46 protein-coding genes and 3 pseudogenes (1 of these 49 cut by a window edge) are annotated in these 56,629 nt (G+C 71.8%); 24 read left to right on the top strand and 25 right to left on the bottom strand.

Annotation, left to right across the window (positions count from 1 at the left end):
• Together ACWGKQ_RS10235 and ACWGKQ_RS10230 are read right to left on the bottom strand one after the other, a co-directional pair.
• Positions 1-194 carry the start of a glycoside hydrolase family 88/105 protein gene (locus ACWGKQ_RS10235; RefSeq protein ID WP_453291440.1) on the bottom strand. The gene continues 997 nt to the left of window position 1, outside the view, so 194 of the gene's 1,191 nt are visible here — the first part of the coding sequence; the start codon lies at positions 192-194; its stop codon lies beyond the left edge, outside the window.
• Between the two features lie 110 nt (positions 195-304).
• Positions 305-445 carry a hypothetical protein gene (locus ACWGKQ_RS10230; protein WP_453291439.1) on the bottom strand — a complete coding sequence of 47 codons (141 nt, stop codon included), beginning with the start codon at positions 443-445 and terminating at the stop codon, positions 305-307.
• A gap of 332 nt (positions 446-777) precedes the next feature.
• Between ACWGKQ_RS10230 and ACWGKQ_RS10225 the strand changes: the two genes are divergently transcribed.
• Positions 778-1,614, top strand: a complete 837-nt coding sequence (locus ACWGKQ_RS10225; RefSeq protein WP_453291438.1) for an aldo/keto reductase — start codon at positions 778-780, stop codon at positions 1,612-1,614.
• A 110-nt stretch (positions 1,615-1,724) separates the two neighbouring features.
• Here ACWGKQ_RS10225 and ACWGKQ_RS10220 read toward each other — a convergent pair whose 3' ends face one another.
• Positions 1,725-2,336 (bottom strand): hypothetical protein, encoded by a 612-nt coding sequence (locus ACWGKQ_RS10220; RefSeq protein ID WP_453291437.1) that lies wholly within the window; start codon positions 2,334-2,336, stop codon positions 1,725-1,727.
• 227 nt (positions 2,337-2,563) lie between these two features.
• On the opposite strand from ACWGKQ_RS10220, the gene ACWGKQ_RS10215 reads away from it, so the two are divergent.
• A complete protein-coding gene (locus tag ACWGKQ_RS10215) occupies positions 2,564-3,259 on the top strand; it encodes a glycoside hydrolase family 75 protein (protein ID WP_453291436.1) in 696 nt (231 codons plus the stop codon).
• A gap of 375 nt (positions 3,260-3,634) precedes the next feature.
• Here ACWGKQ_RS10215 and ACWGKQ_RS10210 read toward each other — a convergent pair whose 3' ends face one another.
• Positions 3,635-7,015 carry an nSTAND1 domain-containing NTPase gene (locus tag ACWGKQ_RS10210; RefSeq protein ID WP_453291435.1) on the bottom strand — a complete coding sequence of 1,127 codons (3,381 nt, stop codon included), beginning with the start codon at positions 7,013-7,015 and terminating at the stop codon, positions 3,635-3,637.
• A gap of 304 nt (positions 7,016-7,319) precedes the next feature.
• On the opposite strand from ACWGKQ_RS10210, the gene ACWGKQ_RS10205 reads away from it, so the two are divergent.
• Entirely contained in the window at positions 7,320-8,585 is a 1,266-nt protein-coding gene (locus tag ACWGKQ_RS10205) for a glycosyltransferase family 39 protein (protein WP_453291434.1), read from the top strand.
• Here ACWGKQ_RS10205 and ACWGKQ_RS10200 read toward each other — a convergent pair.
• Positions 8,582-9,490: a LysR family transcriptional regulator gene (locus tag ACWGKQ_RS10200; RefSeq protein ID WP_453291433.1), complete on the bottom strand. Its 909-nt coding sequence runs from the start codon at positions 9,488-9,490 to the stop codon at positions 8,582-8,584. The two genes, ACWGKQ_RS10205 and ACWGKQ_RS10200, sit on opposite strands and share 4 nt — an antisense overlap.
• Before the next feature lie 71 nt (positions 9,491-9,561).
• Between ACWGKQ_RS10200 and ACWGKQ_RS10195 the strand changes: the two are divergent.
• Both ACWGKQ_RS10195 and ACWGKQ_RS10190 read left to right on the top strand, forming a co-directional pair.
• Positions 9,562-9,876: pseudogene (locus ACWGKQ_RS10195) on the top strand (RidA family protein); the annotation flags it as partial.
• 30 nt (positions 9,877-9,906) lie between these two features.
• Positions 9,907-10,341 carry an antibiotic biosynthesis monooxygenase family protein gene (locus tag ACWGKQ_RS10190; protein WP_453291549.1) on the top strand — a complete coding sequence of 145 codons (435 nt, stop codon included), beginning with the start codon at positions 9,907-9,909 and terminating at the stop codon, positions 10,339-10,341.
• Between the two features lie 297 nt (positions 10,342-10,638).
• On the opposite strand, the gene ACWGKQ_RS10185 is transcribed toward ACWGKQ_RS10190, so the two are convergent.
• Positions 10,639-11,538: a class I SAM-dependent methyltransferase gene (locus ACWGKQ_RS10185; RefSeq protein WP_453291432.1), complete on the bottom strand. Its 900-nt coding sequence runs from the start codon at positions 11,536-11,538 to the stop codon at positions 10,639-10,641.
• 87 nt (positions 11,539-11,625) lie between these two features.
• Here ACWGKQ_RS10185 and ACWGKQ_RS10180 point away from each other — a divergent pair, with 87 nt between their 5' ends.
• Entirely contained in the window at positions 11,626-12,438 is an 813-nt protein-coding gene (locus ACWGKQ_RS10180) for a phytanoyl-CoA dioxygenase family protein (RefSeq protein WP_453291431.1), read from the top strand.
• A gap of 90 nt (positions 12,439-12,528) precedes the next feature.
• Here the strand turns inward: ACWGKQ_RS10180 and ACWGKQ_RS10175 are convergent, their stop codons facing one another.
• On the bottom strand, positions 12,529-14,256 hold the full coding sequence (locus ACWGKQ_RS10175) for a glycoside hydrolase family 6 protein (RefSeq protein WP_453291430.1): 1,728 nt from the start codon (positions 14,254-14,256) through the stop codon (positions 12,529-12,531).
• 49 nt (positions 14,257-14,305) lie between these two features.
• On the bottom strand, positions 14,306-15,793 hold the full coding sequence (locus ACWGKQ_RS10170; RefSeq protein ID WP_453291429.1) for a cellulase family glycosylhydrolase: 1,488 nt from the start codon (positions 15,791-15,793) through the stop codon (positions 14,306-14,308).
• A gap of 279 nt (positions 15,794-16,072) precedes the next feature.
• Between ACWGKQ_RS10170 and ACWGKQ_RS10165 the strand changes: the two genes are divergently transcribed.
• The 3 genes from ACWGKQ_RS10165 to ACWGKQ_RS10155 all read left to right on the top strand — a co-directional run bounded on the left by ACWGKQ_RS10165 (position 16,073) and on the right by ACWGKQ_RS10155 (position 22,482).
• Positions 16,073-18,991, top strand: a complete 2,919-nt coding sequence (locus ACWGKQ_RS10165) for a glycoside hydrolase family 48 protein (RefSeq protein WP_453291548.1) — start codon at positions 16,073-16,075, stop codon at positions 18,989-18,991.
• A gap of 227 nt (positions 18,992-19,218) precedes the next feature.
• Complete coding sequence (locus ACWGKQ_RS10160; RefSeq protein WP_453291428.1) at positions 19,219-21,897, top strand: cellulose binding domain-containing protein; 2,679 nt, start codon at positions 19,219-19,221, stop codon at positions 21,895-21,897.
• 18 nt (positions 21,898-21,915) lie between these two features.
• Positions 21,916-22,482, top strand: coding sequence for a dihydrofolate reductase family protein (locus ACWGKQ_RS10155; protein WP_453291427.1), 567 nt, complete (start codon positions 21,916-21,918; stop codon positions 22,480-22,482).
• 6 nt (positions 22,483-22,488) lie between these two features.
• Here ACWGKQ_RS10155 and ACWGKQ_RS10150 read toward each other — a convergent pair whose 3' ends face one another.
• Positions 22,489-24,360, bottom strand: a complete 1,872-nt coding sequence (locus ACWGKQ_RS10150; RefSeq protein ID WP_453291426.1) for a rhamnogalacturonan lyase — start codon at positions 24,358-24,360, stop codon at positions 22,489-22,491.
• Between the two features lie 37 nt (positions 24,361-24,397).
• Entirely contained in the window at positions 24,398-25,351 is a 954-nt protein-coding gene (locus tag ACWGKQ_RS10145) for a helix-turn-helix transcriptional regulator (RefSeq protein ID WP_453291425.1), read from the bottom strand.
• 63 nt (positions 25,352-25,414) lie between these two features.
• On the opposite strand from ACWGKQ_RS10145, the pseudogene ACWGKQ_RS10140 reads away from it, so the two are divergent.
• Both ACWGKQ_RS10140 and ACWGKQ_RS10135 read left to right on the top strand, forming a co-directional pair.
• Positions 25,415-25,894, top strand: a pseudogene (locus ACWGKQ_RS10140) (hypothetical protein).
• Positions 25,891-26,358: a hypothetical protein gene (locus ACWGKQ_RS10135; protein ID WP_453291424.1), complete on the top strand. Its 468-nt coding sequence runs from the start codon at positions 25,891-25,893 to the stop codon at positions 26,356-26,358. The pseudogene ACWGKQ_RS10140 and the gene ACWGKQ_RS10135 overlap by 4 nt, the downstream one beginning before the upstream one ends.
• Here ACWGKQ_RS10135 and ACWGKQ_RS10130 read toward each other — a convergent pair.
• On the bottom strand, positions 26,336-27,166 hold the full coding sequence (locus tag ACWGKQ_RS10130) for a class I SAM-dependent methyltransferase (protein ID WP_453291423.1): 831 nt from the start codon (positions 27,164-27,166) through the stop codon (positions 26,336-26,338). The genes ACWGKQ_RS10135 and ACWGKQ_RS10130 overlap by 23 nt on opposite strands.
• 5 nt (positions 27,167-27,171) lie before the next feature.
• Complete coding sequence (locus tag ACWGKQ_RS10125) at positions 27,172-27,477, bottom strand: 4a-hydroxytetrahydrobiopterin dehydratase (protein WP_453291422.1); 306 nt, start codon at positions 27,475-27,477, stop codon at positions 27,172-27,174.
• 136 nt (positions 27,478-27,613) lie between these two features.
• Here ACWGKQ_RS10125 and ACWGKQ_RS10120 point away from each other — a divergent pair, with 136 nt between their 5' ends.
• The 7 genes from ACWGKQ_RS10120 to narI all read left to right on the top strand — a co-directional run bounded on the left by ACWGKQ_RS10120 (position 27,614) and on the right by narI (position 36,801).
• Positions 27,614-28,444 carry a helix-turn-helix domain-containing protein gene (locus tag ACWGKQ_RS10120; RefSeq protein ID WP_453291421.1) on the top strand — a complete coding sequence of 277 codons (831 nt, stop codon included), beginning with the start codon at positions 27,614-27,616 and terminating at the stop codon, positions 28,442-28,444.
• An 86-nt stretch (positions 28,445-28,530) separates the two neighbouring features.
• A complete protein-coding gene (locus ACWGKQ_RS10115) occupies positions 28,531-29,394 on the top strand; it encodes a helix-turn-helix domain-containing protein (protein ID WP_453291420.1) in 864 nt (287 codons plus the stop codon).
• Positions 29,395-29,406: 12 nt separating this feature from the next.
• On the top strand, positions 29,407-30,222 hold the full coding sequence (locus ACWGKQ_RS10110; protein WP_453291419.1) for an SAM-dependent methyltransferase: 816 nt from the start codon (positions 29,407-29,409) through the stop codon (positions 30,220-30,222).
• Positions 30,223-30,300: 78 nt separating this feature from the next.
• Entirely contained in the window at positions 30,301-33,984 is a 3,684-nt protein-coding gene (locus ACWGKQ_RS10105) for a nitrate reductase subunit alpha (RefSeq protein WP_453291418.1), read from the top strand.
• Entirely contained in the window at positions 33,984-35,588 is a 1,605-nt protein-coding gene (gene narH / locus ACWGKQ_RS10100; RefSeq protein WP_453291417.1) for a nitrate reductase subunit beta, read from the top strand. Before ACWGKQ_RS10105 ends, narH begins: the two co-directional genes overlap by 1 nt.
• Positions 35,588-36,082, top strand: a complete 495-nt coding sequence (narJ, locus tag ACWGKQ_RS10095; protein WP_453291416.1) for a nitrate reductase molybdenum cofactor assembly chaperone — start codon at positions 35,588-35,590, stop codon at positions 36,080-36,082. The genes narH and narJ overlap by 1 nt, the downstream gene beginning before the upstream one ends.
• Complete coding sequence (gene narI / locus ACWGKQ_RS10090) at positions 36,079-36,801, top strand: respiratory nitrate reductase subunit gamma (protein WP_453291415.1); 723 nt, start codon at positions 36,079-36,081, stop codon at positions 36,799-36,801. The genes narJ and narI overlap by 4 nt, the downstream gene beginning before the upstream one ends.
• Before the next feature lie 107 nt (positions 36,802-36,908).
• On the opposite strand, the gene dnaK is transcribed toward narI, so the two are convergent.
• From dnaK to ACWGKQ_RS10060, 6 genes are all read right to left on the bottom strand, one after another.
• The gene (gene dnaK / locus ACWGKQ_RS10085) at positions 36,909-38,756 is read right to left on the bottom strand and encodes a molecular chaperone DnaK (RefSeq protein ID WP_453291414.1); all 1,848 of its coding nucleotides are present in this window, start codon (positions 38,754-38,756) and stop codon (positions 36,909-36,911) included.
• Positions 38,757-38,895: 139 nt separating this feature from the next.
• Entirely contained in the window at positions 38,896-39,321 is a 426-nt protein-coding gene (locus tag ACWGKQ_RS10080; RefSeq protein ID WP_403049467.1) for an OsmC family protein, read from the bottom strand.
• A 98-nt stretch (positions 39,322-39,419) separates the two neighbouring features.
• Positions 39,420-41,219, bottom strand: a complete 1,800-nt coding sequence (locus tag ACWGKQ_RS10075) for a vWA domain-containing protein (protein ID WP_453291413.1) — start codon at positions 41,217-41,219, stop codon at positions 39,420-39,422.
• Positions 41,216-42,277 carry an ATP-binding protein gene (locus tag ACWGKQ_RS10070; RefSeq protein ID WP_453291412.1) on the bottom strand — a complete coding sequence of 354 codons (1,062 nt, stop codon included), beginning with the start codon at positions 42,275-42,277 and terminating at the stop codon, positions 41,216-41,218. Before ACWGKQ_RS10070 ends, ACWGKQ_RS10075 begins: the two co-directional genes overlap by 4 nt.
• Positions 42,278-42,436: 159 nt before the next feature.
• On the bottom strand, positions 42,437-44,464 hold the full coding sequence (locus ACWGKQ_RS10065) for an alkaline phosphatase family protein (protein ID WP_453291547.1): 2,028 nt from the start codon (positions 44,462-44,464) through the stop codon (positions 42,437-42,439).
• A gap of 161 nt (positions 44,465-44,625) precedes the next feature.
• Positions 44,626-45,057, bottom strand: coding sequence for a hypothetical protein (locus tag ACWGKQ_RS10060; RefSeq protein ID WP_453291411.1), 432 nt, complete (start codon positions 45,055-45,057; stop codon positions 44,626-44,628).
• An 83-nt stretch (positions 45,058-45,140) separates the two neighbouring features.
• Between ACWGKQ_RS10060 and ACWGKQ_RS10055 the strand changes: the two genes are divergently transcribed.
• Positions 45,141-45,914, top strand: a complete 774-nt coding sequence (locus ACWGKQ_RS10055; protein ID WP_453291410.1) for an MBL fold metallo-hydrolase — start codon at positions 45,141-45,143, stop codon at positions 45,912-45,914.
• Positions 45,915-45,928: 14 nt separating this feature from the next.
• Positions 45,929-46,564 carry a DedA family protein gene (locus ACWGKQ_RS10050; RefSeq protein ID WP_453291546.1) on the top strand — a complete coding sequence of 212 codons (636 nt, stop codon included), beginning with the start codon at positions 45,929-45,931 and terminating at the stop codon, positions 46,562-46,564.
• 41 nt (positions 46,565-46,605) lie between these two features.
• On the opposite strand, the gene ACWGKQ_RS10045 is transcribed toward ACWGKQ_RS10050, so the two are convergent.
• The 3 genes from ACWGKQ_RS10045 to ACWGKQ_RS10035 form a co-directional block, all read right to left on the bottom strand.
• Positions 46,606-47,721, bottom strand: coding sequence for an MBL fold metallo-hydrolase (locus tag ACWGKQ_RS10045; protein ID WP_453291409.1), 1,116 nt, complete (start codon positions 47,719-47,721; stop codon positions 46,606-46,608).
• Positions 47,718-49,022 (bottom strand): aminotransferase class I/II-fold pyridoxal phosphate-dependent enzyme, encoded by a 1,305-nt coding sequence (locus ACWGKQ_RS10040; RefSeq protein WP_453291408.1) that lies wholly within the window; start codon positions 49,020-49,022, stop codon positions 47,718-47,720. The genes ACWGKQ_RS10045 and ACWGKQ_RS10040 overlap by 4 nt, the downstream gene beginning before the upstream one ends.
• Positions 49,023-49,197: 175 nt before the next feature.
• The gene (locus ACWGKQ_RS10035) at positions 49,198-50,184 is read right to left on the bottom strand and encodes a hypothetical protein (protein ID WP_453291407.1); all 987 of its coding nucleotides are present in this window, start codon (positions 50,182-50,184) and stop codon (positions 49,198-49,200) included.
• A gap of 154 nt (positions 50,185-50,338) precedes the next feature.
• Here ACWGKQ_RS10035 and ACWGKQ_RS10030 point away from each other — a divergent pair.
• Positions 50,339-50,697 (top strand): annotated as a pseudogene (locus ACWGKQ_RS10030) (DJ-1/PfpI family protein); the annotation flags it as partial.
• Between the two features lie 3 nt (positions 50,698-50,700).
• Here ACWGKQ_RS10030 and ACWGKQ_RS10025 read toward each other — a convergent pair.
• The 3 genes from ACWGKQ_RS10025 to ACWGKQ_RS10015 form a co-directional block, all read right to left on the bottom strand.
• Positions 50,701-50,958, bottom strand: a complete 258-nt coding sequence (locus ACWGKQ_RS10025; protein ID WP_453291406.1) for a DUF6158 family protein — start codon at positions 50,956-50,958, stop codon at positions 50,701-50,703.
• A gap of 95 nt (positions 50,959-51,053) precedes the next feature.
• Positions 51,054-52,673 carry an ABC-F family ATP-binding cassette domain-containing protein gene (locus ACWGKQ_RS10020; RefSeq protein WP_453291405.1) on the bottom strand — a complete coding sequence of 540 codons (1,620 nt, stop codon included), beginning with the start codon at positions 52,671-52,673 and terminating at the stop codon, positions 51,054-51,056.
• A gap of 187 nt (positions 52,674-52,860) precedes the next feature.
• The gene (locus ACWGKQ_RS10015) at positions 52,861-53,508 is read right to left on the bottom strand and encodes a histidine phosphatase family protein (RefSeq protein WP_453291404.1); all 648 of its coding nucleotides are present in this window, start codon (positions 53,506-53,508) and stop codon (positions 52,861-52,863) included.
• 69 nt (positions 53,509-53,577) lie between these two features.
• On the opposite strand from ACWGKQ_RS10015, the gene ACWGKQ_RS10010 reads away from it, so the two are divergent.
• The 3 genes from ACWGKQ_RS10010 (at position 53,578) to ACWGKQ_RS10000 (ending at position 56,242) form a co-directional block, all read left to right on the top strand.
• Positions 53,578-55,065, top strand: coding sequence for a phosphatase PAP2 family protein (locus ACWGKQ_RS10010; RefSeq protein ID WP_453291403.1), 1,488 nt, complete (start codon positions 53,578-53,580; stop codon positions 55,063-55,065).
• 142 nt (positions 55,066-55,207) lie between these two features.
• Entirely contained in the window at positions 55,208-56,023 is an 816-nt protein-coding gene (locus ACWGKQ_RS10005) for a class I SAM-dependent methyltransferase (RefSeq protein WP_453291402.1), read from the top strand.
• A 48-nt stretch (positions 56,024-56,071) separates the two neighbouring features.
• On the top strand, positions 56,072-56,242 hold the full coding sequence (locus ACWGKQ_RS10000) for a hydrophobic protein (protein WP_453291401.1): 171 nt from the start codon (positions 56,072-56,074) through the stop codon (positions 56,240-56,242).
• A 30-nt stretch (positions 56,243-56,272) separates the two neighbouring features.
• Here the strand turns inward: ACWGKQ_RS10000 and ACWGKQ_RS09995 are convergent.
• On the bottom strand, positions 56,273-56,629 hold a 357-nt coding region (locus tag ACWGKQ_RS09995; RefSeq protein ID WP_453291400.1), incomplete at its 5' end, for a GvpL/GvpF family gas vesicle protein.

Below are 56,629 nucleotides of genomic sequence, written 5' to 3'. Positions count from 1 at the left end.
CCGATGGCGGCCGGGGTGTAGCGGGCCATGGTGGAGTCGACGACCGCGGTGGACCAGTCGGTGGCGGCGGCCGACCTGCCCGGGGCGACGGCCGCGGCGAGGGCGGCGGCGGGCGGGGGTACGGCCGCGGGGAGCGCGGCCAGGGTGGCGGTGGTGAGCGCGACGGCCGCGACGGCGGCTCGCAGGCGTTTCATGGTCCTCCCTCTCCGAGAAGTCATACTGACCGACCGACCAGTCGGACCAGGTCGGCGCAATATCCGTGGCGCAGCCGTCCCGGCGGGCACGGCGGATCGCTCCGGGCGGATCAGCGGTCACCGAGGACGTAGCCGGTCACTTCCAGGGCGGCCTCCACGATCTGATGACCAGGGCTTCGCCAGACCTTTTCATCCGATGTCTGCCCGGCGACGGGTTCAGGACGGCGGCCCTCGGAGTTCGTCTCGTTCATGGGTGCGTACCTGCTTTCCTGAGGTTGGGGGGTCTCAGAGCACAGAGAGAGGCCTCTCTTTCACAGGGATCCGCCGGGAAACCCACAGGGATGTTCACATCTCTGCACCGGGTTCAGCGATACGTCCGACGATGCGCACCAGAGTCGCCGCAGAAACCGGCCGCGGTCAATGGTCCGGACCCGTAACGCCGGATGCATTTCCGGCCAATCTCCGCTCGCGGCGGCTGACGCACCGGCCAGTTCCGGCGGATTCCGCGGTCAGGAATGCATCGGGGCCGGTGATCGTTGACGATGGATGTACCACCTGTCGACAACCTAAGGATCGAGAGCTCGTGAGCAGCAAGGTCCCCCCGAAAATCCTCAACAACGGTGTCGAGATGCCCCAGCTGGGCTTCGGCGTGTGGCAGGTGCCGGACGACGAGGCCGAGCGGGCCGTCGTCACGGCACTGGAGGCCGGGTACCGCAGCATCGACACAGCGGCGATCTACGGCAACGAAGCGGGCACCGGCAAGGCGATCGCCGCTTCCGGCGTACCGCGCGAGGACATCTTCGTCACCACCAAGCTCTGGAACGCCGACCAGGGATACGACGCCACGCTGCGCGCCTTCGACGCGTCGCTGGAGAAGCTGGGTCTGGACTACCTGGACCTGTACCTCATCCACTGGCCGCTGCCGGCCCGGGGCAAGTACATCGACTCGTACAAGGCGTTCGAGAAGCTGTACGCCGACGGCCGGGTCAAGGCGATCGGCGTCTCCAACTTCCTCCCCGAGCACCTGGAGCGGCTGATCGCGGAGACCTCGGTCATCCCGGCGGTCAACCAGATCGAGTTGCACCCGCACCTGCAGCAGCACGTGTCCCGCGAGTTCCACGAGGAGCAGGGCATCGCCACCGAGGCCTGGTCGCCGCTCGGCCAGGGCAAGGGGCTGCTGGACGTACCGGCGATCGTCGCGATCGCACAGAAGCACAACCGCACCCCGGCCCAGGTCGTGCTCCGCTGGCACATCCAGCTGGGCAACGTGGTGATCCCGAAGTCCGTGACGCCGTCCCGGATCAAGGAGAACATCGCGGTGTTCGACTTCAGCCTGGACACCGAGGACCTCGCGGCGATCAGCGCGCTCAACGAGGACCGCCGCATCGGCCCCAACCCGGGGACCTTCGACATGGTCTGAGCGAGCCGCGCGACAAGGGCCGAGCGGGAGCTTCGCCCGAACCCGGCCGTCCCGCCGTACCCACGGTAGGGGCGGCCGTTCGCGTTCCCCGGCCCCCCGTGCGGGGCGCGTCAGCCGGAGTGCACGTCCGCGTGAACGACCTCGAACTCCTCCAGGCCGACCACGGTCACATGCGCCTTGGCGGCGTCCGCGCGCCGGGCCGCCGCCTGGCCGCCGCGCGAGCCGGCCATCGAGGCGCGGTCGACGAAGAGCGAGCCGACCATGCCCCTGCCCCGCTGCCGGTCGACGAACAGGGAGCACCGGGCGAAGCCGGGCAGGGCTTCGAGCCGGGGTATCGCCGAGGCGCGGAACGTCTCGGCGAACAGGTCGGTGTCGGCGGGGTCGAACTCCACCCGGGTGGAGCGCATCCCGCCACCCGCCCTCGGCGGCTGAACCGCGTGGAAGACGGCCACCTCGTAGTTCTCCACGGCGACGGTGCCCGCGAACGGCTCCAGCATCGGCCTGCGCCGCTCGCGCATCACCTGGTCGCTGTTGCGCCGGGACCCCTCGGAGCCCCACCAGCTCACCGCGAGCAGTTTGCCCAGATCCCGGTCGACGACGACGTCCGCGCCCCGGTACTCGGGACGTTCTTCGAGCAGTTCACGCCCCTGGCTGTTCAGGGACCTGATGGCCGCCTCGACCTTCGCCGGATCGCCGGTGACGTACACCGTGCGTACGAACATGACCCCTCGCCTCCCAGGAGCCACTGGAGCCTCCGCTCTACCTCCGCACGGCTCCTGCGTAAATATCCGGAATGTCCTGCCCCACCAGTGTTCCCCGGTGTCCATATCGTCGCAATGCGCAATAAATCACCGAGTTGACATCCAGGGGTTGACGCGGACATGCAACCGGGTCCACCTTGTACGACACCCGGTCAGGAAACTTTCCTAACAGAAGGGGACCCCCCACAGTGCGCATCCGAACACTGACCCTTGCCGCGGCCTCCGGGGCCGCACTGCTCGCCGCCGGAGTGCTTCCCGCCAGCGCGTCCGGCGCCGCTGTCCCGAAGTCCGCCCAGGAGGGCTCGGTCAGCGCGGCGAGCCTGCTCGCCAAGGTGACGTCCTGCTCCCAGATCTCCAACGGCAAGTACCGGACCGACGACGAGACGTCGGCGACGATCCCCGTCTGCGGCAAGAACGGCGCGGTCTTCTGGAAGGCCGACATGGACATCGACTGCGACGGGCAGCGCACCACCAACTGCAACGAGGACCGCGACCCCTGGTACCAGGACGACACCGCGTTCCACCAGTCCGACGGCAAGCCGCTGAAGGCCGAGTCACTGCCGTACATCGTGGTCCCCAGCTCCAGCAGCACCTGGAACTACTCCAGCGCCGGCATCAAGGGCGGCGGAGTGGTCGCCGTGATCTACAACAACAAGGTCGAGTACGCGGTGGTCGGCGACACCGGCCCCACCAACATCATCGGTGAGGCCTCGTACGCCACCGCCAACGCGCTCGGCATCGACCCCGACCCGGCGACCGGCGGCGCCGACTCCGGCGTGACGTACATCCTGTTCAAGAACTCCAAGGTCTCCCCCATCGAGAGCCACAGCGCGGCGGTGTCCCTCGGCGACCAGCTGGCCCAGCAGTTCCTCGCCAACAACTAGGGGCTGTCCGGCGGATCAAGTCGCAGGAAGGCAGCGGTGACTGTTCAGTGCCGGTGAGCGGGGTCTGGTGCGTCCGACTGCAAGGCGGAGGAGACGTGGACATCGGCCGCTGCCGCGGCGGGCGACGCGGTGGGGGCACCTCCCGGCCGAAGGCTGGGGGACGTCGGCGAGTGACGACAACGCCGCTGGGGGTCCCCCACGCCTTCAGGGCAGTGGGGGAGGGCGTGCCAGACCCCGCGTCCGCGGCATGATCCGCCGGACATCCCCCAGACCCCCGAGGCGCTTTCGCACCGCCGCCAGGCCCGGGGAGGGAGGGCGGCCCGGTACCGCTCGGTACCGGGCCGTTCCGGTGCGTCGCCTCGCGCGCTCCCGGTGTCAGGTGCCGCAGGTGGCGCGGTACGGCACGGACGGCAGGTACTGCCGCCACTGCGCCCGTGTCGCGCCGCCGCCCGCCCGGCCGCACAGCTCGGCCGCCCCCTCCTGCGACCCCAACGGAACGCTCCGGTCGGCGAGATGAGGCGTGGCCATGTGCAACTCCCCCGCATCGGCGGTGAATCCGAGGGCGAGGACCGGGCCGTCCCCGACCGGTACGGCCACCGGGGCCGACCGGGTGCCGGCCGTCTCCCACACCTGCACGGAGCCGTCGGCGGTACTCGCCGCGAGCAGGGTCCCGTCGCCGGAGAAAGCCAGGGCCGACTCGACCGCGGTGGCACCGGCCGCTCTGAGCACGGCGAGCCTGTGCCAGGTGTGCGCGTCCCACAGCGTGAGGCGGCCGTTCGCGTCCTCGGCGGCGAGATAGCGGGCATCGGGGCTGAAGGCCGCCGCGCGCAGGAAGTCCTCCCCCGTCACTCCGCCCGCGCGTCGTCTGCCGGTGGCGACGTCCGCCAGCGTGCCCTCGGCGGTGAGCGCGATACGGCCGGTGGCATCGGCCGCGACGCTGTTCTCCCCGTTGACGACCGGTGGTTCCCCGGCCGGGACGGGTCGGCCGCGGCTGTCGAACGCGGCGCGCGCCGCCGGTTCTCGGTACCAGCCCGGGCCGGTCAGCCCGTGCAGCGACAGGGTGTGCACGACACTGGTCCGGCCGCCCTCGCGGTAGCGCAGGACGCCCGCCGCCGCGTCCAGCCTGAGGTGGCCGACGGCCGAGCCTGCCACCGGGTAGGTGAACAGGGGCGTGCGCGGGCCGTCGTCGGCGGAGGGCGGCAGGTCCGTGCGCCACAGGGCGAGGGAACCGGGGGTCCAGGTCAGGGCGTAGGAGCCGTCGAAGACGACGGCGTAGGCGCCGCCCGCCAGGGGCAGCCGGGGGCGTTCACGGGCGGTGTGGAAGTCCCAGGTCACGACGCCCTCGGGGGTGGCGGCGGCGAGCGCGCGGCCGTCCGGGGTGAAGACGAGTTCCTGCCCCTGGCACAGGAGCCGCTCGGTGGCGCGCGGCGGGCGGGTGGTGAGCATGCGGCCCGCCGCGAGGTCGAGGACGCGCAGCCTGGTGCCGTCCCGACCGCACCAGGCGAGGTACCGCTGGTCCGGTCCCGGCGTGGGCAGCGGGCCGTCGTCCTCGCCCCGCGCGTACCGGTGGCGGAGGCGTTGCCGGTCCACGTCCCACAGGTCCAGGGTGGCGCGGTCGCCGCCGGTGCCGGGCGCGAGGCGCCGTACCAGGAAGGTGTGTCCGTCCGGCCCGAACACCCCGTCGGCGTCCCGCCAGGGGCCGGTCGGCAGTCGCCGGGTGCGGCCGTCGGAGAGCGAGCGGATCACCGTGCCGGTGCCGCCGGGTGCCCGGTAGGCGATCAGCCTGCCGTCGTCGCTGACCGCGATCACGCCCTCGGACAGGCCGGGTTGAGCCACGGAGTGGATGCGCCGGTGGGTGCGGACGTCCCACTGCACGGCCCGGTCGTGCGCCACCGCGGTGAGGATCCGGCCGTCCGAGCTGAGCCAGGACGGTGCGTTCAGCGCCCGGCCGCCCTCCTCGGGCTGCACGAACACGTCGAGTTCGCTCTGCGCGGCCGCGGTGCGCAGCGCCTGCCGGGTCTCCGGCAGGTCGGCGGTGCGCCAGGCGGCGAGGGCGAGGCGCATCGCGGTGCGCGGTTCGGAGCCCCGGAGGCCGTCGACGAGGGCGGCCACCCTGCGGGCCTCGGCCCGGTCCCGCTGCCGCGCACTGATCCCGCTCTGCCGCCAGGCGACGGCACCCGCGGCCAGGGCCAGGCACAGCAGGACGGCCAGTGCGCCGGTCAGCGCCCGCAGCCGGCGCCCGGCCCGCACGGCCGCCCGCAGCCCGCGTTCGTACGACTCGATGCCCGCCGCCAGGAACTCCCGCTCCAGCTGGCTCAACTCCCCTTGGTACGGGCCCGCTTCGGCGAACGCCTCGCGTGCCTCCGTGAGCCGCACCCCCCGGTACAGCGCTCCCGCGTCCCGCTCCAGCCCCGCCCAGATGCCGGCCGCCTCGGTGAGCCGGCGGTGCACGCGCAGGCGTTCGCGATCGGCGTCGATCCAGCCGCGCAGCCGGGGCCAGGCGCCGAGCAGGGCCTCGTGGGCGAGCTCGACCGATTCGCCGTCGACGGTCAACAGCCTTGCCCTGACCAGCTGTTCGAGGACGCGGGCGGTGGTGGGACCGGTGCCGAGTTCGGCGCGGCGGGCCGGACGGCGGGTGTCGGCGGTGCCGTCGCCCGGGTTGACCAGGCGCAGCAGCAGGGCCCGTACGGCGCCGGCCTCGGCGGGCGTGCAGCCGGTGTACAGCTCCTCGGCGGTGTGGGCGACGGCACCCCGGACGCCGCCGACGGCCTCGTAGGCCGCGAGGGTGAGGGTCTTGGCGGTGCGGCGGCGCCAGACCTCGCGCAACGCGTGGGCCATCAGCGGCAGTCCGCCGGGTTCACCCGAGACGTCGGCGACGATCCGGGCGGTGAGGGCACGTTCGACGACATGCCGACGGGCGGCGGCGGGCCGGACCACGGCCTCCCGGAGCCGCTGGGCCGACAGGGGACCGACCAGCAGGGTGGAGTCGCGCAACGCCTCGGCGAGGAGCGGGTGTTCGGCGCAGTGCGGGTAGAAGTCGGCGCGTACGGCCAGCAGGACCCGCAGCCGGGTGTCGGCGGTCAGCAACCGGCCGATGAACAGGTCGCGTTCGGCCGGGTCCGTGCAGAGCGCGAAGACCTCCTCGAACTGGTCGACGACGAGGAGCGTGTCACCAGGGGCGTCATGCGGGGTGAGGACGTCCGTGTGGGTGCGGGCGGGATGCGCACCCGGCGTGAGGATCCGGATCGCGGCGGGTCTCCGCTCCGGATCCCCGGCCTCCCGCAGGGCGGGGATCAGCCCGGCCCGCAGCAGTGAGGACTTGCCGCTGCCCGAGGCACCCACCAGCGCACCGAACCGGAAGCGGCGGGTGTGCGCGGCCAGTTCGGCGACCAGTTCGTCACGGCCGTGGAAGTGGTCCCGGTCGGCGACCTCGAACCGGGCGAGCCCGGGATACGGTCCGGGTCCGTCGTCCTCGGCGGCCGGCTCGCCCGCGGCCTCGGCGGCGGCCGCCCGCCAGCGCGGCTCCCACTCCCCGGGGTCGCCGCCGCATGCGACGACGTACGCGGTGACCACGGGCAGGGTGGGCAGCCGCTCCCCGGCGGCCGCCGCCGACAGCGTCGGCCCCGAGTACCCGGCCCGCAGCCCCATCGCCCGGTAGGACGGCGCGCCCGCCTCGTCCCGCAGCTTGCGCAGCTCGAAGGCGAACCTCTCCACCGCCCCCGCCGCGGGATCCAGCGGTTTCTCCCTGCGCCCCATCCACGTCTCCCCCGTCGACAGCAACGCCCCCCAACGTAACCGGAATTGACAGGAGACCCGGTTCGGGGCTGCCCATCAACCCGTCGGCCGCTGGACTCGCCGGTGCACCCGCCCTCCCCCACCTGCACCGGAGCCCGCCATCGCCACCCTGCCCGCGACACGCACCGCACCCCCGGCCGCCGCAGCTCCCGCCCGGCGCCGACCGGTCCACGCCCTCGCCCCCGCCGCCCTCGCCCTAACACTCGGTCTGTGGGGCGTGCGGCGGGACGGCAGCCTGTGGCGGGACGAAGCAGTGACATATGACATGGCACACCGCACCCTCCCGGACCTCGCCCGCACCCTCGCGCACGCCGACGCCGTACACGGCCTCCACTACCTCCTCCTCCACGCCCTGTTCCGCCTCTTCCAGGGCGCCGACCCGCTGCTCGTGCTCCGGCTCCCCTCGGTCCTGGCGACCACCGTCACGGCCGCCCTGCTCACGCTGCTCGGCACCCGGCTGGCGGGACCGCGCGCCGGGACGCTCGCCGGACTGGCGTTCGCGGTGCTGCCGCCGGTGCAGCGGTACGCCCAGGAGGGCAGGTCGTACGCGCTGGTCTGCACGCTGGTGGTCGGGGCGTCGTACCTCCTGGTCCGGGCCCTGGACTCCCGCGCCACCCGCACCTGGGTGGGCTACGGCGCCGTCCAGCTGGCCGCCTGTCTGCTGCACGAGTTCGCGGTGCTGGTGCTCGCCGCGCATGCCGTGGCCGTACCCCGCGAGGCGCGACGGGCGTGGCTGAAGGTGGCGGGCGCGGTCGCCGTCGCGGTGGCGCCCCTCGCCGTGCTCAGCATGCGGCAGTCGGCGCAGGTGGCGTGGATCGGCGGGCTCGGGGCCGGGGCGCTGCTCGGCTTCGGCGGGGTGGCGCTGCTCGGGTGCGCCTGTGCGGGGGGACTGCCTGGGCCCCTGGTCCGGTTCGCACTGCCGCTGACCGTGCTCCCGGCCGGTCTGCTGATGCTGGTGTCGCTGGTCAAGCCGCTGTACGTGGACCGGTACGTCCTCTACGGCCAGGCGGGCACCGCCCTGCTGGTCGGCGCGGCCCTGGACCGGCTGACGCGCGCGAGGGCTGCCCGGCGAATCATCGCACTGCTCGTCGCCGCGGCCGCGCTCGCCGCGCTGCTGCCCGTCACCGTGTACCTGCGCACCCCGGACAGCCGCCTGGACGACGTCACCGCCGTCGACGCGGCCGTCCGCGCGGCGGGCTCGGGCGCCGACGGCATCCTTTATCTGCCCGCGCGCCGCCGGGTGTGGTCGCTCGCCGACCCGGACGCCGTACGCGGCCTGCGCGACCTCGCCCTGGACCGCACCCCGGCGGCTTCCGGCACGCTGTACGGCACCGAGGCCGGCCCGTCCGTGATCCGGGCCCGGCTGCTCGCCGCCCGCCGGGTCGTCGTCCTGCGGGACCCGGCGGGGCAGCCCCTCGACACGACACCCGGCGAGGTGGCGAAGCGCAGCACGCTCACCGAACGGTTCGAGGAGTGCGAGACGCATGCGGTGCACGGGGCGCGGGTGAGCGTGTACGCGCGCCGCTGCTAGGGGCTGTCCGGCGGGTCCTGTCCGACGGTCGCCAGCAGGCGTGCGACCAGGGGATTGTGGTCGTTCTTGCGCCAGGCGACGGCCACTCGGGTGCGGGCGGTGCCGGGTTCGATCCCGCGGAAGGCGACGCCCTTGAGGCGGATGCGCCGGATGCTCGCCGGGGCCAGGGAGACACCCAGACCGGTTTCCACGAGGGCGCACACGGTCTGCCACTCCACCGCGTGCTGGACCGTCCGCGGTGCGAACCCTGCTGCGGTGCACAGGCCGACGATCTGGTCATGCAGTCCCGGGCCGACCGCGCGGGGCAGCAGCACGAAGGGTGAGTCCGCCAACTGTGCAAGCCGTACAGTCCGTTGGGTGGCCAGCGGGTGGGTGGACGGCAGCACGACCAGGAAGGGCTCGCTGAGCACCGTGCTGAAGCCGAGCTCTGTCTCGTCGGTGGGGGGTTCGCGCAGCAGACCGATGTCGATGGTCCTGTCGTGCAGGGCGGCGAGCTGTGGAGCGGTGGTCATCTCGTGGATGTCCAGGTGCACGCCGGGGAACTGGTGCCGGAAGGTGCGCAGCAGGCCGGGCAGAACCGTCAGGGCGAGGGAGGCGGCGAAGCCGATCCGTAGGCGGCCGGCCCGGCCGCTGCCGACGGCCCGGGCCGCGGCCAGGCCGTCCGCGAGGCCGGTGAGTGCCCGCCGGGCGGCGGGCAGCAGCTCGCTCCCGGCCGGGGTCAGGGCGACATGCCCTGGGGCGCGGGTGAACAGCTCGTAACCGACCTTGTCCTCCAGGCGGCGGATCTGCTGGCTCAGCGGCGGCTGGGCGATGCCCAGGCGGGCGGCCGCGTGGCCGAAGTGCAGTTCCTCTGCGAGCACGACGAAGGCGTGCAGCTGCGGTAGGGGGAGTTCGGGTCGCTCCATACGCCCAGGGATATCAGACCATGCCTGCGGCCGTATTAGACGTATCGGTGCTGGTCATTTAGCGTCGGCGCATGACAGAGCGACGCGCGATCCTCAGCGGCTCGGCCTTCGAGGAGCAGATCGGCTATGCCCGTGCTGTGGTCGACGGCGACTGGGTGCATGTGTCCGGGACGACCGGGTTCGACTACGCCACCATGACGATCTCCGACGACGTGGTGGAGCAGGCCGAGCAGTGCCTCCGCAACGTCGAGGCCGCGCTGGCCGAGGCGGAGTGCACCTTCGCCGACGTGGTGCGCGTGCGCTACCTGCTGCCCGACCGCGAGGACTTCGAACCCTGCTGGCCGGTCCTGCGCCGCTGCGTCGGCGACGTTCGGCCCGCCGCGACGATGCTCGTGTGCGGTCTCGCCGACCCGCGGATGAAGATCGAGATCGAGGTGTACGCGCGGCGGCGCATCCCGCCGCACGGTGGCACCACAAGCAGTTCGGAAGCGCCTGTCGTGCCCGTCGAGGCCCATGAACCTCCCTACTACGCGGCCGTCTTCACAACGGTACGGACCCAGGACCAGAGCGACTACAGCGAGACCAGCGCCCACTTGGAGGACCTGGTGAAGGACGTCCCCGGCTATCTGGGGATGGACCACGCGCAGACTCCTGGCGGACTGGGCATCACCGTCAGCTACTTCCGCGATGCCGACGCCCTCACGAAGTGGCGGACCGACACCGAGCACCGCGCGGCGCAACAGCGCGGGCGAGCCCAGTGGTACCAGACCTACACGCTGCATGTGGCGAAAGTGGAACGAAGCCACGGATTCGTGCGCGCGGATCTCCCGCAGGGCCCGACCGCAGGCTGACCGACCGAAGACGTGGCCGCGTGGTCCTGGGGGGCTGTCCGGCGGATCATGCCGCAGACGCGGGGTCTGGCACGCCCTCCCCCACTGCCCTAAAGGCGTGGGGGACCCCCAGCGGCGTTGTCGTCACTCGCCGACGTCCCCCAGCCTTCGGACGGGAGGTGCCCCCACCGCGTCGCCCGCCGCGGCAGCGGCCGATGTCCACGTCTCCTCCGCCTTGCAGTCGGACGCACCAGACCCCGCTCACCTCGGCCGATCAGGCACCGCTGCCTTCCTGCGACTTGATCCGCCGGACACCCCCTAGGCCGGCCGTACCGCCGTGTGCACGGTGCGGACGCCGAGGACGAACAGGTCGGACCTGCGGTGCACGCTCGCGGGGTCGGCCGGGTCGAGAAGGCGGTCCAGGGTGGTGCGGTCGTCGGTGTCGAGGTCGTCCGCGACCGAGTCCCGCAGCCGGGAGAGGATCTCGGCGGCGTAGGCGCGGGCGCGGTCCGAGGCCGGGGCGGGCAGGTCGAGGAGGAAGCTGCGGGTACGGGCGTACTTGAGGCCGGCGGAGGACAGCAGCGCGGGCCAGTCCTCGGTCTCCGGGACCGAGCCGGGGAGCTCGGTGCGCATCTGCTCGAACCACTTCTCCTGGAGCGCGTCCAGCCGTGCCTGGAGGCCGGGGCGGCCGATGCCGAAGTCGCGGGGCAGGAAGCGGCTGGGCAGGCCCCCTTCGAGGATGGCCAGGGTGCCGCCGGGGGCCAGCCGCTCGCCGAACGCGGTGAGCGCGGCCCGCTGGTCGCCGAGGTGGTGCAGGCTGTGCCCGGCCCAGAGCAGATCCGCCGGGTAGTCCAACTCGTCGAGAACGCGGGGAAGTTCGCCGGCGAGGACGCCGAACCGGTCGCCGACCCCCTGCCGCTCGGCGCGGGCCCGGGCCCGGTCGAGGAGCGGTTCGCTGCCGTCCACGGCCAGCACCCGCGCGCCCGGGAACACCTCGGCGAACAGACACGACACCACCCCCGGCCCACTGCCGAGGTCGACGATCAGCCCCGGCTCGGTGACCTCCTTGCCGAGCCAGCTCAGGGCGCTCTCGTAGAGGGGCGCGAAGAGCTCCGCCTGGGACTCCAGATGACCGGCCATCTCGGCCCAGTCGATGTCGGTGTGGGAGTGGGAGTGCGTGTCGGCGTGGGTGTGCTGGTGGTGGTGATCGTGCGCCATGGGGTCAGCCTCTCGTCCGGGTGCCGCCAGCGTGCGCCGACGCACCGCCCGGAGGCCACTCCTGTTGCCGGTGCGGCAAAAAACCGGATGCGGACGGCAAGGCGGACGGTCCACGATGACCCGGTGGACGACGAGCTGCTGGACCGCTTCCTGACCGACGGTTTCGTGAAGATCGAGGGCGCGTTCCCGCCGCGGGTGGCCGAGGACTGCGCCCGGCTGCTGTGGCGCGAGACGGGGTACGACCCGGAGGATCCCGGCACCTGGAAGGACCCGGTGGTGTGGGTGGCGGGGATGGCCCAGGGCCCGTTCGCGGCCGCCGTCAACTCCCCCGCACTGCACCGGGCGTTCGACCTGCTGGTCGGCGAGGGCCGCTGGGAGCCGCGCTACTCGCTGGGCAGTTTTCCGCTGCGGTTCCCGCACCCGGACGAGCCGGACGACGCCGGTTGGCACATAGAAGGCAGCTACCTGCCGGACGGCGTCGAGACCCGCTGGTACTACACGAACCTGCGCTCCCGCGACCGCGCGCTGCTGATGTTGTTCCTCTTCTCCGAGGTGACCGAGCAGGACGCGCCCACCCGGATCCGCGTCGGCTCGCACCTCGACATCCCGGCGGTCCTGGAGCCGTACGGCGAGGCGGGCGTCTCGATGCTGGAGATCGCCCCGAAGGTCGTCGAGGCCTCCGCCCACCGCCCGCTCGCGTACGCCACCGGCCGCCCCGGTGACGTCTACCTCTGCCACCCCTTCCTGGTACACGCGGCCCAGCCACACCACGGCACCCGCCCCCGCTTCATTGCACAGCCGCCCTTGATGCCGGCCGCTCCCTGCGAGCTGGAGCGGCCGGACGGTGACTACTCGGCCGTGGAGCACGCGATCCGCGAGGGACTGTCCCGCGCCGATTGACTCCGGGGACCCCCGCGCCCCAAAGGGGCGCGGGGAACTGCGCGACCAGCCCCCACCGGCCCGCAGTGTCGATCCCAGCTCAACCCGTCATCACGACAACGGCGGGTACGCGTTGGCCATCAGCTGCTGGAACTGCGCCGAGAACCAGTGCCCGGACAGCGGCGCGTTCGGCAGGGCGCCGGACATGTTGTTGCCGTTGCGGGCGTTCCCCGTGTACGTCGGGTCGCACATCTGGTCGAAGCCCTTGCCCTCGTCGTTCGGGATGGCGGTGCTGGAACCGTCGGACTCACCCGGCGGCTTCATCCAGACGTAGGCGTCGATCCCGGCGGCCGGGCCGGCCTGCGGGCGCTCACCGAGGCCGGCTCCGGCCTGGTTGCACCAGTTGCCGACGTGGATCCGGCGGTCGTAGCGGCCGCCGTCGACGTACGCGTCCACGCTGGTCGTCGGGCCGGGGCCGGCCGGCCGTGCGCTGCCGCCCCAGCCGTTGCGGGAGGTGTCGATCAGCATGCCGATGCCGGAGTTGAAGCCGACCGAGACCAGTTCGGTGCGGAAGGCCTGGGCGAAGGACAGCTCGTCGACGTAGCGGTTGTAGTCGACCCACTTGGACAGGCGGACGGAGGTGCCGTTCACCGTGTCGTTGATGGTGAAGTTGTTCTCCTTCAGGGCGCTGTAGTTGGCCGTGTTGGTGATGAAGCCCTGGACGTCGGCGACGGTCGCGCCCTCGGCGTTGGCGGCCTGGTAGAAGAGCTGGGCGGCGGGGGCGAAGTTGTCGTCCCAGCCGAGCCAGCCGTGGTGGCCGGCGTCGAGGTAGTTGTAGACGTTGGGGATCGCACCCAGCTTGGCGAGGGCGTAGCCGACGCCCTTCACGTAGTTGCCGTTGGCGAGCATGGTGTTGCAGTTGGCGGTGGCGGTGGCCCGGCTGCCGGTGTTGGTGACCAGGTTGGGCAGCGAGTCGATCTCGATGGTGGTGACGATCCGCAGCGAGGCGTACTTGCTGTCGGAGAGGATCGCCGCGATCGGGTCGATGAACTGCGTCTTGTACTTGTCGATCTCTGTCGGGCCGAGTTCGCCGTTGGAGGCGAGGGCCGCGCAGTCGCGTCCGGGCAGGTCGTAGACGACCAGCTGGACGACTTCCTCGCCGCTGCCCTTCTGGGCGAGTGCCGCGTCGAGGTGGGCGCGCAGGCCCATGCTGGTGCTGGTGCCGTTGATCGCGGCGATGCGGTCGAGCCAGACGCCGGTGGGCTGGTTGGAGACGCGGGTGCCGCCCGGTTCGGCGGCGGCCTTCGCGGACCACTCCGGGTTCACGTACACCTTGGCGCCGGAGTACGGGTTGTCGACGCGGGTGCCGGAGCCGCCGCCGTTGCCGCCACCGCCACCGCCGCCTCCGCCGCTGCCGTCGTCGACGTTGCAGGTGACGCCGTCGAGGGTGAAGGCGGTCGGGATCGCGTTGCTGCCGGTGTACGTCCCGTTGAAGCCGAAACTGACCGAACCGCCGGTCGCCAGCGTGCCGTTGTAGGTCTCGTTGTTGGCGGTGACGGCGGTGCCGCTCTGGGTGAGCCTGGTGTTCCAGTAGCTGCTCACCTGCTGGTTCCCGGCGTACGACCACTTCACCGACCAACTCGACTTCGCCGCCGAGTTGTTGGTGACGGTGACGGCGGCGGTGAAGCCGGTGCCCCAGTCGTTCTGGATCTTGTAGTCGACGGTGCAGGGAATCGCGGAGATCGCCGCCTGGGAGGAGGGGGTCACGGCGGCAGCCGGACCCGATACCCCGGCGACGAGCGCCAGGGCGGCGAACACCGCTGTTCTGGTACGACTCATGAGTGCGGGTTCCTTCTTCTTCGGTGGGTGTGCTTCTTCTGGGGCCCGGCTACGGGTTGACGGCCTTGAGGTGGTCGCGCAGCCCGACGCCGTACGCCGTGGGCGTACCGCTGTAGTCGGAGATCAGGGACGGGCCGGCGGAGCAGTCCCAGGTGTTCCAGGTCCAGCCCAGGTAGGAGAGGCCGCGGTCGTCGAACCACTTCATGACCTGGTCGACGAAGGCGTGCGAGCAGGTGTTCTCGCCGATCTCCCCGGCGACCAGCGGCACCTGGGCCGCGACCGGTGCGAGGGTGGAGTTCCAGCAGCTCTCGGTGGAGCAGGTGTTGAAGTTGTAGACGTGGTAGGCGGCGACGAGATTGCCGGCCGGGTCGGTGGGCTTGTACGTCAGCCACTGGCTGAGGTCGTTGGAGTAGGCGAGCCCGCCGATCATGATGACGTTCCGGGCGCCGGCGCCCCGGATGCCGTCCACCAGGTCCTGCATCCCGGCGACCTCGTAGCCGATGCCCGGGCAGGTGCCGCCGTCCCGCCAGCACTGCCAGGCTTGGGTGACCGTGGAGGTCGCCCGGTCCGGGTAGGGCTCGTTGAACAGGTCGAAGACGGCCGCCTGGTCGTCCTTGAAGGTGCCGGCCACCGAGGACCAGAAGGACGGGGTGTACTGGGCGTCCGGCATCGGCTTCTGGCAGGTGGCGTGCACGTCGGAGCAGCCGGCCGAGTTGCCGGTGTACTGGCCGTAGGACCAGTGGAGTTCGAGGATCGGGGTCAGGCCGTACGACTCGACGCGGGCCACCAGCTCCTTCACGGCGTTGATGTAGTTCGCCCCGGCGTACTCGGGTTTGACGTTGGACAGGCCGAGCCAGCACTCCTCGTTGAGCGGGATGCGGATCGCGTTGGCCTTCCAGTCGGCGATCGCCTTGATGGCGGCGTCGTCGACGGGACCGTCCCAGATGCCGTAGCCCTGCACGCACATGAACTCGCCGCCGGAGCGGTTCACGCCGAGCAGGCGCCGGGCCGTACCGCTCGCGTCCACGAGCTTGGTCCCGGAGACGTGCAGGGCCGGTGCGGTCCCGCCGGCGGGCGGCTCGGTCGGCGTCGGGGTGGGGGTGGGTGTCGGCGTGGGTTCCGCATCGACGTTGCACGTGGTGCCGTTGAGTCTGAACGCCGTCGGTACGGCGTTGCTCCCCGACCAGGAGCCGAGGAACCCGGCGCTGACGCTCGCGCCGGTGCCGAGGGAGCCGTTCCAGCTCTCGTTGGCCGCGGTGACCGTCGTACCGGACTGGGACCACTTGGCGCTCCAGCCCTGGGTGACCTTCTGGCCATTGGCGAAGTCGAAGCCCAGGCTCCAACTGCTCATGGCGGCCATGTTGTTGGTGATGGTCACGGAACCCTGGAAGCCGGTGTCCCACTGGCTGGTGACCGCGTACTGCACTGTGCAGGCCGGCGTCGCCCCGGACGCCGACACGACCGGCACCAGTGCGGCCCCGACAAGGGCGGCCGCACCGGCGACGGCTAAAAGAACTGAACGCGGGGGGTGTCGCATGAGCGACTCCTTGCAGCTCGGGCGCGTCGTGACGGACGCGTCGACTGAACGGAATCGCTCCCACTGGTGCGAAGGAAGGTAGCGCCAAGTGACGGCAAAGAACAGGGGAGTTGCTTGACTTTTCCGCGGGCCGGTCCGTCGAATCTTTTCGACTCTTCAACAGCCTTGACCGCACCATGCCACGTCTCCACTATGGGAGCGCTCCCACTGGTTCAAGCCTTGACTTCTCCCCGAGCCGCAAGCGCAAGGAGGAACCAGCACATGCGACCCGGATATGCCATGCACTCCGGGCGGAGGCGCAGAGCCGTGCGACGGTTGTGGACGGCCGTCGTCGCGGCCCTCGCCCTGCCGCTCTCGATGCTCGCCACCGGCACGACTCCCGCTCAGGCGGCCACCGTTCAGTGCAGCGTGGACTACACGGCCAACGACTGGGGCACCGGCTTCACCGCCGACCTCACCCTCACCAACCGCGGCACCGACGCGATCAACGGCTGGACGCTGACGTACGCGTACGCCGGCAACCAGAAGCTGGTCAGCGGCTGGAACGGCACCTGGTCCCAGTCGGGCACCTCGGTCACCGTGCAGAACGCGTCGTACAACGGCACGATCGCGGCGGGCGCGGCGGTGTCGACGGGCGCCCAGTTCTCGTACACGGGCAGCAACGCGGCCCCGACGGGTTTCGCCGTCAACGGCACCACCTGCGCCGGCGCCCACCAGCCCCCCATCACCGTGCTGACCAGCCCGAGCGCGGGCGCGGTCTACACGCAGGGCGACGCGATCCCGCTGGCGGCGACCGCGGCGGCGGCCGACGGCGCGACCATCAGCAAGATCGAGTTCTATGACGACACCACACTGCTGGGGACCGACACGTCGTCGCCGTACACGCTCCCGGTCTCAAGTTTGACCGTGGGCAGTCACTCTCTGGTGGCGAAGGCGTACGACAGCCTGGGCGCGTCCGCGTCCTCGACGCCGGTCGGCATCACGGTCGCCTCGGGCCCCGCGGTGGTGGCCTCGCCGACCCAGCTGGGCATCCAGCAGAGCGCGACGGGCAAGTTCGGGGTGAGCCTCTCGAAGCAGCCGAGCGCCAATGTGACGGTGTCCGTGGCCCGCACGGCCGGCAACACCGGGCTTTCGGTGAGCGCCGGATCGTCGCTCACGTTCACGCCGTCCGACTGGAGCACCGCGCAGAACGTGACCGTGGCCGCGGACTCCGCGGGCACCGGCACGGCCACCTTCACGGCCTCGGCGACCGGCTACACCGGCGCCACGGTCACCGTGACCGAACTGGCCGCGTCGAGCGCGTACGACGCGCGGTTCCTGGACCTCTACGGGAAGATCACCAACCCGGCGAACGGCTACTTCTCCCCCGAGGGCATCCCCTACCACTCGGTCGAGACGCTGATCGTGGAGGCGCCCGACCAGGGCCACGAGACCACGTCGGAGGCGTACAGCTACCTGCTCTGGCTGCAGGCCATGTACGGCAAGGTCACCGGTGACTGGTCCAAGTTCAACGGCGCGTGGGCCCTCATGGAGAAGTACATGATCCCGACCCACGCCGACCAGCCGACCAACTCCTTCTACAACGCGTCCAAACCGGCCACCTACGCACCGGAGCTGGACACCCCCAACGAGTACCCGGCGAAGCTGGACACGTCGGTGTCGGTGGGCACGGACCCGATCGCGGGTGAACTGAAGTCCGCCTACGGCACGGACGACGTGTACGGGATGCACTGGCTGGAGGACGTCGACAACGTCTACGGCTACGGCGACACCCCGGGCGGCGGGTGCGAGGCGGGTCCGACGGCCGAAGGGCCCTCCTACATCAACACCTTCCAGCGCGGTCCGCAGGAGTCGGTGTGGGAGACGGTTCCGCAGCCGACCTGCGACGCCTTCAAGTACGGCGGCAAGAACGGGTATCTGGACCTCTTCACCGGCGACTCGTCCTACGCCAAGCAGTGGAAGTACACGGACGCCCCGGACGCCGACGCGCGTGCGGTGCAGGCCGCGTACTGGGCGGACGTGTGGGCCAAGGAGCAGGGCAAGGGCAGTGACGTCTCCGCCACCGTGGGCAAGGCGGCGAAGATGGGCGACTACCTGCGCTACGCCATGTACGACAAGTACTTCAAGAAGATCGGCAACTGCGTGGGTCCGACGACCTGCGCGGCCGGCACCGGCAAGGACGCCTCGGACTACCTGCTCTCCTGGTACTACGCCTGGGGCGGGGCGACCGACAGCAGTGCCGGCTGGGCGTGGCGGATCGGCTCCAGCCATGTGCACGGCGGCTACCAGAACCCGCTGGCCGCCTACGCGTTGAGCTCGTACGCCGACCTGAAGCCCAAGTCGGCCACGGGCTCGACGGACTGGGGCACGTCCCTCACCCGGCAACTGGAGTTCTACCGCTGGCTGCAGTCGTCCGAGGGCGCCATCGCGGGCGGTGCGACCAACAGCTGGCAGGGGCGGTACGCGAGCCCGCCGTCCGGTACGTCGACCTTCTACGGCATGTACTACGACTGGGAGCCGGTCTACCACGACCCGCCGTCCAACCAGTGGTTCGGCTTCCAGGCCTGGTCGATGGAGCGGGTCGCCGAGTACTACCAGCAGACGGGGAACGCCACGGCGAAGACGATCCTCGACAAGTGGGTGGCGTGGGCGCTGTCCAAGACCACGATCAACCCCGACGGCACGTACCTGATCCCGTCGACCCTCCAGTGGTCGGGGCAGCCCGACACCTGGAACGCGTCGAGTCCCGGCTCGAACAGCGGACTTCACGTCACGGTCGCCGACTACACGAACGACGTGGGCGTGGCCGCCGCGTACGCGAAGACGTTGACGTACTACGCCGCCAAGTCCGGTGACGCGACGGCGAAGTCCACGGCGAAGGCGCTGCTGGACGGGATGTGGAACAACTACCAGGACAGCCTGGGGATCGCGGTGCCGGAGACGCGGGCCGACTACAACCGCTTCGACGACAGCGTGTACGTCCCGAGCGGGTGGAGCGGGACCATGCCGGACGGGGACGCGGTCAACTCGTCTTCCACGTTCGCCTCGCTGCGGTCCTTCTACCAGGACGACCCGGCGTGGTCGAAGATCCAGAGCTATCTGGCGGGCGGGGCCGCGCCCGTGTTCACGTATCACCGGTTCTGGGCCCAGGCGGACATCGCGCTGGCCATGGGGTCGTATGCGGAGCTGCTGGAGTAGTTCCGGTGCTTGAAGTGGTCGGCTGCGGGTTCGTCGTGGCTGGTCGCGCCCACGCGGCGGAGCCGCATATCGATACAGCCCCGCGCCCCTTACGGGGCGCTGTACCGACCGCGCGCTTTGACAGAACCGCTCGCCGGGCCGCCCTCACCCGCACTGGGGACGGCCCGGCGACTCTCGAACCATGAAGAAAGCGCTTACCCCCATCCCCACTCCCGAAAGGGACCCCCGTGCGAAGAACCCGCATCCTCACCGCCGTCATGGCCCTCGCCGCCGGCTTGCTCGCAGGTACCCCGCCCGCGCTCGCCGTCCACGAGAGTGCGAACGTCAGGCTCGCCGCCGACACGTACACCTGGCACAACGCCCGGATCGACGGCGGCGGTTTCGTCCCCGGGATCGTCTTCAACCGGTCCGAGAAGAACCTCGCCTACGCCCGTACCGACATCGGCGGTGCCTACCGCTGGTCGGAGTCGACGCAGACCTGGACGCCGTTGCTGGACTCGGTGGGCTGGGACGAGTGGGGGCACACGGGGGTCGTGAGTCTGGCCTCCGACTCCGTCGATCCGGACAAGGTGTACGCGGCCGTCGGGACGTACACCAACAGCTGGGACCCGACCGACGGTGCCGTACTGCGTTCCTCCGACCGGGGCGCCAGCTGGCAGAAGACCGACCTGCCGTTCAAGCTGGGCGGCAACATGCCCGGCCGGGGCATGGGCGAGCGGCTGGCCGTCGACCCGAACAAGGACAGCGTGCTGTACCTGGGCGCGCCCAGCGGCAAGGGGCTGTGGCGGTCCACGGACTCCGGGGTGACCTGGTCGCAGGTGACGAACTTCCCCGATGTCGGCACCTACGTGCAGGATCCGACCGACACCACCGGCTACGCCTCCGACAACCAGGGCATCGTGTGGGTCACCTTCGACGAGTCGACCGGGACCACCGGTACGGCGACGAAGACGATCTACGTCGGGGTCGCCGACAAGGACAACGCGGTGTACCGCTCGACGGACGCGGGCGCGACCTGGAGCAGGCTGGCCGGCCAGCCGACCGGGTACCTCGCCCACAAGGGCGTGCTGGACGCGAAGAACGGCTACCTCTACCTCGCCTACAGCGACAAGGGCGGGCCGTACGACGGCGGCAAGGGGCAGCTGTGGCGGTACGCGACGGCCACCGGTACCTGGACGAACATCAGCCCGGTCGCGGAGGCCGACACGTACTACGGTTTCTCCGGGCTGACGGTCGACCGGCAGCACCCCGGCACGGTGATGGCGACGGCCTACAGCTCCTGGTGGCCGGACACCCAGATCTTCCGCTCCACGGACAGCGGGGCGACCTGGACGAAGGCCTGGGACTACACGTCGTACCCGAACCGCTCGAACCGCTACACGATCGACGTCTCGTCCTCCCCCTGGCTGACCTTCGGCGCGAACCCGTCGCCGCCCGAACAGAGCCCGAAACTGGGGTGGATGACGGAGGCGCTGGAGATCGACCCGTTCGACTCGGACCGGATGATGTACGGGACGGGCGCGACGCTGTACGGCACCGGGGATCTGACGAAGTGGGACAGCGGCGGGCAGTTCACGGTCAAGCCGATGGTGCAGGGCCTGGAGGAGACGTCGGTCGACGACCTGGCCGCTCCCCCGTCCGGCGGGGCCCAGCTCTTCAGCGCGCTCGGTGACATCGGCGGCTTCCGCCACACGGATGTCACCAAGGTCCCGTCGATGATGTACACGTCCCCGACGTTCACGACGACCACCAGCCTGGACTTCGCCGAGTCGAACCCGAACACGGTGGTCCGGGTGGGCAACCTGGACTCCGGCCCGCACATCGCGTTCTCGACGGACAACGGGGCCGACTGGTTCGCGGGGACGGACCCTTCGGGGGTGAGCGGTGGCGGCACGGTGGCGGCCGCCGCCGACGGGAGCCGGTTCGTGTGGAGCCCGGCGGGCACCGGCGTGCAGTACACGACGGGCTTCGGCTCGTCGTGGTCGGCGTCGAGCGGCATCCCGTCCGGCGCGACCGTCGAGTCCGACCGCGTCGACCCCAGGACCTTCTACGGCTTCAAGTCCGGCAAGTTCTACGTGAGTTCGGACGGCGGGGCGACCTTCACGGCGTCCGCGGCAGCGGGTCTGCCGAGCGGTGACAGCGTGCGGTTCAAGGCGCTGCCGGGGACGAAGGGCGACGTGTGGCTGGCCGGCGGGGCGACGGACGGCGCGTACGGGCTGTGGCACTCCACCGACGGCGGCGCGGCCTTCGCCAAGCTCGCGAACGTCGGCCAGGCCGACACCATCGGCTTCGGCAAGGCGGCGACGGGAGCCTCGTACCAGACGCTCTACACCAGCGCGAAGATCGGCGGGGTGCGCGGCATCTTCCGTTCCACGGACGAGGGAGCGACCTGGACGCGTATCAACGACGACGCCCACCAGTGGGGTTGGACCGGCGCTGCCATCACCGGTGACCCGCGGGTCTACGGCCGGGTGTACGTCTCGACGAACGGCCGGGGCGTGATCTACGGCGACACCTCCGACACCGGCTCAGGTGGCGGGGACGGGGGCGGCGGCGGTGGCGGGGGTACTGATCCCACCCCCTCCGGCGCCTGCACAGTCGCCTACACCGTCACCAACCAGTGGCCGGGCGGCTTCCAGGCGGACGTCCGGCTCACCAACACGGGCTCGGCGGCATGGAGCGGCTGGTCCCTCGGCTGGTCCTTCCCGAACGGCCAGACCGTCGGCCAGCTCTGGAACGCCGACTGGACCCAGTCCGGCGCGGCCGTGACGGCCAGGAACGTCGGCTGGAACGGCACGGTGGCCCCGGGCTCCTCGGTGTCCTTCGGCTTCACCGGCACCTGGACCGGCAGCAACGCCGAACCGACGGCCTTCACCCTGGGCGACCAGACCTGCACGGTGGCCTGACGGGCGTACGATCCGGTCATGCGCAGCGTGACCTGCTCGATGGGCGTTTCGCTCGACGGCTACGTCGTCGGGCCGGACGGTGACTTCGGCTGGACGCCTCCCGACGAGGAGGTGTTCCGCTTCGTCACCGACGAGATCCGGGACGTCGGCGTCCACCTGCTGGGACGACGGCTGTACGAGACGATGCTGTACTGGGAGACCGCCGACCAGGATCCGTCACTCGGCTTCTCGACGCGCGAGTGGGCCGCGCTCTGGAGGGCGCTACCGAAGGTGGTGTTCTCCACCACGCTGTCGGCGGTGCAGGGCAGCAATACCCGCCTGGCCGCCGGCGGCCTGGCGGCGGAGATCGAGCGGTTGCGGGCCGAGCCGGGGGAAGGTGCCATCGCGATCGGCGGCCCGACCCTCGCCGCCGAGGCGGCCGCGGCGGGTCTGATCGATGAGTACCGGATCAGGGTCCACCCGGTACTCGTCGGCGGTGGCGTTCCGTTCTTTCCCCGGCACGAGCGCCGGGTGGATCTGGAACTCGTCGAGAGCCGCACCTTCAGTTCGCGCGTCCTCCACCTCCGCTACCGCGTGACGCGCTGACGGGTCTCAGGGTGTGTACACCGCCGGCCGGGGTGCCGTCGGCATCCCGTCGCCGATGAAGAAGCTCGGGTGGGGCGGCTGGTCGTAGGCCGTGTTCTGCCAGGCCAGGGCCGTACGGTACTGGGTGACGTGGAGCAGGGTCGTGATCTTCGTGCTCGTCTCGTACGGGGTGGAGCAGATCCGCAGGGCCGTGTTGTCCGTCGTCGGCCAGACGACCTCCTCGCGCCAGTCGCCGAGGATGTCCCCGGAGAGCGACGGGGTGGCCTTGGTACTGTTGTTCGAGTGGACGCCTGCGGCGGTGAGGAGGCGGGTGTCGGAGGAGGTGCCGTACTTGTCGATGTGGGTGTCGTCGAGGAGTTCGCGGACCGGGTCGCCGTCCCACCAGGCCAGGAAGTTGATGCTGGAGGGCTTGCGGCTCGCGACCACCGTGCCCTGCGGGTTGCGGACGCCGTCGGCGTGGGAGGACCAGGACTCGGCGCCGGCGCTGCCCGCCCAGATGTCGTCGGCGACGCCCCGGCCGTTGTCACCGTCGGGATCGGTGGACCAGAGGATCTCGCCGGTCTTCGCGTCGGCCATCCAGGAGGACGGCTTGGAGCTGTCCTCGTCGACCTTGAACTCCTCCAGGCCGGGCCGGGAGGGGTCGAGGTCGCCGACGTGCATGGCGTCGCCGTGGCCGTTCTTCGTCGTCCACAGGCCGGAGCCGTTGTCGTCGACGGCCATCGAGCCGTACACGATCTCGTCCTTGCCGTCGCCGTCGACATCCGCGATCGACAGCTGGTGGTTGCCCTGGCCGTCGTAGCCCTTGCCGGTGTTGGTGGAGGAGTTGGTGTCGAAGGTCCAGCGGCGGGTGAAGGCGCCGTTCCGCCAGTCCCATGCCGAGATCACGGTGCGGGTGTAGTAGCCCCGCGCCTCGATCAGGGAGGGCCGGGAGCCGTCCAGATAGGCCGTGCCGGCGAGGAAGCGGTCCACGCGGTTGCCGTAGGAGTCGCCCCACGAGGACACGGTGCCGCGGGCCGGCACATAGTCGACGGTGCTCATCGCCCTGCCGGTCTGGCCGTTGAACATGGTCAGGTACTCCGGGCCGGACAGGACGTAGCCGCTGGAGTTGCGGTAGTCGGCGGAGGCGCTGCCGATCACCGTGCCCGCGCCGTCGACCGTGCCGTCCGCCGTCTTCATGGCGACCTCGGCCTTGCCGTCGCCGTCGTAGTCGTACACCTGGAACTGGGTGTAGTGCGCGCCGGAGCGGATGTTCCTGCCGAGGTCGATGCGCCACAGGCGGGTGCCGTCGAGCTTGATGCCGTCGAGGATCGTGTCGCCGGTGTAGCCGGACTGGGAGTTGTCCTTGGCGTTGGTCGGCTGCCATTTGAGGACGAAATCGAGTTGGCCGTCGCCGTCGAGGTCACCGACCGAGGCGTCGTTCGCCTCGTAGGTGTACGACACACCGTCGGGGGTGGTGCCGCCCGCGGGCGGGGTGATCGGGACGTCCTTGTAACCGGTGCGGAACTGGATCGCGTGCACCGAGTCGGCCTGCTCGACGCCGTTCACGATCGCGCGGACCGTGTAGTCGGCCTGGGCGGGGGCGCCGGCGTGGAAGTAGTTCGTGGAGCCGGTGACCGGGGTGGAGTTGACCTTCGTACCGGCCCGGTAGACGTTGAAGGAGACGTCGTCGGGGTCGGTGCCGAGCCACCGCCAGCTGACCAGGTTGCCGGCGTCGGTGTGGACACTGACCACGCCCCGGTCGAGGGCCTCGACCTGGCGGGCGGTGGCGGCTGCGGCGGTGGTCGTGGAGAGAGCGGTCAGGCCGGCGGCGATCAGTGCGGCCACGGCGGTCAGGGCCGCCAGGACGGCGGAACGGCGTCTGCGATGCGGGTGCTGCACGTGGGGTACCTTCCGGGAGATCGGACGGGTTCCTCTGTCAGTCGGCGCCGTCGGCCCTGCGGTTGCCGTATCTTTCGGCCAGTTCGGCGATCGTTCGGGCGATGCGTTCGCGCAGCTCGGGCGGGTCGATGACCTCGATGTCCGTGCCCAGGCGCAGGAATTCGGCAATCGCATGGTCGGCCGACTCGATGGGGACCCGGGCCAGCGTCCAGGCACCGGTCACGTCGACCGTCACCGCCCTGGGGAGCGTCACCCCTGGCGCCAAGCGGACCAGGGCCTCGCCACCGCCGCCGTACAGCCGGGCGTGGAAGTCGCGTTGGTACGCGGTCCAGTGGGCGGCCAGGTCGAAACCCTCCGGCCGGTTGAACTCCTCTTCCGACAGGGTCAGTTCGAGGATCTGGTCGACGCGGTAGGTGCGCGGGCCGGGGGCCGCCACGACGTACCAGCGGCCCGCCTTGAGGACCAGCCCGTACGGTTCCAGGCGGCGCCGCACCTCGGTCGGCTCGCGCCACCGGCGGTACCGGACGTCCAGGGCACGGCCGTTCCAGACCCCCTCGGCCACCGCCGGGAGGTACGGCGCCTCCCCGGCGTCCGCGTACCAGCCGGGGGCGTCGAGATGGAAGCGGCCGCTGATCCGGTCGGCGTGGGCGCGCAGCTCCGGCGGCAGGGCGGCGCGGACCTTGAGCTGGGCGGCTGCCAGGACCGGGCCGAGCCCGAGGTCGGCGGCGGGGCCGGGCGCACCGGCCAGGAAGAGGACCTCCGCCTCCGCGGTGGTGAGACCGGTGAGCCGGGTGCGCCAGCCGTCGAGGAGGCGGTAGCCACCGGCATGCCCCGCGTCGCCGTACAGCGGGACACCGGCCGCGCTCAGCGCCTCGACGTCCCGGTAGACCGTGCGGGCGGACACCTCCAGCTCCGCGGCGAGCTGGGCGGCGGTCATCCGGCCCCGGGTCTGGAGCAGGAGGAGGATGGCGACGAGCCAGCTGGACTTCACCGTCCCAGGATCCCGGACTCCACTGACAGCAGGTGTCAGTGGAACGGGCCTAGCGTCACGTCCATGAGCTTCACGGAAAAGCTGCTGACCGTGCCGCCGCCGATCACAGTGGCCGGCCGGCACATCAAGCGCTACCACGTCACCGCCGATCCCGCGGGCATCGCGCCCGACATCGAGGAGGCGGCGTACGCGATCCTCCCCGAACTCCTGCCGGAGCCGGACGGCACCCCACCGGCGGCCTTCGTGGTCCTGCACCGGGGCGGGGACAGCGGCGCGTACCTCAACGCGTACAGCTGAGTGTGGGACAACGTGCTCCACTTCCGGTGCGCCGCGGCGGGCCAGCCGGTGCTCGGCTGTCCCGATGACGACCCGGCCCACTTCGTCGAGCCCGGCCTGCCGTGGATCGGCTGCGTCTGGGAGCTGCCGCCGATCCAGCACGAACGGGACGCCTGGGTACGGCACCTGCTCACGCCCGACGTCCCCGATCTGGAGGCCTACCTGGCCGACTCCCTGCCCGAAGGAACCACCGGAGGCCGCGCATGAGCACCCCGGACGACTTCGACTTCCTCCACGGCGAGTGGGAGGTCCGCAACCGCCGCCGTACCGACTTCCTCGACCCGGACAGCGCATGGGTGGAGTTCCCCGCCGTCAGCCGCTGTTGGCCGCTGTTCGACGGTGCCGCGAACGTCGACGAGATCGACATGCCGTATCTGGGAGCGAAGGGCCTGACCGTGCGGCTCTTCGACCGGGAGACCGGACAGTGGTCGCTGAACTGGGCGGCGAGCGGAAGCGGGAAGCTGTTCCCGCCGGTCGTCGGACGGTTCGACGGCGATCGCGGGGAGTTCTACGGCGACGACACACACCACGGCAGGAAGGTACGGGTACGGTTCGTGTGGTCGGGGGTCTCCCCCACCGGCGCACGCTGGGAGCAGGCGTTCTCGGTGGACGGTGGGGAGACCTGGACGACCAACTGGACGATGGATTTCAGCAGGCCGCCGGTTTCCTGAACGCCCGTACGCCGAAGCGGGGGTCGGGGCGGCGGCGGTCCTGGTCGGGCAGGGACGCGAGGCGCTCGGCGAAGCCCTCGACGCGGGGATCGTCGGGCGGGAGCATGGTGAACCAGCCGCGCCGCAGGTCGCCGAGGGTGGAGCGGGGGCTGCGGCCCTGGCCGACGCCGGTGAAGGCGGCCGCTCCGGCGGGCAGCAGGCCGCTCGCGCGGGCGTGCCCGGTCACGTCCGCGGCGGCGTCGGGTGCCGGGCGGCGCGGGCGGGCGGCCAGGACGGCGTCGATGTCACTGCCGACGTCGTGCGCGGCGGCCTTGTCGACGGTGGTGACGTAGACCCCGCCGGGCCGCAGCACCCGCGCGCACTCGGCGACGATCGCGCGGACCTCGGTGGCCTCCGCTATGAGGTGGAGCAGCCAGACGGTCGTGACGGCGTCGAACGTGGCGTCGGGGAAAGGGAGTCGACGGCTGTCGGCCAGCAGGACCGATCCCGGCAGCCGGGCCGCCGCCATCCGCGCCATACCGGGTGCGCGGTCCGCGCCGGTGACCTGGAGCCCGGGCCGGGCGGCGGCGAGCCGGCGGGTGACGATGCCGGTACCGCAGGCGAGGTCGAGGAGACGGCCGGGGCGGGCGGCGCGGTCGGAGCAGCCGTGGCGATCGGGGCGGTCGGCGTGGCAGGGGCCTTCAGCGCTGCCCGGGCTGCCGGTGCGGTCGGGTATCAGGCTGAGGACGGCGGCGGCTGCTGCCTGGGCGCGGGCTTCGCCGCCGCGTGTCGCGTCGTAGGCGCCGGCTTCCTTGTCGTAGTCGAGCACATGGCTCAGTGTGCGCCGTGGCCTGGGGCGATGTCCTCCACCCTGCGGGCGAGTTCGAAGTCCTTGCCGGTGACGGCGCCGCCCACGCTGTGGGTGTTCACGGTGAGGGAGACCGTGTTGTAGCCGAGGGTGAGGTCGGAGTGGTGGTCGAGTTCGTCCTGGATGCGGGCGATGTGCACGACCAGGGCGACGGCCGCGAAGTGGGAGTCCAGGCGGTAGGCGCGGGCGAGCCGGTCGCCGTCCAGTGCCCAGCCGGGCAGCTCGGCCAGCCGGTCCTCGATCTCCTGCTGCGACAGCGGTGCGACGGCCATGGTGCGGTTTCCTTCCCGGGGACCGGCGAGCGGTGTACGTGCGGTCAGCCTGCCATGAACCGGCCTTCCGGCAGGTCTTCCGGGCAACGATCACGGTCGCGTGTCCGGGGCCTCGGCTTCGGCTACGGTCGTCGGCATGACCCTTGTCGCGTCCGGTCCCGCCGCCACCCCGACCGCCCCCGACGGCCAGGGCGTCGGCCCGCTGCTGCGCGCGTGGCGGGAGCGGCGGCGGGTGAGCCAGCTGGAGCTGGCACTGCGTGCCGACTCGTCGGCCCGGCACATCAGCTTCGTGGAGACGGGCCGGTCGCGGCCGAGCGAGGAGATGGTGCTGCGTCTGGCCGAGCACCTGGAGGTGCCGGTACGGGAGCGCAACGCGCTGCTGCTGGCGGCCGGTTACGCCCCGCGCTATCCGGAGACCCCGCTGGACGACCCGGCGCTGGACGCGTTGCGCGACGGCATGGAGCGGCTGATCCAGGGCTACGAGCCGTATCCGGCGCTGGTCGTGGACGCCGCGTACACGGTGGTGGCCGCCAACCGGGGCATCGCGATGCTCCTGGAGGGCGTACCGGAGTCGCTGCTCGTGCCCGCCCCGAACGCGATGCGGCTGACCCTGCACCCGGAGGGACTGGCACCGCGCATCCGCAACCTGCGCGAGTGGCGCGGGCATCTGCTGGAGCAGATGGAACGGCAGATCGCGCTGCACCGCTCGGAGGCGCTGCGGGAGTTGTACGAGGAGGTCGCCGGGTATCCGGTGCCGGCCGGCGTGGACGACGGTGAACCCACCGAGCCCGTCGCGTACTTCGCGTTGCCGTTGCGGATCGAGCACGCGGGGCGGGTGCTGTCGTTCGTGTCGTCCATCTCGACGTTCAACACCCCGATGGACGTGACGGTCGCCGAGCTGGCCATCGAGACGTTCCTGCCGGCGGACCCGGCGACGATCAAATACCTGAACTCGTTGGTAAGTTGACGTAAGCAGTTCACTCGACCAGGTGTGCGACGCGGCATCGCGTGGCACACTGCTCCCCGTACTTGTGCACGTAGGGGAGGCGTGGCGTGAGTGAGCGGCGTGCTGCGCCCACGGTGGGGCAGGTCGTACTCGGCAAGCGGCTGCAAGAGCTGCGCGAGGCGGCCGGACTGGGGCGGGACGAGGCGGCGCGGGTGCTGCGGGTGGCGCAGGCGACCGTACGGCGGATGGAGATGGCCGAGGTCGCGCTGAAGATCCCGTACATCCAGGTGCTGCTGGAGACGTACGGCGTGGCCGAGGAGGAACAGGCCGCGTTCGTCCGGCTGGCCGAGGAGGCCAACCAGCCGGGCTGGTGGCAGCGGTTCCACGACGTGCTGCCGGACTGGTTCAGCCTGTACGTGAGCCTGGAGGGCGCCGCCCGGGTCATCCGCTCCTACGAACCGCACTTCTTTCCCGGCCTGTTGCAGACCGAGGAGTACGCGCGGGCCGTGATGGAGGCCGGGACGATAGGCCACAGCGATCCCACGGCCGTCGAACGGCATGTGGCGCTGCGCATGAACCGGCAGCGGCTGCTGGAGCAGGACGATCCGCCCCACCTGTGGGTGATCATGGACGAGACGGTGCTGCGGCGCCCGGTGAGCATCCACTGCGAGGTGATGCGCGACCAGATCGACAAACTCCTCGCCTACATCGCGCGGGACCGGATAACCCTGCAGCTCGCCGAGTTCGCGAGCGGCCCGCACCCGGGGACGTACGCGCCGTTCACGCTGTTCCGGTTCGCCGAGCCCGAGCTGCCCGACATGGTCTTCACCGAGTACCTGACCGGTGCCCTGTACCTGGACTCCCGCAACGAGGTCTCGGCCCATCTGGAGGTCCTGGACCATATGACGGCCCACGCCGCTTCGGCTCAACGGACCGAGGAACTGCTGCGCGAGTACCGTGACAAGATCTGAGGAGCACACACCGTGACCGCATCCGAACCCGCGCCCACCGTCGTCGACACCAGCCGTCCGCATCCGGCGCGGGTGTACGACTGGTGGCTGGGCGGCAAGGACAACTACCCGGTGGACGAGGAACTCGCCAGGAAGATCCTCGCCGTGGACGGCACCGTGCTGCGCGGGGCGCGTGCCAACCGCCGGTTCATGCAGCGGGCCGTACGGACCGTCGCCGAGTCCGGCACCCGCCAGTTCCTGGACATCGGCACGGGCATCCCGACCGAGCCGAACCTGCACCAGGTGGCGCAGGGCGTGGCGGCGGAGTCGAAGGTGGTGTACGCGGACAACGACCCGATCGTGCTGCGGCACGCGGAGGCGCTGCTGCGGGGCACCGCGGAGGGCAGCACGGCCTATGTGCACGCCGACGTCCGGGACGTCGACACGCTGCTGGCGCGGGCGGCCGAGACCCTGGACTTCAAGGAACCCGTCTCGCTGTCGCTGGTGGCGCTGACCCACTACCTGGGCGACGACCCGGACGGTGACGACGTGTACGGCCTGCTGCGCAGGTACGTCGAGGCACTCGCGCCGGGCAGCCATCTGATCCTCTCGCAGGTCACCCCGGACCTCAGCCCGGAGGCGATCGAGCAGGCGGCCGCGAACTTCCGGCGCAGCGGTACGCCGTTCCACCCGCGTTCGCTGCCCGGGTTCTACCGCTTCTTCGACGGCCTGGAGCTGCTCGGCCCCGGGGTGATCCCGGTCTCCGGCTGGCGTCCGGACCCGCAGGACGTGGCCCTCCAGCAGGAGGGCATCGTGCCGGTGTACGGCGGGGTGGCCCGCAAGGTCTGACCCGTCCGGGTGCCCTGAACAGGTGCGTTCCCGTGCCCGCCCCTAGCGTCGAAGCAAAGGGTGAGCGAGGGAGCGGACGTGACCGACACGCGGACACCGCCGAAGGAGCCGGGTGCGGCGCTGCTGAGCGCCGCCCGTTTCTTCCGGCCCGGTACGCCCGCGCCGGACCTGCACAGTGTGGCCCTGACCGGCGGCCGGGAGGGGGACGCCTGCTACCGGGACCGCTGGAGCCACGACAAGGTGGTGCGCTCCACGCACGGGGTGAACTGCACCGGCTCGTGCCGCCGGAAGGTGTACGTCAAGGACGGGATCATCACCTGGGAGACCCAGGAGACGGACTACCCGTCGGCCGGCCCCGACCGCCCCGAGCACGAGCCCCGCGGCTGCCCGCGCGGCGCCGCGTTCTCCTGGTACACGTACTCGCCGACCCGGGTGCGCCATCCGTACGTCCGGGGCGTGCTCCTGGAGATGTACCGGGAGGCGAAGCGGCGGCTCAGGGACCCGGTGCTCGCCTGGGCGGACCTCCAGAACGACCCCGAGCGCCGCCGCCGTTACCAGCAGGCGCGCGGCAAGGGCGGTCTGGTGCGGGCGAGTTGGGACGAGGCGGTGGAGATCGTCGCCGCCGCGCAGGTGCACACGATCAAGACCTACGGCCCGGACCGGATCGCGGGGTTCTCCCCCGTCCCCGCGATGTCGATGGTGTCGCACGCGGCCGGCGCCCGCTACCACTCGCTGATCGGCGCCCCGATGCTGTCGTTCCACGACTGGTACGCGGACCTCCCGGTGGCCTCGCCGCAGGTCTTCGGCGACCAGACGGACGTGCCGGAGTCGGGCGACTGGTGGGACGCGGCCTATCTGATGATGTGGGGCTCGAACGTCCCGGTGACCCGCACCCCGGACGCGCACTGGACGGCGGAGGCCCGCTACCGCGGCCAGAAGGTGGTGGTCGTCTCTCCCGACTACGCGGACAACGCGAGGTTCGCCGACGAGTGGCTGCACCCGCACCCCGGCACCGACGGCGCGCTGGCCCTGGCGATGGGCCACGTGATCCTCAAGGAGTTCTTCGTCGACCGCGAGACGCCGTTCTTCACGGACTACGTACGGAAGTTCACCGACCTGCCGTTCCTGGTGACGCTCACCGAGCGGGGCGGCGCCTACGTGCCGGGCAAGTTCCTGCGCGCCGCCGATCTGGGGCAGCAGGGCGAGGGCGCCGAGTGGAAGACGGTCGTCCTGGACGCCGCGTCCGGCCGCGCGGTCGTCCCGAACGGCTCCCTCGGCTTCCGCTGGACGGACTCGGGCGAGGGCCGCTGGAACCTCGAACTCGGCGACATCGAACCACAGTTGACCCTGTACGGCAGTGCGGTGGCGGCCGGGGTCGAGGTGCTGCTCCCGCGCTTCGACACCGACGGCGGTGAGCACGGTCAGGGCAGCGGGGGCGTCCTGCGGCGCGGGGTGCCGGCGACCCGCCTCGGGGGTGCGCACGGACCGCTGGTGACGACCGTCCACGACCTCCTGCTCGCCCAGTACGGCGTGTGGCGGCACGGGCTGCCGGGCGGCTGGCCCACCCACTACGACGACGCGGACGCCCCGGGCACCCCCGCCTGGCAGGAGCGGCACACCTCGGTGCCGGCCGCCAAGTGCGTGAAGATCGCCCGGGAGTTCGCCCGGACCGCGGAGCGCTCCAAGGGCCGCTGCATGATCCTGATGGGCGCCGGCACCAACCACTGGTTCCACTCCGAGACCATCTACCGTGCCTTCCTGGCCCTGCTCCAGCTCACCGGCTGCCAGGGCCGCAACGGCGGTGGCTGGGCACACTACGTGGGCCAGGAGAAGTGCCGCCCGGTGACCGGCTGGGCCTGCCTGGCCTCGGCCGGCGACTGGTCCCGGCCGCCGCGCCAGATGACCGGCGCGGCCTACTGGTTCCTCAACACCGGCCAGTGGCGCTACGACCGGTTCGGTGCCGACGTCCTGGCCTCGCCGCTGGGCGAGGGCAGGTTCGCCGGGATGACCGGCACGGACTGCCTGGCCCTGTCGGCCCGTTCGGGCTGGATGCCGTCGTACCCGACCTTCGACCGCAATCCCCTGGAACTCGGCGCGGCGTCCGGGGACCCGGTTGCGAAGGCGGTGGCCGAACTCCGCGCGGGAACGCTGAAGTTCGCGTGCGAGGACCCGGACGCCCCGGAGAACTGGCCGCGCGTCCTGACCCTGTGGCGGGCCAACCTCCTCGGCTCCTCGGCGAAGGGCGCCGAGTACTTCACCAAGCAGCTCCTCGGCACCCACTCCTCCCTGCGCGCCGAGGAGGCGGGCCCGGAGCAGCGCCCCCGGGACGTGACCTGGCGGGAGGAGGCACCCGAGGGCAAGCTCGACCTGCTGGTCTCGCTGGACTTCCGGCAGACCTCCTCCACCCTGCTGTCGGACGTCCTGCTGCCCGCCGCCACCTGGTACGAGAAGCACGACCTGTCGTCGACCGACCTGCATCCGTACGTGCACTCCTTCACCCCGGCCGTGGACCCGCCTTGGCAGGCCCGCACCGACTTCGACGCCTTCAAGGCGCTCGCGGAGCGGCTGAGCGAGCTGTCCGTCGAGCATCTCGGGGTGCGCAGGGACCTGGTGGCGGTGCCGCTCCAGCACGACACCCCGGGCGAGACCGCCCAGCCCGGCGGGGTGGTGCGGGACTGGAAGCGCGGGGAGTGCGAGCCGGTGCCCGGTCAGACGATGCCGAACCTGGTGGTGGTCGAGCGGGACTACCCGGCGATCGGCGCCAAGTTCGCGGCACTCGGCCCGCTGGCGGAGCAACTGGGTATGCCCGCGAAGGGAATCACCCTCAGGCCGGATGAAGAGGTCACGCATCTGCGGGAGTTGAACGGAACCGGATATCGCGGCCGCCCCTCCCTCGACACGGCGGTGAAGGCGGCCAACGCCATCCTCGCGCTGTCCGGCACCACCAACGGCCGCCTCGCCACCCAGGGTTTCCGCACCCTGGAGCGGCGCACCGGGCAGGCGATGGCCCACCTGGCCGCCGAGCACGAGGGCAAGCGGGTCACGTACGCCGACACGCAGGCGGCGCCGGTTCCGGTGATCACCTCGCCGGAGTGGTCGGGCAGCGAGTCCGGCGGCCGCAGGTACACGGCGTTCACCCTGAACACCGAGCACCTCAAGCCCTGGCACACGCTCACCGGCCGCCAGCACTTCTTCCTCGACCACGACTGGATGCACGAGCTCGGCGAGGCGCTGCCGGTCTACCGGCCACCGCTGGACATGAACAAGCTCTTCGGCGAGCCGCGCCTGGGTCCGGACGGGCAACGGGAAGTGACGGTCCGCTACCTGACCCCGCACAGCAAGTGGTCGATCCACTCCGAGTACCAGGACAACCTGTTCATGCTCGCGCTCTCCCGGGGCGGCCAGAACATCTGGATGTCCCCGCAGGACGCGGAGGCGATCGGGGTCGGGGACAACGACTGGGTCGAGGCGGTCAACCGCAACGGCGTGGTGACGGCCCGGGCGGTCGTCTCGCACCGGATGCCGGCCGGCACGGTCTACCTGCACCATGCCCAGGAGCGCACGGTGGCCGTCCCGAAGACGGAGACCACCGGCATGCGCGGCGGCATCCACGACTCGCCGACCCGGCTGATCCTCAAGCCCTCGCACCTGATCGGCGGTTACGCCCAGCTGTCCTGGGCCTTCAACTACCTGGGCCCGACGGGCAACCAGCGCGACGAGGTGACGGTCGTCCGGCGCCGCGCCCAGGAGGTCGAGTACTGATGCGTCCCATGGCCCAGATCGCGATGGTCATGAACCTCGACAAGTGCATCGGCTGTCACACCTGTTCGGTCACCTGCAAGCAGGCGTGGACCAACCGGCGGGGCATGGAGCACGTCTGGTTCAACAACGTCGAGACCCGCCCGGGCCAGGGCTATCCGCGCCGCTACGAGGACCAGGAGAGGTGGCGCGGCGGCTGGGAGCTGAACCGGCGGGGCGCCCTGAAGCTGAAGGCGGGCGGCCGGCTGCACAAGCTCGCCGGGATCTTCGCCAACCCCAGGCTCCCGGAGATCAAGGACTACTACGAGCCCTGGACGTACGAGTACCGCAACCTCACCGACGCCCCGCTCGGCGACGACCACCCGGTGGCCCGCCCGGTCTCCCTGCGCGACGGCAAGCCGATGAAGATCGAGTGGTCGGCGAACCGGGACGACGACCTGGCCGGCGCCCCCGCCCACGGCGACCTGGACCCGATGGTCGAACGCGCCCGTCAACAGGCCTCGGACAAGGTGAGGTTCGAGTTCGAGCAGACCTTCATGTTCTACCTGCCGCGCATCTGCGAGCACTGTCTCAACCCGTCCTGCGTGGCCTCCTGTCCGTCCGGGGCGATGTACAAGCGGACCGAGGACGGCATCGTGCTGGTCGACCAGGACCGGTGCCGGGGCTGGCGGATGTGCGTGACCGGCTGCCCGTACAAGAAGGTCTACTTCAACCACACCACCGGCAAGGCCGAGAAGTGCACGCTGTGCTATCCGCGGATCGAGGCCGGCCTGCCCACGGTCTGCTCGGAGACCTGTGTGGGCCGGCTGCGCTACCTCGGGGTGGTCCTCTACGACGCCGACAAGGTGACGGCGGCGGCCGCGACCAAGGACGAGAAGGCGCTGTACGAGGCCCAGTTGGGTGTCTTCCTCGACCCCGAGGATCCGGCCGTGCGGCAGGCCTGCGCGGCGGCGGGCATCCCGGACGACTGGACGGAGGCGGCCCGCCGCTCCCCGGTCCACGCGCTGATCAGCAGGTACCGGGTGGCGCTGCCCCTGCACCCGGAGTACCGCACCCTGCCCATGGTCTGGTACATCCCGCCGCTGTCCCCCGTCGTGGACGCGCTCTCCGAGACCGGCCACGACGGCGAGGACGCCGACAACCTGTTCGCCGCGATCGACACCCTGCGCATCCCGCTCGCCTACCTGGCCGAGATGTTCGCCGCGGGCGACACCGCCCCGGTCCGCGCCTGTCTGGAGAAGCTCGCGGCGATGCGCTCCCACATGCGGGCGCTCAACCTGGGCGAGGAACCGGACCCGGCGATCGCCACCGCCGTCGGCATGCGGCCGAAGGAGATCGAGGCCATGTACCGGCTGCTGGCGATCGCCAAGTACGAGGACCGGTACGTGATCCCGACGGCGGCCGTCGGCGACGCCCGCCGCCTGGAGGAGTCCGCGCTGCCCGACGGATGCAGCCTCGACTTCGACGGCGGCCCCGGCATGGGCGGCGACGGCCCCTTCGGCCAGGACTCGGGGCGGAAACTGCTCCCTGTGGTGTCGGTGCAGAACTTCCACGGTCTGCGCAGACGGCAGACCGCCGACACTCCCGACGAGGCGAAGGAGGACTGATGCCCTCGGACGCGGTGTTCTACCAGGCGGCGGCGCTCTGTCTGACCTACCCGGACGACGATTTCATCACCCGGCTGCCGCTGCTGCGCGAAGCCGCCCCGCAACTGCGGGAGTTCACCGACCATGCGACGGTGACCCCACCGCAGGAGCTGGCCGCGCACTACGTGCAGGTCTTCGACTTCAAGAACCGGCACAGCCTCTACCTCAGCTGGTGGCTGGACGGCGACACCCGGCGCCGGGGCATGTCGCTGGTCAGGTTCCAGGACATCTACAAGGCGTACGGCATGGAGTTCACCGGCGAGGAGCTGCCGGACTTCCTGCCCGCCGTCCTGGAGTTCACGGCCCGCACCGGCAACACCGATTTGCTCACCGAGCACCGCGACTGCCTGGCACGGCTCCGGTGCCGGCTGACCGACTTCGGCACCCCGTACGCATCCGTCCTGGACGCGGTCTGCGCCACCCTGCCGACCGCACCGACCGGCGCACGCCGATGAGCACCCTCCTGTGGGGCGCCCTGCCCTACCTCGCCTTCGCCCTCCTGGTCACCGGCCTGGTCTGGCGCCACCGCTACGACAAGTACGGCTGGACCAGCCGCTCCTCCCAGGTCTACGAGTCGAGGCTGCTGGACATCGCCTCCCCCGTCTTCCACTACGGCATCCTGTTCGTCCTGGCCGGCCACCTCGCCGGCCTGTTCGTCCCGGCGTCCTGGACGCGGTCGCTCGGCGTCGGCGAGCACACGTACCACCTGTTCTCCCTCTACGGCGGCACGCTCACGGGCGTCCTCACGGTGGCCGGCCTCGCCCTCCTCCTCTTCCGCCGCCGCACCCGGGCCCCCGTCTTCCACGCCACCACGGCGAACGACAAGGCCATGTACCTGTTCCTGGTCGCCGCGATCGTGCTGGGCATGACCGCGAAGCTGACCCACGCCGCGGGCGACGGCTACGACTACCGCGCGACGATCGCCCCCTGGGCCCGCAGCCTGTTCACCCTCCGCCCGAACACCGCGCTCATGGCAGACGTCCCGGTCCTCTACCAGATCCACGCAGTCATCGGCATGCTCCTCATCGCACTGGTCCCCTACACCCGCCTGGTGCACATGTTCAGCGCGCCGGTCCAGTACCTGTTCCGCCCGTACGTGGTGTACCGATCCAGGGACCCGAGACAGCTGGGCCCCCGCCCGGAACGCCGGGGCTGGGAGACCACCCGCAACTGATCTCTTCCACCCGCAACCAGACTCTCTCCGCCCGGAACCAGACTCTCTCCGCAGACTTTTTCCCGCCGCAACGGCGATCGGCCACGACGGCGGAATCCGGCGGTGCCTCACCCACCCGAGCCCCTCTCGTCGTCCACGATCTCGGCGTCCACCACTCCCTCCTCCTCGGCCTCGGACGCCCGCGGTTCCTCGGCCGAACCGCCGGAGGCCGCGGCGTACATGGCCTGCCCCATCCGCTGACTCACGCTCGCCAGTTTCTCCACCCCCTGCCGTAGCTCGGCGGTGTCGGCGTTCCGCTCCAGCAGCTCCTTGAGCTCGGTGATCGCCGCCGCCACGTCGGCCTTCGTGCCGTCCGGCACCCGCTCCTCGTTCTCCCGGAGGAAGTTCTCGGTCTGGTAGACGAGTTGCTCGGCCTGGTTGCGGGTCTCCGCGGCCTCGCGCCGCTTGCGGTCCTCCTCGGCGTACTGCTCGGCCTCCCGCATCATGCGGTCGATGTCGTTCTTGGGCAGGGCGGAACCGCCGGTCACGGTCATCTTCTGCTCACGGCCGGTCGCCAGGTCCTTCGCCGAGACGTGCATGATCCCGTTCGCGTCGATGTCGAAGGCCACCTCGATCTGGGGCACCCCGCGCGGTGCCGGCGGCAGACCGGTGAGGTCGAAGACGCCCAGCTTCTTGTTGTACGCGGCGATCTCCCGCTCGCCCTGGTAGACCTGGATCCCCACCGAGGGCTGGTTGTCGGCCGCCGTCGTGAAGATCTCCGAACGCCGGGTCGGAATCGTGGTGTTGCGCTCGATGAGCTTGGTCATGATGCCGCCCTTGGTCTCGATGCCCAGGGACAGCGGGGTGACGTCGAGCAGCAGCACGTCCTTCACGTCACCGCGGATGACACCCGCCTGGAGGGCGGCGCCGACCGCGACCACCTCGTCCGGGTTGACGCCCTTGTGCGGGTCCTTGCCGGTGAGTTCACGGACCAGGTCGGTGACGGCGGGCATCCGGGTCGAGCCGCCGACCAGGATGACGTGGTCGATCGCCGACAGCCGCACGCCCGCGTCCTTGACGGCCTGATGGAAGGGCTTCTTGCAGCGGTCCAGCAGGTCGGCGGTGAGCTCCTGGAACTGAGCTCGCGTCAGCTTCTCCTCCAGATGCAGCGGCCCCTCCGCGGAGGCGGTGATGTACGGCAGGTTGATGGACGTCTCCGTCGACGACGACAGCTCGATCTTCGCCTTCTCGGCACCCTCGCGCAGCCGCTGCACCGCCATCTTGTCGTTGCTCAGGTCGATGCCGTACTGCCCCTTGAACCGCTGCACCAGATGCTCGACGATCCGCTGGTCCCAGTCGTCGCCGCCCAGCAGCGTGTCGCCGTTGGTGGCCTTGACCTCGATCACGCCGTCGCCGATCTCCAGGAGGGACACATCGAAGGTGCCGCCCCCCAGGTCGAAGACGAGGACCGTCTGCTCCTCGCCCCGGTCCAGGCCGTAGGCCAGCGCGGCGGCGGTCGGCTCGTTGATGATCCGCAGCACCTTCAGGCCGGCGATCTCCCCGGCCTCCTTGGTGGCCTGCCGCTGGGCGTCGTCGAAGTACGCGGGTACGGTGATCACCGCGTCGGTGACGTCCTCACCGAGGTAGGCCTCGGTGTCCCGCTTGAGCTTCTGGAGCACCCGAGCCGACAGCTCCTGAGCCCGGAACCGGGTGCCGTCGACGCTCCCGCTCTCCGGGAACCGCCAGGCCGCGTCGCCCATGTGCCGTTTCACCGAGCGCGCGGTGCGGTCCACGTTGGTCACCGCCTGCCGCTTGGCGACCTCGCCGACCAGCACCTCGCCGTTCTTCGCGAAGGCCACCACCGACGGGGTGGTGCGCGCCCCCTCGGCGTTGGCGACGACGGTGGGCTCACCGCCCTCCAGCAGGGCCACCACCGAGTTCGTCGTACCGAGGTCGATACCGACCGCACGTGCCATGTCCGTCCCCTTTCCGCTCGGGCGCTTCCTCGACTCCAGCACAAAACTTGAGCGAGCCGTTGTCAATGCCGCCGGCCCCGTAAACGACGATGCCGCGCCCCCCGGGGAGAGGGGCGCGGCATCGCGGCGGGTACGACGCTCAGGCGAGCTTCGCGTCCAGGGTGATGGTGGTGCCGGTCAGGGCCTGGCTGACCGGGCAGTTCTTCTTGGCGTCCTCGGCGGCGGCGACGAAGCCGTCCTGGTCCAGGCCGGGGACGGTGCCCTCGACGGTCAGGTGGATGCCGGTGATGCCGGTGCCCGGCTGGAAGGTGACGTCGGCGTTGGTGACCAGCTTGGTGGGCGGGGTGCCGGCACCGGTCAGGGCGTGCGACAGCGCCATGGAGAAGCAGCTGGAGTGGGCGGCGGCGATCAGCTCCTCGGGGCTGGTCTTGCCGTTCGCCTCCTGGGAGCGCGAGGCCCACGTGACGGGCTGCTCGCCGATACCGGAGGAGTCGAAGGTGATGACACCGTTCCCCTCGGTCAGGCTGCCTTCCCAGACGGTGTGTGCGGTGCGCGTGGTGGCCACGGTTGTTCCTTTCGGCGATGAAGGCGAATGAACCGGTTCGCTTGCCCCCATCCGATCACATCCGGGCTCAGCGCACCCGGAAGACTGGCCCTCCGAACTCACCGCACCCGGAAGACAGGCCCCCTTGCACTGAAGGGCAGGCGGGCGCCCTCGGGAATCAGATAGGCGTGCTCCCTGCGGACCCGCAGGACGTCGCACCAGCCGTCGGTGATCACCAGGACCGGGGCGGTGGGCGGGAAGTCGTCCGCGCGCTGCAGGAGGTCGATGCCGGGCTGGAGGACGGTGCCGCCGCGGCCGTGCACCCGGACCCGGCCGGCGATCTCGGTGGTCGGAAGGTAGCCGGCGTCGTGCGGGGCCGCGTCGCAGAAGACGACGCGTGCGGCCGGTACGTCCCGGGCCTCGGCGTAGGAGGCGATCGCGCCGAGGGCCTTGCCGAGCAGGGTGCGGTCCATGGAGCCGGAGGTGTCGAGGACCACGCCGAAGGTGCAGCGGGCGACCTCCTCGGGCGGGAAGTACCGGCCGGCGCGCGGGATGTCCGGGGTGGAGGACTGCCGGCGCGAGGGGCGGGCGTACGACCGTACGGCCTCCGGGCGCGGCACGAACTCGTCGAACCAGCGGGCCAGCCGGGCGTCCCAGGGCAGCGGCGGATGGCTGAGCGCGCGGATCTCCTCGACCAGGCCACCGGGCAGCAGGCCCCGGTCCTGCGTCTGGTGCAGGTCGAGCCCCTGGGACAGTCCCCGGCGGTAGAACTCGTCGAGGTCGACGTAGGCACCGGGCGGCCTGATCGGCGCGCCCAGCACGTCACCGCGCCCCTTGCCGCGCAGCGTGGCGAGCCGCCGCATCCGCCTCAGGTCGACGGCGATCCGGTCGTACACCTCCTCGGCCGACAGGCCCTTCAACTCGGCGTCGTACAGCAGCCCTTCGGGCATCTCACCGACGCGCATCTCGACCAGCCAGCCGTTGATGACGTAGTCGCAGGCGATGTTGAAGAGGTAGGGGTCGCGGGCGCCGAGGCGGTCGCCGTGGCGCAGGGCGGCGTGCAGCATCTCGTGGGCGAGGACGAACCGCCACTCCTCGTCGTCCATCGTCCGCAGCGGGTTGACGTAGATCTCGCCGGCCTCGGGGTCGACGGCGGCGACCGCGATGTCGTGGGCGCGGGCCAGTTCGGCGTCGGCGACCAGTTTGATGCCGGCCGCGATGCCGCCGAGCAGCGGGTAGGAGGAGATGAACCAGCTCAGCGCCTTTTCCCAGGGGCGCAGCGGGGTGGGCGGGCCCGACATGGAGGTGCGGCGGCCGCCGGCCAGGTCCATCGCCCGGGACATGGTGCGGGTCAGCGCGTGCGCGAACCCCACCTGCCAGTCGGGGACCTGACCGGCCCACTGGTTCCAGGAGAGCAGGAGCTGGTCGGGCTCCCCGCCGCTCGTCCCGCCGCGTTCGTACGCGGCCGGGACACCGCCGGTCCGGCGCCAGCCGGCGGCGAGCCGTTCCTCGTCGCCCTCCGGATAGGAGGCGGGCAGGTGGTCGGGGGCTTCGCCGACCGGGAAGGTCTGCAGGAAGCGGTTGACGACGGTGCAGCGGGCGGCGAGGTCGTAGCGATCGGGCTGGGTGCGCGGCCCGGTGGCGGCCGGGAGATGGCCGAAGCCGAGATGGATGGTGCAGTGCGCCAACGCCCAGGCCCACTCGGCGGGTTCGGCCCGCCGAGTGGCGTGCGCGTGCAGCACCCCGTCGGAGTCCGCACGCACCAGCCCCTCCCGGGGCGCGAGTTCACACTTCTCGTGCCGGCAGATCGTGAACTCCACCGCCCGCAGCGCGGGGTTGGCACGCAACAGCTCGACACCGGCCGCGAAGTTCTCGGCGGCGGGGTCCTGCTTCTTGCGAGGGGCGGCGGCCCGGCTCATCGCCGGGCCTCCACCAGCCGGGGCATGTCCCGGGCCGCCTCGATCAGGAACCAGGCGGGCAGGACCGGGTTGCCGTCGGCGTCGGAGGCGATGACGGTCTGAGCGACCTCGACGGAGATCTCGGCGAGCTGCACCAGCAGCGACTTGGCGCGGTACGCGGTCTGCCGGCCGTTCGCCGACATGTGCTCCTTGTCGGCGGGCAGTTCCTTGACCAGCCGCCCCCGGAACGACTCGGCGAGGTAGTACAGCAGGTCGCGGTCCTCGATGCGGGGCGGCCAGCCTGCGTCCCCCTTCAGGATCGCCTCGATCCCGAACCGGCTGCGCACGATCTTGACGTATCCGCAGAAGGCGGTGGCGTGGGCGGGTGTCAGCGTGCCGTGCGCGAGGACCTTCAGCGTCTCCTCGTCCAGGTCGTGCCCGAAGGAGTGCAGGGCGTCGGAGAGCATGTGCCAGGAGCGCGGGGTGGAGAACGGCTCCTCGGTCTTCGGCGGCTTGGACCACAGGTGGTCGGGCCGGTCGGTGAGGTGGTCCAGGATCCACGGGTGGATTCCGTTGCTCGCGGCCCAGGCGAGCCAGTCGTGCGCGGAGGCCTCCAGATGGACGTGGGCCAGCCGGTTGACGAGCGCGGAGGCGATGGGCCGGGCGAGGGCGTTGTCGGTGGCCCGGTTGCCGGCGCCGATCACGATCGACCCCTTGGGCAGCTCGTAGTTGCCGATGCGCCGGTCGAGGATCAGCGAGTAGAACGCCTTCTGCACATCGGGCGTGGCCGCGTTCAGCTCGTCCAGGAACAGGCAGTACGGCTCGTCCCGGGCGATCGACTCGGGCGGACAGAAGACGGACCGCCCGTCCCGGATCTGCGGAACACCGATGAGATCCTCGGGAGCGAGCTGGGTCCCGAGCAGACTCACGCACTCCAACCCGAGCGACTCGGCGAACTCCCGCACCAGCGAGGACTTCCCGATCCCGGGCGCCCCCCAGATGAACACGGGCCGCACGGTGGCGAGCCCGAGGAGGAGTTCGGGTATGCGGGAGGGGGTGACGGATACGGCTGCCTGCAAGAGGCTGCTCCTTGGGGGTGTTCGAGAGGCTTGCGACCCGAACAGTGTGAGCCGGGGCCACGACGAACGCAGCTGAATTTCCAGGAGCCTCGCCTGCAGCGCCCCTTCAGGGGCGCGGGGAACTGCGCGACCAGCCCCCACCCACCCGCACCCAACCGACTACGCGGCCCTCTCCCCCTCCGCAGACAAGGGAACCTGCGGCCCATCCGCCTCCCGAACCCACCGCCGCAGCACCCGATGCACAGCCTCAGCCCCGACGAGGTCCTGACCGCTCTCGACCGGCGCGGAGAGGTCGACCGGCGACAACAGGAACGGCCGCCCCTGCGCACCCCCCAACCCCCCGTGCGACCCGATCTGCTCCTCGAACGCGAGCACCTCGCCGCTCTCCGGGTCGTACCACGAGTTCACCATGATGTCGGCGGTGTGCGGAAAGGAGTGCGTCCGCCGCACGGCATCGGCGGCGCCCGCCCCGAACACGGCCAGCGGCCCCGCAGGGCCGTCGAGCCGGTCGAGCGGGATCTCCGCGCCGTACGCGCCGAGCACCACCCCGCCGTGCTCCTCGCTGCGGACGAGCAGGAACCCGATGCCGGGATGGTTGGCGAGGGTGGTGAGCAGCGCCGGATGGCGGGCGTCCAGCTCCTCCTTGGTCATGCGGTGCGGCACGTCCGGGAAGGAGATCAGGCCGAGGTTGCCGGAGGCGAGCACGATCGGCTCCGAGCGCCGGGCCGGCCGGTGCTTCTCGCCCCGCTCCTCGACCGGCCTGCGCAGCGCCGCGCGGACGGCGGCCCGCGCCTCCGTACCGCTGTGCGTGCGCTCGGCGCGACGCGGCACGGGCAGTCCGCAGCCGGCCCGGACCAGATCGCCGAGGGTGAGGCCGTAGCGGGTGTGGAAGGTCTCGCCGGGGCTCTGGCCGTGGTCGGAGAGGACGACGATCCGGTACTGCCGGGGGGCGTGTTCGGCGACCTTCTCGATCAGCGCGAGGGCACGGTCCAGGCGTTGCAGCACCTTCTCGGCGTCACGGCTGTGCGGGCCGGAGTGGTGGGCGACCTCGTCGTAGGCGACCAGGTCGGCGTAGACGGCGCTGCGGCCGACGAGCAGGTCGCCGATGACCGCGGCGACGACGACGTCCCGTTCGACGACGGTCGCGAAGGCACGGACGAAGGGGTAGAGGCCGCCTCGTTTGACGCGCGGGCGCTGCTTGCGGAGCCGGGCCGTGGTGGACTGGCCGATCTCGCGGGCGACCTCGGCGAAGAAGGAGAGTGCGGTACGGACGGCGTTGGCGGGGTCCGCGAAGTACGCGAAGTAACCGGCGCGGGAACGGTTCTCCCGGCCCCGGCGGCGGGTGGCTATCGACAGGACCAGGGCCTGTTCGTCGGCGCCGCCGCTGAAGAGGTTGCCGCGGCTGGCGCCGTCCAGGGTGAGCAGCCCCCCGTCGGCGGTGCGCTCGATCGCCCGGCGCTGGAGCTCGGCGGCGCTGGTCGGCCGGTTGCAGACCATCACCTCGCGGCTGTCCTTCTCGTACCAGCGGAAGGCGGGGACGTCGAAATTGGAGCCGTGCAGGATGCCGAGCTGGCTGGCGCCGGTCTGGCTGGACCAGTCGGTGCGCCAGGGGGTGAGCCGGTGCGTGGGCCGGCCGGTGGGCTGCGCTTCCGCCGCGCCCAGCCAGCCGGCGACGGTCGGCATCAGGCCCTTGGCGACGGCGGCGGTCAGGACGTCGTGGCCGACGCCGTCGAGCTGGAGGAAGACGGTGCCTGGGGTGGCCCGGCAGGGCGGGTGGGATCTGCGGCGGCGGGTGGCGAGGCGGGAGAGCCGGCGGCGGTAGGCGTCGTCGTCGCGGACGGCGAGGGCACCGCCGGTGGCGGAGGCGACGGCGGACATCACGGCGGCCACGATCACAGCGGTCTCCGGCGCGGCCTCGCTCTGCCCGGAGGGGTTGATGCGCAGGGCGACGAGGAGGAGGGAGCCGTTGAGGAAGAAGACGAGCAGGCCGAGGACGAGGGCGGGCACGAGCAGCAGGAGCCGTACCAGGAGGGGCCAGACGACGGCCGAGAGCACACCGAAGGCGCCCGCGCCGAGGGCGGCGGTCATGGCGATCCGAGTGGCGCTGTCACCGTCGGGGGACTGGAGCTGGAAGTCGGGCAGGAGGCCGGCGAGGACCAGCATGGTGACGGTGGACACCGCCCACACCGTGATGCTCCGCCCGACCTGACTGACGACCCGCCGCCACCGCACGCCCCACCGACCTCACGTCCGCGACCCGCGCCGGCCGCGGGTCTGCCGCCGCCCACACTGTCACACGGCTGTGCGTCGGATACGCATGAGCGCCGATCAGCGCGGGGACAGGGGGCCTACCTGCCGTCGTAGCCCGCCGTCGGCATCGACAGGCGGCGGTGGACCATGGCCTTCATCCGGGCGTCGTAGCGGGGTTCGGCGCGGCCCACGGTCTCCACCCGGACCCCGCGTCTGGCGCACTCCGCCATGAAGTCCTCGACCGACGAGAGCGCGCTCTCCAGGACCCGTCTGCTCGGAGCGACGAAGACGTCGAGGCCGGGCCGGACGCCCGCCCACAGGGCGCTGTGGTCGTGGCGCAGGCCGCGGACCAGGAGTTCGCGGGCGATGACGTATCCGTGTTCCACCGCCCAGCGCGCGCACATCGCGTGCTGGCTGCGCGAGTCGACCAGGAAGGGGTCGATCTCCAGCTCCTCCAGGGGCGTCAGACTCGCGATCGCGGTCACCCGCAGCGGCACGAGCCCGACGGAGGCACCCCGCACCTGTCCCATGGCGTCCCCCTCACCTCCGGGTTTCGCCGCCGACCCTACTCCTGCACGTACGCTTCGGGGAGTCGCGCGAAGGAGGCAAAGAAGTGCCGGTGGAGATCACCTGGTGGGGTCACGCCACCTGCACGATCGAGGATTCGGGCGTACGTGTGCTCACCGATCCGCTGTTCGCGCGCCGGCTCGCGCATCTGCGGCGCCGCCGGGGTGCCCCGCCGCCGTCCGAGGCCCGCCGCGCGGACCTCGTACTCGTCTCCCACCTGCACGCGGACCATCTGCACGTCCCCTCGCTCGCCGGGCTCGCCCCGGGCACGCGCCTGCTCGTGCCCCGGGGCGCACCACGGGCGGTGCCCGCGCTCCGCAGGCTCCGTCAGCTGCGGATCACCGAGGTGGGAGTGGGGGACGAGATAGCCGTCGGCCCCCTCGTCGTACGGGCCGTACCCGCGCGCCACGACGGCCGCCGGCTGCCGGTCGGTCCGCACCGCTCCCCCGCGCTCGGATACGTCGTCGAGGGCGCGGCACGGACGTACTTCGCCGGGGACACCGGGCTGTTCGACGAGATGGCCGAGGCGGTCGGGCCGGTGGACGTGGCCCTGCTGCCGGTCGGCGGGTGGGGGCCGCACCTCGGCGAGGGCCATCTGGACGCGGGCCGGGCGGCGCGGGCGCTGGCGCTGCTGTCGCCGCGCAGTGCGGTGCCGGTGCACTACGGGACGTACTGGCCGATCGGCATGGACGCGGTGCGCCCGCACGAATTCCATGCGCCGGGCGAGGAGTTCGTGCGCCTCGCCGCCGAGTACGCGCCGCAGGTGGCGGTGCACCGGCTCGGTCACGGGGAGAGCGTGCGGCTGGAGGTCGCACGGTGAGACTGCTGGTGGTCATGGCGGCCGCCGCCGGCTCCACGGCGGCGACCTCCACCTCTACCGAGTCCACGCAGCAGGCGATCGGGTATCCGACGCTGTTCCTGCTGGTGCTGATCGGGGCGTTGGTGCCGGTGGTGCCGACGGGGGCGCTGGTGAGTTCGGCGGCGGTGGTGGCGTTCCATCAGACGGCGCCGTTCGCGCTGGCGCTGGTGTTCGTGACGGCGTCGCTGGCGGCGTTCCTGGGGGATGCGGCGCTGTACTGGCTGGGGCGGCGGGGGCTGCGGTCGAAGAACGGGTCGCGGTGGCTGGCGGCGATCCGGGCGCGGGCGCCGGAGGAGCGGTTGTCGCAGGCGCAAGGGAAGCTGGCCGAGCATGGGGTTGCCGTGCTGGTGTTGTCCCGGCTGGTGCCGGCCGGGCGCATCCCGGTGATGCTGGCCTGTCTGCTGGCCGACTGGCCGTTGCGGCGGTTCGCACGGGGGAATGCGCCGGCCTGTCTGGCGTGGGCGGTGACGTATCAGGTGATCGGGATTCTGGGCGGGTCGTTGTTTCCGGAGCCGTGGGAGGGGGTGGTGGCGGCGGTGGGGCTGACCGTGGTCATCAGTGTGGCGCCGAGTGTGGTGCGCAGGGTTCGGGGTGGTGCGGTGCGTGGCTGACTGCGGGTGAGTGGGGGCTGGTCGCGCAGTTCCCGCGCCCCTTACGGGGCGCTCCACTCCAGCACCTTTGAAGCGCCCACCGGCAGGTCCCAAAGGTCCTCCCGGTCCAGTCCCGCCTTCTCCCATGCCGCCCGTACCCGCGTCAGCGGCTCGAGGACCGGCTCCGCGGAAAGAATGAAGGTCCCCCAGTGCATGGGGGCCATCCGCCTCGCGCCCAGGTCCTGGGTCGCCCGGACCGCCTCCTCCGGGTCGAGGTGGACGTCGCTGAGCCACCAGCGGGGGTCGTAGGCGCCGATGGGTATCAGGGCGACGTCGATACCCGGGTAGCGGCGGCCGATGCGGGAGAACCAGTGGCCGTAGCCCGTGTCGCCGGCGAAGTAGACGCGTCCGCCGTCGGGCGCGGTCAGGACCCAGCCGCCCCAGAGGCTGTGGCAGGCGTCGGTGAGGGTGCGCTTGGACCAGTGGTGGGCGGGGACGAAGTCGAAGCGGACCCCGGACAGTCGCGCCGCCTCCCACCAGTCCAGCTCGGTGACGGTGGTGAACCGGCGGCGCCGGAACCAGCGGCCGAGGCCGGCCGGCACGAACACCGGGGTGTCGCGCGGGAGACGGCGCAGGGTGGGGGCGTCCAGGTGGTCGTAGTGGTTGTGGCTGATGACGACCGCGTCGACGCGCGGCAGGGTCTCCCAGGGGACGCCGACCGGAGTGACGCGGGCGGGGGTGCCGAGGATACGGCGGGACCAGACCGGGTCGGTGAGGACGGTCAGACCGCCGATCCGGACGACCCAACTGGCGTGTCCCGCCCAGGTGACGGAGACCGTGTCGACGTCCGCGCGGGGCAACGGGCCGGGTTCGTAGGGCAGCCGGCGGACGTCGGCGAGGCCCTCGCGGCCGGGGCGGACGGAGCCCTCGCGGGCGAAGCGGGCCATCGCCTTGAGGCCGGGCAGCGGGGCGGTCAGGCGGTCGTGGAAGGTCCGCGGCCAGACCCGGAGTTCGCCCAGCGGACGGGGTTCGGCGAGCGGCGGGAACGGCGGCGCGGAGGCCCGGGTACCGGCTTCTCCGGTCGTCGTAGCAGGCGTCGTGAGGGCAGGCGTCGTGGGGGCAGGCGTCGTGGGGGCAGTCGTCGTCGCGGGTCCTGGCTCATGCGTCTGCTGCGTCATCGAGGAGGCTCCCATCGCTGAACGTCGTCGCGGAGATCGTCGAGTACCGATCTCAAGGACATCAACGCGCGTTGCACGTGTGGCAGTTCCAACGGTGTGGGTGACGTGAGGCATTCCAGGCGTTCCGCGTCGGTGCCGCCCAGCAGCGACCCGGTGGCGAACCGGACGCGCAGCGCGCCGAGGTCGTCGCCGAAGCGGTGGCCGCCGGGTGCGGGCAGGCCGAGCCGGGCGGTGAGGAAGTCCTCCAACTCCTGCGCGTCGCCGACCCCGTGGGCGCCGAGCGCGGCGCGCAGCGGCTCTAGGTCGGCGTACAGGTGACGGCCGGCCTGCGGGGGCCGGGCCAGGGCGCCGCCGGCGACGACCGCGGTGTGCACGGCGGCGGCCACGCGCGCGTGCAGCCGTACGACGGCCTCCCGGCGGGCGGTGACGGGTGCGGGTTCGTCGAGCGCGTGGCCCGCGGCGGCCGCGACCGGTCCGGCGAGGCGGGCGCCCAGCGCCGTGAGGATGTCGAGCACGCGTGCGTGCAGGGCCGTGCCGGTGGCGCCCTCCGGGAACCGGGCGACGGCGGCGGGCCAGCCGGCCGGCAGCAGGGCACCGGCCAGGTCGGTGACGACGGTGACCCGGTCCGGGAGCATCTCGGCGGGGCTGAGCAGCACGGTGGCGTCGGGGGCGTGCAGGGTGTCGCGCCAGGTCTCGTCGCTGACCAGGTGCAGACCCGCGGCGGTCGCGGCCTCCACGGTCTCGTGCAGCAGTTCGGGCGGGGCGACGGTGGCGGTGGGGTCGTCGGCGACGGAAAGCACGAGCAGCCGGGGGTCGCCGCCCTCGTCCCGGATCCGGCGCACGGTCTCCAGCAGCGCGTACGGGTCGGGCGCGCCTCCGGACTCGGCGGGGGTGGCCACGTGGAAGACGGGCCGGCCGAGGACTCTGGCGTACGGCGCCCACCAGGCGGCGCAGGGACGCGGCACCAGGATGTCGCCGCCGAGCGCGGCGGTGAGCGCCAGCAGCAGGGCGGGGGCGCCGGGGCCTGCGGTCACCCGGCCGGGCGGGACGGGCAGGCCGCGGCGTTCCCAGTAGCCGCAGGCCGCGTCCAGCAGCGCCGGTCCGCCGCCGACGGGCTCCTCCGCGCCCCGGTCCGCGGCGGCGGCCAGTGCGGCGGCGAGCTCGGGCAGCACGGGCAGCCCGTCGTCGGGCAGGGGTGGCCCGTAGCGGACGGGCCCGTGGCCTTCGGGCGACGCCGTTGCGCTCTCCTCCGGGGTGGCGCCGCTCGCCGGTCCGTGGCCCGCGGGATCCGTCCGCCGCATGTCGTCCGCCTCCGCGCAGTCCGTGGTGCCGTGTGCTGTCCGGTCCGGGCCGTGCTCCGCCGTCGGGTCGTGCGTACGGTGCCGGGTATGGGTACGGCGCCGGGTCGTGTGTACGGTGCCGGGTCGTGTGTACGGTGCCGGAGTGGTCGCTCCGGGGTACCCGGTGCCGGCCCGGTCACCCGCCCGCGCCGAACCGCCTGCCCCACAGCCGGTACACGGCGCCGCAGCAGGCGGCCGCGATCAGCATCGCGCCCGCGACCAGCGCCGGTACGGACGTGTTGTAGGTGCCCCCGTCCCCTGCCTCCACCCCGTGCTGCACACCCGCCACGGCACACGAGCCGTCACCGCCGCGCGCCCCGCCGCACTCCTGCCGGTCGTCGCCGCCACCGCACGACTGCTGTCCCCCTGAACAGGGGGGCCGCTCACCGTTCCCTCGGGGAACGTCACCGTCCCCGCGGGAGGCCGTTCCGTCGTCGCCCCGGGAGGCCGTTCCGTCGTCCCCGCGAGCCGCGGTGCCCTCGTCACCGTGAGGGGCCGGGTCCGTGCCCTCGTCGCCGTGGCCGAACATGCCGTCGTCCCCGCGCGAGGTCAATCCGTCGTCCCCGCCGGTGATCACCCCGGCGTCCCCGTCAGGAGCTGTTCCCCCGCCGCCCTGGAACACCGTGCCGCCGTCTCCCACGGAAGCCGTGCCGCCGTCGGCCGGGGCGACCGCGAGGTGCGCGCTCCAAGGCCGTGCCTGTGCTCCGCTCGCCGCCGGGCAGGTCCCGTCGACGGTGCGGGTGCCGTCGTGCCCGGCGCCCGCCGTGCCCCCGAGCGCGTCTCCCGCCGCCCCGTCCCCCTCCGCGTAGTTCGCCGTCCTGTCCCCGGAGACGACCTGCGCTGTGCCCCGGTAGAGGAGCCCGCCGCCCTGCTCGACCCTGGCCAGCCGCACGGTGCGCCCGGCGAACGCCGACGACGTGGCGTCGATGGCCGAGGGCGCCTGCCCGCTCCCCGCGCCGCCGGCCTTCTCGCAGGTCACGGAGACGACGACGGTGGTGCCGGGACGGGCGCTGCCGGGGCTGACCTCGGCGGCGGGGCCGGTGGCCGCGACGGCCGTACCGGTGGCGCCGAACGCGGCACCCGCCAGGACGGCGACGGACAGGGTGCGAACGGTGCGGCGCATGGGAGGAGCTCCTTGCACGGACGACTCGGAGGCACGGGGCCCGTACCCCCGCAGCCATCACAGCCCGCCGCACGCCGCACCGCGCGCGGCCGGACCCCATTCGCGGGACACGCGCCCCCTTTCGGGTGACAGCACGCGCCGGTTCCGGCGTGTCGGGCACGAGCCGGTGCTGGGGTCGACGGAGCCGGGGCGGATCCAGGCTTTCGATCACCTGGACAAGGCGGAGACCTTTCCGGTGGACGAGGTGGTCGGCGAGACGTCGGCGGACTCGTTCGGGGCGCTCGTGCTGCCGGGCGGGGTCGCCCATCCGGACTTCCTGCGGATGGACGGGAAGGCCGTCGCGTCCGTGAGGGGCTCGACATCCACAACGCGGGCGGCACCTGGGTCGACGAGCAGGTCAAGGTCTGCGACGGCGGCCCGAACAAGCTGGTCACCAGTCGTAGGCCGGACGATCTCAAGGCGTTCTGCGCGGCCTTCCTCGACGTCTTCGCCGAGTCCGGGGCGGCGGTCTGAGGCTCAGCCCGCGGAGGCGCCCGGGGTCGCGGTCTCGGCGCAGTTCCGCTCGCGGGCACCCTCGCGGGTGCGGCCGGAGGCGACGCGACGGCGCGGATTGCGTCGCAGGTACTCGCCCTCCAGCTGCGCCATGCGCTCGTTGTGGGCCCGCAGCGCGTCGTTCGAGCCGTACAGCAGGGTGTCGTGGCGCGTCCGGTGGATGTTCTCCAGCTCCTTCATGAGCTGCTGGTCGTCCAGCCGGCTGGGGTCGACTCCGGTCATGGTGGTACCCCGCTCGTCGTGTGGGTCCCGGCGGTCCGGATTCCTGCCTCCACTGTACGAACATCCGGGCGGGCGGGCCTCTCTACCGCGCCTGCCTACCGCGCCCGCTCCACCCGGCGCTCGTCCCACACCGGCTCCGGGGTCTCACGGACCCGGCCGTCGCTGCCGAAGACCAGGTAGCGGTCGAAGGAGCGGGCGAACCAGCGGTCGTGGGTGACGGCGAGCACCGTTCCGTCGAACGCCTCCAGACCCTCCTGGAGAGCCTCGGCGGACTCCAGGTCGAGGTTGTCCGTCGGCTCGTCCAGGAGCAGTGCCGTTACACCCTGTAGCTCCAGCAGGAGGATCTGGAACCGGGCCTGCTGGCCGCCCGACAGCCGATCGAAGTTCTGTTCGGACTGCTGGGTGAGTTCGTAGCGGCGCAGCCGGGACATCGCCGCGCCACGGTCCTGGGAGTGCTCCGTCCACAGGATGTCCAGCAGGGTGCGGCCCTCCAGTTCGGGGTGCGCGTGGGTCTGGGCGAAGTGCCCGGGCACCACCCGCGCGCCCAGCTTCCACTGCCCCGTGTGCGCCACGTCCTCGCCGGCCAGCAGCCGCAGGAAGTGCGACTTGCCGGAGCCGTTGGAGCCGAGGACGGCGACCCGCTCGCCGTAGAAGACCTCCAGGTCGAACGGCTTCATCAGGCCGGTGAGTTCGAGCTGCGCGCAGGTGACGGCGCGTACGCCGGTGCGGCCGCCCTTGATGCGCATCCTGATGTCCTGCTCGCGCGGCGGCTCGGGCGGCGGGCCGGCCTCCTCGAACTTGCGCAGCCGGGTCTGGGCGGCCGCGTACCGGGACGCCAGTTCATGGGAGATCGAGGCGGCCTGGCGGAGGTTCAGCACCAGCTTCTTCAGCTGGGCGTGCTTCTCGTCCCAGCGGCGGCGCAACTCCTCGAAGCGGGCGAAGCGTTCGCGCCGGGCCTCGTGGTAGGTGGCGAAGCCGCCGCCGTGCACCCAGGCGTCGGCGCCGGTCGGCGAGGGCTCCACGGAGATGATCTTCTCGGCGGAGCGAGCGAGGAGTTCGCGGTCGTGGGAGACGAACAAAACCGTCTTGCGGGTGTCCTTCAGCTGCTGTTCCAGCCAGCGCTTGCCGGGCACGTCGAGGTAGTTGTCCGGCTCGTCGAGCAGCAGCACCTCGTCGGTGCCCCGGAACAGCGCCTCCAGCACCAGCCGCTTCTGCTCGCCGCCGGAGAGGGTGCGCACCTGCCGCCACTGGGCCTTCTCGTACGGCACCCCGAGCGCGGCCGTGGTGCACATGTCCCAGAGCGTCTCGTGCTCGTACCCGCGCACCTCGGCCCAGTCGGCGAGGGCCTGCGCGTACCGCAGCTGGGCCGCCTCGTCGTCGACGGTCATGAGGGCGTGCTCGGCCTTGTCGACGGCCTGCGCGGCCTGCCGGATCCCGGGCGGTGCGACGGAGACCAGCAGGTCACGCACGGTCGTCTCGTCCCGTACGGAGCCCACGAACTGGCGCATCACCCCGAGACCGCCGCTCACGGCCACGGTGCCGCCGTGCGGCTTCAGCTCGCCGGAGATCAGGCGCAGGAGCGTGGTCTTGCCGGCGCCGTTGGGCCCGACGAGGGCGACGGCGGCCCCCTCGCCCACCCGGAACGACACATCGCCGAGCAGCGCCCTCCCGTCGGGGAGGTAGTACTCGAGGTGTGCGGCTTCCAGATGTCCCATGGTGAGGGATTCTGCGGGGCACCCCCGACCTGGGGCAAACCGTTATCTGGCCGGGTGCGGGCCGGTGGGGGCTGGTCGCGCAGTTCCCCGCGCCCCTTTGGGGCGCGTTACGGCAGCGCCCCTTCAGGGGCGCGGGGAACTGCGCGAGCAACCACGACGTACCCGCACCCGAAATCCCTCGGCCCCCCTACTCCACCGGCTCCCCCGTAGGCCCGCTCGCCCCCGCCGGCTCCACCACCGCCCCCTCCCAGGACAGCGCCTTCCAGCCGTCGGCCGGGGAGCCCTCCAGGATCACCACACCGGTGTTCTCGAGGGGGCGGGAGGCGGCGTAGGGGACGTCGACGTTGTCGGCGCGGGCCGACGTCCAGAGGCGGATCGCGGCGCCGTGGCTGATCATGGCGACCGTCCCGGCGCCGCTCGCCGCGGCCTCGGCGATCACGGCGTCGTAGCGGCCCAGCACCTCGTCCCCGCTCTCCCCGCCGGGCATGCGCAGCGCGGTGTCCCCGGCCGCCCAGGCGAACACGGTCCGCATGTACTCCTGGCCCCGCTCGGAGTGGCCGGGCAGCAGCTCCAGGTCGCCGGCGGACACCTCCCGGATGCCGTCGCGGACGACCGGGTCGAGGCCGCGGGCGGCGGCCAGCGGGGCGGCGGTGAGCCGGGTGCGGGTGAGGGTGGAGACGTAGAGGGCCTCGATGTCCTCGTCGGCGAGAGCCCCGGGAAGGGCCGCCGCCTGCTGCTCGCCGAGGGCGGTCAGACCGGGACCCGGTACGGCGGTGTCGAGCAGGAAGTCGACGTTGGTCGGGGTCTGCCCGTGACGTATGAGGAGCAGGCGCATCCAGGTTCCTCTCACTCGACCGCACCGCGTGCCGGCAGGAAAGTGCCACTTCAGGGTAACCGCACCCGCATGAGCCCAGATTTCGACCTGACCGTCCCGAAGCCCGGCCGGCACGCCCTGCGCGACCGGCTCCTCGCCCTCGACAGCCGGCTGTTCGAGATCGCCGCCGAGCGGAACTGGCCGTTCGCCGAGCCGGTGCTGCCCCGGCTGAGCCGGAGCGCCAACCACGGGGTGCTGTGGTTCGCGGCGGCCGCCGCGGTGGCCGCGACCCGCACACCCCGGGCCCGCCGGGCCGCCGCCCGCGGTCTGGCCTCCCTCTCCCTGGCCTCGCTGACCATCAACACCCTCGGCAAGCGCTCGGTGCGCCGCCCCCGCCCGCTCCTGGACCCGGTGCCCGCGGTACGGCACCTGAAGCGGCAGCCGATCACCACCTCGTTCCCCTCCGGGCACGCCGCGTCGGCGGCCGCCTTCGCGACCGGGGTGGCCCTGGAGTCCCCGGCGTGGGGCGCGGTGGTGGCGCCGGTGGCGTTCTCCGTCGTCATGTCCCGGGTCTACACGGGCGTGCACTTCCCGAGCGACGTGCTCGCGGGTGCCGCGCTGGGCGCCGGCGCCGCGTTCGCCGTACGGCGGCTGGTGCCGACCCGGGCGCAGACCGGTCCGCCGCCCCGGCCGCGCACCGAGGCCCCGGCGCTGCCCGGCGGGGCCGGTCTGGTCGTGGTGGCCAACCGGGCCTCCGGCAGCGCGGACCGGATACGGGTGCTGCGCCACGAGCTGCCGGAGGCGGAGCTGGTGGAGTGCGAACCGGGTGACGTGCAGGCCGAGTTGGCGAAGGCGGCGGTGCGGGCCCGGGCGCTCGGGGTGTGCGGCGGCGACGGCACCGTGAACGCGGCGGCCCGCATCGCCCTGAGCCGCGGGCTGCCGCTCGCGGTGCTGCCCGGCGGCACCCTCAACCACTTCGCCTACGACCTGAGCGTGGAGGACGGCCGGGGCCTGGGCCGGGCGGTGCGCGAGGGCGAGGCGGTCCGGGTGGACGTCGGCCGCTTCATTTCCGGCGGCCGGGAGGGCGTGTTCCTCAACACGCTGAGCCTGGGCGTCTATCCGGAGCTGGTCCGGGAGCGGGAGCGCTGGGCGCACCGGATCGGCGGCTGGCCCGCCGAGGTGCTGGCCGCGCTGCGCGTGCTGCGCACGGACCGGCATCCGCTGAAGGTCGAACTGCGCGGCGAGACGCACCCGTTGTGGCTGCTGTTCGTGGGCAACGGCCTCTACCACCGGATGGGCCTGGCCCCGGGCCGCCGCACCGACCTGGCGGACGGGCAGCTCGACGTACGTGTGGTGCACGGCGGCCGGCATCCCGCGCTCCGCCTGCTCTCGGCGGCCCTCGCGAGCCCGCTCACCCGCTCCCCGGCCCACGCGGAGGCGCGGGTGCGCCGACTGCGGCTGACCGGCATCGCGGCCGGCACGCCCCTCGCATACGACGGTGAAGTCACCGAGGTGGCGGGCGAGATGACGGTGGAGAAGCTGCCGAAGGCGCTGACGGTGTACCGGCCGCTGCCCTGACCCGCCTACCGATCATGACCATCCGTCAGTCCACATCCCGAAACGCGGGTCTCATTATTCGGCATGCGGGCGTAGCGTTGCGGATACCGCGGGACGGGGTCGTCCGGCCCCGTCCGCCGGTGTGACGCGAAGGGGTTGAGCCATGTCGAAGCCACAGGAGACCGCCGTCTACACGCACGGGCACCACGAGTCGGTGCTCCGTTCCCATAACTCGCGAACCGTCGCCAACTCGGCCGCCTATCTGCTGGGTTCGCTCAAGCCCCATATGCGGATCCTGGACATCGGCTGCGGCCCGGGCACCATCACCGCCGACCTGGCCGCGCTGGTCCCCGACGGCCATGTCACCGGCGTCGACTACGCGCCGGGCATCCTGGACCAGGCCCGGGCGACCGCCGCCGGGCGCGGGCTGACGAACGTGGACTTCGCGGTCGCCGACGTGCACGCGCTGGACTACCCGGACGACACCTTCTGCGTGGTCCACGCCCACCAGGTGCTCCAGCACGTGGGTGACCCGGTGCAGGCGCTGCGCGAGATGCGCCGGGTCACCAAACCCGGCGGCTTCATCGCCGTACGCGACGCGGACTACGCGGCGATGACCTGGTACCCGGCGGTGCCGGGACTGGACGACTGGCTGGAGCTGTACCGGCGGGTGGCCCGTGCCAACGGGGGCGAGCCGGACGCCGGGCGGCGGCTGAGGTCCTGGGCGCTGGCGGCGGGGCTCACCGACATCACGGCCACCTCCGGCACCTGGACGTACAGCACGGCCCAGGAGCGGGCCTGGTGGGGCGGACTCTGGGGGGACCGCACGGTCGCCTCGTCCTACGCCGAGCGGGCCACGGAGGGCGGCCATGCGACCACGGAGCAGTTGGCGGCGATCTCAGCGGCGTGGCGGGAGTGGGCGGGGCAGGAGGACGGTTGGTTCGCCGTACTGCACGGAGAAATTCTCTGCCGTAAGTGAGCCTGAACCGCGGGTTTCGGGAAACTCGCGTTGCAGGAGGTTCACACTATGGTTCCCATTCTGCTGGTACTGCTTCTCGCCCTCATTCTCTTCGGTGCCGGATTCGCGGTGAAACTGCTCTGGTGGGTCGCGCTCGTCGTGCTCGTGCTGTGGCTCCTCGGATTCCTGGTCCGAGGTACGACCGGAAGCGGCGGCAGGGGCCGATGGTACAGGTGGTGACGCCACTCGCGCCCGTCGACGGGGCCGGAATCAGCCACGTGCTGCCGGCCCCGTCGGCGTCGGCTCGGTGGCCGGCTCGCCGGTCGGCTCGGTGAAGGAATAGGCCGCCCAGGGACCGGTGAGTTCCACCCGGATTTCCGGTGCCGTGCCCTTCGTGCGGTCGACCAGTTCCACGAATTCCTCGCAATCCACGCGTGGCACCAGATAAGCAGCGTCGAGGAGTTTCTGCGCGGACAGCCCGGAAAGCCGGGAATCCTCGGCACGCCCGGAAAGCCGCTCGTGCAGAATACGGGCGAATTCCTCGGCGGCCCGCGGCGGCCCGGCCGGGTGGAGTGGGGGGGTCCCCAGGACGCCCCCCACCCGGCTCATATAAACAAAACACAGCCC

This window comes from Streptomyces sp. NPDC054770 (assembly GCF_053611985.1).
Note: the sequence above shows the minus strand (reverse complement) of the source record. Positions and strands in the feature narration are given on the sequence as shown.

What these genes read in the sequence shown, in the direction of transcription:
- ACWGKQ_RS10230 (WP_453291439.1), bottom strand. Translation starts at nt 445, where the DNA reads ATGAACGAGACGAACTCCGAGGGCCGCCGTCCTGAACCCGTCGCCGGG.
- ACWGKQ_RS10220 (WP_453291437.1), bottom strand. Translation starts at nt 2,336, where the DNA reads ATGTTCGTACGCACGGTGTACGTCACCGGCGATCCGGCGAAGGTCGAG.
- ACWGKQ_RS10210 (WP_453291435.1), bottom strand. Translation starts at nt 7,015, where the DNA reads ATGGGGCGCAGGGAGAAACCGCTGGATCCCGCGGCGGGGGCGGTGGAG.
- ACWGKQ_RS10205 (WP_453291434.1), top strand. Translation starts at nt 7,320, where the DNA reads ATGGCACACCGCACCCTCCCGGACCTCGCCCGCACCCTCGCGCACGCC.
- ACWGKQ_RS10200 (WP_453291433.1), bottom strand. Translation starts at nt 9,490, where the DNA reads ATGGAGCGACCCGAACTCCCCCTACCGCAGCTGCACGCCTTCGTCGTG.
- ACWGKQ_RS10190 (WP_453291549.1), top strand. Translation starts at nt 9,907, where the DNA reads ATGAAGATCGAGATCGAGGTGTACGCGCGGCGGCGCATCCCGCCGCAC.
- ACWGKQ_RS10185 (WP_453291432.1), bottom strand. Translation starts at nt 11,538, where the DNA reads ATGGCGCACGATCACCACCACCAGCACACCCACGCCGACACGCACTCC.
- ACWGKQ_RS10180 (WP_453291431.1), top strand. Translation starts at nt 11,626, where the DNA reads ATGCGGACGGCAAGGCGGACGGTCCACGATGACCCGGTGGACGACGAG.
- ACWGKQ_RS10175 (WP_453291430.1), bottom strand. Translation starts at nt 14,256, where the DNA reads ATGAGTCGTACCAGAACAGCGGTGTTCGCCGCCCTGGCGCTCGTCGCC.
- ACWGKQ_RS10170 (WP_453291429.1), bottom strand. Translation starts at nt 15,793, where the DNA reads ATGCGACACCCCCCGCGTTCAGTTCTTTTAGCCGTCGCCGGTGCGGCC.
- ACWGKQ_RS10165 (WP_453291548.1), top strand. Translation starts at nt 16,073, where the DNA reads ATGCACTCCGGGCGGAGGCGCAGAGCCGTGCGACGGTTGTGGACGGCC.
- ACWGKQ_RS10155 (WP_453291427.1), top strand. Translation starts at nt 21,916, where the DNA reads ATGCGCAGCGTGACCTGCTCGATGGGCGTTTCGCTCGACGGCTACGTC.
- ACWGKQ_RS10135 (WP_453291424.1), top strand. Translation starts at nt 25,891, where the DNA reads ATGAGCACCCCGGACGACTTCGACTTCCTCCACGGCGAGTGGGAGGTC.
- ACWGKQ_RS10125 (WP_453291422.1), bottom strand. Translation starts at nt 27,477, where the DNA reads ATGGCCGTCGCACCGCTGTCGCAGCAGGAGATCGAGGACCGGCTGGCC.
- ACWGKQ_RS10120 (WP_453291421.1), top strand. Translation starts at nt 27,614, where the DNA reads ATGACCCTTGTCGCGTCCGGTCCCGCCGCCACCCCGACCGCCCCCGAC.
- narH (WP_453291417.1), top strand. Translation starts at nt 33,984, where the DNA reads ATGCGTCCCATGGCCCAGATCGCGATGGTCATGAACCTCGACAAGTGC.
- narJ (WP_453291416.1), top strand. Translation starts at nt 35,588, where the DNA reads ATGCCCTCGGACGCGGTGTTCTACCAGGCGGCGGCGCTCTGTCTGACC.
- narI (WP_453291415.1), top strand. Translation starts at nt 36,079, where the DNA reads ATGAGCACCCTCCTGTGGGGCGCCCTGCCCTACCTCGCCTTCGCCCTC.
- dnaK (WP_453291414.1), bottom strand. Translation starts at nt 38,756, where the DNA reads ATGGCACGTGCGGTCGGTATCGACCTCGGTACGACGAACTCGGTGGTG.
- ACWGKQ_RS10075 (WP_453291413.1), bottom strand. Translation starts at nt 41,219, where the DNA reads ATGAGCCGGGCCGCCGCCCCTCGCAAGAAGCAGGACCCCGCCGCCGAG.
- ACWGKQ_RS10060 (WP_453291411.1), bottom strand. Translation starts at nt 45,057, where the DNA reads ATGGGACAGGTGCGGGGTGCCTCCGTCGGGCTCGTGCCGCTGCGGGTG.
- ACWGKQ_RS10050 (WP_453291546.1), top strand. Translation starts at nt 45,929, where the DNA reads ATGGCGGCCGCCGCCGGCTCCACGGCGGCGACCTCCACCTCTACCGAG.
- ACWGKQ_RS10045 (WP_453291409.1), bottom strand. Translation starts at nt 47,721, where the DNA reads ATGACGCAGCAGACGCATGAGCCAGGACCCGCGACGACGACTGCCCCC.
- ACWGKQ_RS10040 (WP_453291408.1), bottom strand. Translation starts at nt 49,022, where the DNA reads ATGCGGCGGACGGATCCCGCGGGCCACGGACCGGCGAGCGGCGCCACC.
- ACWGKQ_RS10035 (WP_453291407.1), bottom strand. Translation starts at nt 50,184, where the DNA reads ATGCGCCGCACCGTTCGCACCCTGTCCGTCGCCGTCCTGGCGGGTGCC.
- ACWGKQ_RS10025 (WP_453291406.1), bottom strand. Translation starts at nt 50,958, where the DNA reads ATGACCGGAGTCGACCCCAGCCGGCTGGACGACCAGCAGCTCATGAAG.
- ACWGKQ_RS10020 (WP_453291405.1), bottom strand. Translation starts at nt 52,673, where the DNA reads ATGGGACATCTGGAAGCCGCACACCTCGAGTACTACCTCCCCGACGGG.
- ACWGKQ_RS10015 (WP_453291404.1), bottom strand. Translation starts at nt 53,508, where the DNA reads ATGCGCCTGCTCCTCATACGTCACGGGCAGACCCCGACCAACGTCGAC.
- ACWGKQ_RS10010 (WP_453291403.1), top strand. Translation starts at nt 53,578, where the DNA reads ATGAGCCCAGATTTCGACCTGACCGTCCCGAAGCCCGGCCGGCACGCC.
- ACWGKQ_RS10005 (WP_453291402.1), top strand. Translation starts at nt 55,208, where the DNA reads ATGTCGAAGCCACAGGAGACCGCCGTCTACACGCACGGGCACCACGAG.
- ACWGKQ_RS10000 (WP_453291401.1), top strand. Translation starts at nt 56,072, where the DNA reads ATGGTTCCCATTCTGCTGGTACTGCTTCTCGCCCTCATTCTCTTCGGT.